Raw genomic sequence first — 57,328 nt, 5'->3', positions numbered from 1 at the left:
TGTGATACATTTGCTACAAAATCCTGTCTTACCTTTTCAAGTTTTCTTATCTGTGTTATATCATGGAATACTAAAACAGCACCTTCTACACTTGCATTTCTTTGGACAGGGGCACTGTTTATCTTAAGGGTCTTTTCCTCAAATGTAGGAAGTGAGATCTCTTCGCTTATAATCTCCCCTTTAAGAGTTTTATCTACAACATCCTGGATAATATTGTTTCTTACCACCTCCAGGGGCATCTTTCCCTCAAAGGGAATGTCTATAAAAAATGTTTTTTTAAAAGACGGGTTCATAAGTCTTATGGCGCCTTTCTTATTTACGACGAGAACCCCTTCAAGCATACTTGACAGAATCGCCTCAAGTTCCGCCATACCAAACCTGTCTTTTTGATTTTCCAGTTTCAGTTCGTCTTTAAGATCTTCTTTATCAAGAGATATTTTTCTTATAACAGAAGACTGGTTATGTATTTTCATCTGCAGGTAGATTGAAACCGCTAAAAGTAAAAGTATTAGAATCAGAAAAAACATTTATTCCATCTCCTTAAACCGGTATCCGACGCCTCTTACGGTTTCTATCATATCTTTTTGTTTTCCCAATTTCTGTCTTATTCTTTTTATGTGCGTATCCACCGTTCTTGTGAAAATCTCACTTTCAATGCCCCATACATCCGAAAGTAAATCTTCCCGGGATTGCACCCTTCCTGCTCTTTCGATAAGAAGAAGCAGCAGTTTGAATTCCATCGCGGTAAAAGGAACATCCTTGTTTTTTACCGTAATCTTATGTTTTGGTATATCAATTGTTATATCGCCTATGTTTATGGTTTCTTCCGGCTTTTTTTCCTCTTTTCTTTTTAGGACCGCTTTTATCCTGAGTACAAGTTCTCTTATGCTGAATGGCTTTACAATATAGTCATCCGCTCCAAGTTCAAGCCCTACAACCCTGTCAACCTCTTGACCCTTTGCTGTAAGCATAATGATAGGTACGCTTTTAAGGCTACTGTGCTGTTTTATAATGCGGCAGAATTCAAAACCATCCATACCCGGAAGCATTATATCAAGTATTACTAAATTGGCTGCCCTATTTTTTAATATTTCAATCGCCTTTTCTCCGTTTGAGACAACCGTGCAATCATAATGTTCCCTTTCAAGATTATATTTTACAAGTTTTGATATGTGTGGGTCATCTTCAATAATAAGTATGTTCAACCTGCTCATAGTATCATATTAACATAAATAAAGTTTTTTTCAATACCCGACCTACCGAGCCCCCGGACAAGTTAAGGGCAAGCCCTCAACAAGGACGATGGGAAAGGGAAATTTCAAAACAAGAAAAACAACACACCCAAAGGGTGCCCGAAGGGTGCCCGAATTCACAAACATTTCACAAATCCTCCATTATTTTGACACCATCCTTGATTATACTTATCTACAAGAGTAAAAGAAGGAGGTGTCTATGTCCCCGTATAATTTTCTTGCCGACCCAGAGGCACTTGAAGAGATTACAAAGCACAAATGGATTGAAAGTGAAAAGACAGGTTCTGATGTAGGGATGGAAAAGGCTGCCATTGAATGGATACAAAGGCATGGCAAAGATTGGCTCAAAACCCACAGAAAAGAATTTTGCGAACCTAAAAAAATAAAGGTCCAGATTCATAAATCGGCAAAAAGACCTAAAAGATATTTTTAAGTATGCCTTTGAAGCTTATAGGGACCGAAAAAAACATCCCTGCCTGGCCCTACCCCGACTGAGTCTAAGGGGGTAGGCCCTTGTTTATTCCTATTAGCCAGAGATTCTTCCCCTTCACTTTGTTCAGGATCAGAACGATGGGTCGTAGGATATAGAAAACTCCCAGACCCCTCATGTATTTAAATCCCCTACTTGCTGTGTCCCGTATCACCCAAATATCTCTTTTAAGTCTTTTTCAGGTTTTGTTATAAGTTTTAGGTCAAACTTTTCCTGTATTATTTTGAATACATTCGGTGTTATGAATGCAGGAGGAGTAGGGCCCAGCCTTATACCTTTTACGCCAAGATAAAGTAGACTTAAAAGTATTGCCACCGCTTTTTGTTCATACCAGGAAAGTATAAGGGAAAGCGGTAGTTCGTTTACAGTGCAGTTGAACGCCTTTGCAAGTTCAAGTGCAACCTGAATTGCAGAATATGCGTTGTTGCACTGCCCTATATCTATAAGTCTCGGTATCCCGTCAATTGTTCCGAATTCAAGATTATTGAGCCTGTATTTTATAACCCGATGGAATAAGCATCCACCCTATTTCTCTTTTTTACTTTCAACAGGAACTATGTCTTACCTAATCCCTATACCTGTTCACTATCGGGAATCTTCTGTCTTTACCGAACGCTTTTGGTGTAATCTTTATACCGGGTGCTCCCTGTCTTCTTTTGTATTCGTTATGGTCAACTGTATGTAAAACAGGACGAACAACATCTGCTGGATATCCCTTTTTAACTATTTCTTCAAAAGACATTTCATCTTCTATATATAGTTTAAGTATGGCATCAAGAACTTTATATGGCGGCAGTGTATCTTCATCTTTCTGATTTTCTTTTAACTCTGCGGAAGGAGCCCTTTTTATTATGCCTTCCGGAATAATCTTTTTCTTGTCTTTTTCATTTAAGTATCTTACAATTTTATAAACCAGTGTTTTTGGAACATCTTTTATTACTGCAAATCCGCCTGCCATATCTCCGTAAAGTGTGCAATACCCCATACTCAATTCACTCTTGTTGCCTGTTGAAAGCACAAGCCATCCAAACTTATTTGAAAATGCCATAAGAATGTCCCCACGAATTCTTGCCTGGAGGTTTTCTTCTGCAATCCCGGACTGTGTTTCTTTGAAAAAAAAGTGTAGCATTTTTAAGAATGTACTGAAAATTTTTTCTATTGAAATAATATGATAGTTTATCCCAAGATTTTTACAAACAATTTGAGCATCTTTTATAGTCTGTTTTGATGAATACCTTGAAGGCATAATAAGCGCATTTACATTTTCACTTCCTATTGCATCACCTGCAATCTTTGCTGTAAGCGCACTGTCAATTCCGCCGCTTACCCCCAGTAAAATCTTTTTAAATTTATTTTTTAAAATATAATCCCGCGTCCCTAACACAAGTGCCTTATATACTTCTTCTTCGGTTTTAAGATATTTTGCGTTTTTCTGTTCAGAAATTATGATAAGATTTTCTTTTTCTTTTTTCAGTACTATTGTAGAAGTTGTTTCCTTAAAGTGCTCACCTCTGAATATAATTTCTCCGTTTTTTGAGCATACCAAATTCCCACCGTCAAAAAGAAGTTCATCCTGCCCCCCTACAAGATTTACATAAACTGTCGGCAGGTTATATGTCCTTGCTATGTTTTTCAGCAGACTTTCTCGTGCATGGCATTTAAGCATGTGATAGGGAGAGGCAGATATATTTATAAGAATGTCGGGTTTTAGTTTATAAAGCCCTTTTAAGGCATTACTCTCTATCTCCCACATATCTTCGCATATGGTAAGCCCTAATTTTATTCCGCCGATTATAAATACCTCAGCCTTATTTCCGTTTTGAAAATATCTTTTCTCATCAAATACACCATAGTTTGGAAGAATTATCTTGCTGTAGACGACTTTAAGCCTGCTGTCTTTTATCACCGCCATTGAATTAAAAAGTGAATTCTTTTTTTTATCAACAAAACCGAGCATAACACAGATTTTTTGACAGGACTCTATAATCTGGTAAAGGGCTGTTTTGTTATCATCTATAAATGTTTTTTTAAAAAGAAGGTCCTCGGGAGGATACCCGCACAGGCACATTTCAGGGAATATTATTATGTCAATACCCATGCCTTGCGCCTGTTTTATTTTTTGTATAATTTTTTCTTTATTGTTCTGAATATCACCCACAGTTGAATTTATACTGCATAGCCCAAGTTTTAACATATTTTTATTATCTTATATAATTTGATTTATTTCAAGATGTCTGATAGAACAAAATCGAGGGGATGGAATAGATATGGCAAAAAAACTTTTACCATTGGTGTTTGTTTTCTCTGCTGTCTGCACCTGCCTGTGCGAAGATAGTAAAGACCTAAATTTTTTTTATGAGGTTATTGCCCCTCCCATTGTGAAAAATATGGCAAAAACTACTATTGCTGTTGCAGATATTGAAAAATTAAAACTAAAATATAAAGAAAAGATATTAGATATGCAGGAAAATAAGTTTAAATATAGACTTCAACAGATTGTCCAGAAAATAAAAGGGACAAAATTAGAAGGGTCCTTCGGTTTAAATCTTCATATGACAAAACAAGAAGCAGCGGCTGCTATACAAAAAATAACAAAAAAAGATTTGTATGAAACCATTGAGTTAATCCCAGATGAAATAATAGCAGCAGAGTTAAAAGAATATTTTCAAAAGCATAAAGACGAAGGAGAAGACAGGGACATTGTGACCAGGTTAGAAAACTTAAAAAGGCGGGTTCTTGAAGAGAAGTAGGTTATGAGCAACCCCTAAGGTCAGGCAGGGACGGGTATCCGGTTATTTGATTTTTTCCATTGCATGATGCCTGATATCTTCTCCTTTTACCATATATATTACATCTTCTGCAATGTTTGTGGCATGGTCTGCGATTCTTTCAAGATGTCTTGATACAAGTATCAATTCTATTGCCCTTGTGATTGTTTTTTGGTCTTCCATCATATATGTTAGAAGTTCTCTGAGTATCTGGTCTTTAAGCCCATCTACCTCGTTATCATTTTCACATACTGTTTTTGCAAGTTCTGCGTCCCACCTTACAAATGCATCAATGCTGCTCTTGACCATATTTTCGGCAAGCCTTGCCATTCTTGGTATATCAATAAGTCGTTTTAGCAACGGTTCTGTAATAAGTTTCTGCGAGCACTCTGCGATATTTACTGCCAGATCTCCTATTCTTTCAAGTTCGTCGCTTATTTTCATTGTCATTGTAAGAAATCTCAAATCAATAGCGGTTGGTTGATGAAGAGCAATAAGTTTAAGACAGGTTTCATCTACTTCCATCTGCATGTTATTTATTTGTTCATCCGATTCTATAACCTTTTTTGCTATCTCCTCATCTCTTGAAACCAGCGCATCTATACAAGAACGGACACGAGACTCTGCAAGTGCAGCCATACGAAGAAGATTTTCTTTTAATAGGTTTAATTCCTCATCAAAATGTCTCTGCATAATCATTCCTATTTTTGGTGTTAATGTAAGTTAAATTTGTTTTAGTATAACAAAGGATAACACAAATGTCAACTTAAATTTTTTAATAAAGATTAAGTTATAGCTCAAGGCTCTTTTAAAAAAAATGAAATTTTAAGATTAAATATGGTATAATCTACTGTAAGCGTTGAAATATCGAGGTGTTAAGGTATCAAAAGGTAGTAGGTAGGAGGTAGCAGGTAGGGGGTAGGAGGAAATAAGCCCCTATCTACTATCTACTATCTACTATCTACTAATCCTGTTATCTTAAAAGAGGGAGGCATATGGAGATAAAAAAAATTACAATTACTGAGATGTTGCAAAGGAAAAAAGAAGGTAAAAAAATTACAATGCTTACTGCATATGATTATCCTATGGCATCTTTTATTGAAAAGTCAGGTATTGATATAATACTTGTTGGAGATTCTGCTGCTATGGTTGTGCATGGGCATCAGAATACACTTCCTATAACTATGGATGAGATGCTTGTTCATTGCAGGGCAGTCCGACGCGGGGCACAAGGGACATTTATTGTTGGGGATATGCCATTTTTATCATATCAAACCTCAATACAGGATGCGATCTTGAATGCGGGAAGGTTCTTAAAAGAGGGTTTTTGTGATGCTGTAAAAATAGAAGGCGGAATGCCAGTGGTTCCTGTTCTTAAGGCAATAACCGACACAGGTATACCCGTTATGGCGCATATCGGGCTTACTCCCCAGAGCGCGACACAGCTTGGAGGATTTAAGGTTCAGGGAAAGGATAGTAAGGATGCACAGGCTCTTGTTGACTCTGCTATTGCTTTACAGAATGCAGGGGCCTTCTGTGTGCTTATGGAGTGTGTGCCTGACAGGGTTGCAGAGTTTGTTACAAAAAAGATTATTCTTCCGACCATAGGTATAGGTGCAGGAAGCGGTTGTGACGGACAGGTTCTTGTAACACATGATATGTTGGGTCTTTTTGAAAGGTTTGTCCCAAAGTTTGCAAAAAAATATGTTGTTCTTTCGGAACAGATACGGAAAGGAATAGAAGTTTTTAAACAGGAGGTTGAGCAGGGTAAATTCCCTTCTCCTGAACATTCTTTTACGGTGGCTGATGAGGTGGTAAAGAATTTGAAATGAAGCAGCCTCTTACATATTTTTGCAACTAAGAAACACCGTTTGATTAAAAAGGTCTTGAGGCAGGCCCTGTGAAACTTATCCCTCGCTTTCGTTAAGGGCGGGTCTTGTGAAAACTAAGGGGGTAATATGAATAGAATCTTTGCTATAGCACACAACACACTTAAACAAGGGATAAGGCTAAAAATATCTCTTATTATAATATTGTTTCTTATCCTTGTTGTTATAGGATTTCCGTTTGCTGTTCAGTCTGATGGAACACAAAAAGGAAGGATACAGATTATCCTTGTATATTCAATCTCGCTTGCAGGATTTCTTTTAAGTGTTCTTACAATTTTTTTATCAACCACAACAATGTGTAAAGACATATCATCGCATCAGATAATGACTGTTGATATAAAGCCTGTCCGAAGGTATGAAATTCTCATCGGCAAATGGCTCGGAATAATGTTTTTAAATATGTTTCTTGTATTCTGTATGGGATGTGTTATGTATTTTGTTATAAAAATTGCACAAAAAATTCCTGCAAAAGAAACATCTGCTATGCATTCTGCAGCAGATATACTTATTTCCAGAAAAAAATTTATGCCCCAACCGATGGATATAGAAAAGTTGGTTGAAAGAGAAATAGAACAGCGTAAAAAATACTCAGAGATTCCACCCGGTGTTACAGAAGAAAAATTAAGACACAATTTAAGAAGAGCTATTGAAAGAAGTGTCCGAGCAGTTCCGCCGAATTATGAAACAGAATGGATTATAAAAGGCATAAAAAGCCCAAAAGGTGATATTGTTGCAAGATATAAATTTCACACAGGAAGGCCGTTGACTGAAACTGGACAGAAACAACAGTTAATAGGTGTGTGGACTGCGGGGAAAAGAGAAAAAGGAAATTTTGTTGAAATTCCTGTTTCTAATGCAGCAGATGTCTTCCACCAGATATACATCCCAAGAGAGGTGCTTGACAATGATACGCTTTATCTTTCTTATGCAAACATTGACCCTCTGAATATCACTGTGCTTTTTCCAGTGCATGATGGTGTAGAGGTGATGGCACCTGTTGGAGGTTTTTCATTTAATTTTTTTAAGGGGCTTTTACTTCTTCTTATAGGGATTGCATTTATTTCAACAATCGGTATAATTACGGGAAGCATATTTTCTTTTCCGACTGCAATTGCAGTATGTATATTCATTTATGGTCTGAGTCTTTCTACAGGATTTGTAAGAGAACTTGCATTCATGGAAGCTCATCAATGCCCTGGATGTCCTGCACACACACATACTGAGGAACAAAAACCTGTGGGCATAGGAGCAAATGTTTTAGGGGACATCTCAAGATATTTTTTCAAGGGGATACTTCTTTTAATCCCCGATATAAACAAAACAAACCCCTCTGGCTATCTTTCAACCGGAATATTCATATCATTTTTTGATGTGCTAAGGCAGTTTTTTTCAATTATTATGTTAAGGGTTATTCCGTTGTTTCTGGCTGGGTTTTATTTTTTTTATAGAAGAGAAATTGCCCTGGGGGATACCAGTATGTAAAAAGGAGGAATGTGAAATATATTATTCTTGTTGGTGATGGGATGGCGGACTATCCTTTGAAAGAATTTTCAAATAGAACCCCTCTTCAGGTTGCAAGAACTCCGAACATGGATTGGGTTGCAGGCAATGGTATATTGGGAACAGTTAGACTCATCCCCCATGGAATGCAACCAGGAAGTGATGTTGCAAATTTAAGTATATTAGGGTTTAATCCTAAAAAAAAGTATCCCGGCAGAGGCCCTCTTGAAGCGGCACATATAGGATGTGAAACAAAAAACGATGAAGTTATTTTCAGGTGTAATTTTGTAACAATAAGTGATGGAACAATGGTAGACTACAGTGCAGGTCATATTAAAACAGAAGAAGGCGGAAGGCTCATAGACATACTTAATAAAGATTTTGCTTCTCATGCTGAAAAATTTTGTAAAGGAGTAAGTTACAGAAACATTTGTATTATAAAAACATGGGATAAGAAAGAATTAAAAGGACTGTGTGAGGTTAAGTGTGTCCCTCCTCACGATATAATAGGAAAGCACATAAAGCCATATCTTCCCAAAGGTAGATATGCACCAAGAATACGGGATGTAATGAATTTAGCAACATTTATACTTGAAAAACAGGATATAAACAGAATAAGAATTGACTTAAAAGAAAATCCTGCAAATTCAATCTGGCTATGGGGACAGGGAACAAAGGCACAACCTATGTGTTTTAAGGAAAGGTTTGGTATTTCTGGGTGTGTGATTTCAGGTGTTGATTTGATAAAAGGGATTGGTGGAATAATGGGGCTTGATGTTATAAATGTTGAAGGAGCAACCGGCTATTATGATACAAACTATAAAGGCCAGGCAGACGCAGGGCTTGAATCTTTAAAGAAATCTGATTTTGTGTTTATACATGTAGAAGCGCCTGATGAGGCATCACACAATGGAGATACAAGAGAAAAAATTATAGCAATAGAAAGGTTTGATAGGATGATAGTCGGCCCTTTTATAGAATACATAAAAGCAAATCCTGCAAGACTTCTTGTCCTTCCTGACCATGCAACGCCGCTGTCTAAAAGAACACACACCTCTGAACCTGTTTGTTTTGCAATGGCTGGAAGCGGTATAGACATCTGCAATCCAGGACTTGGGTTTAATGAGTCCGATGCGGCAAAGACAGGATATAATATTGAGAAAGGGTATGAACTTATTGGGGAAATGATAAAGGGTAGTAGGTAGTAGATAGTAGATAGGAGGTAGGAGATAGGAGGTAACTTTTAAAAAATGAAAGAAATTGTAGTTCAAAAATATGGCGGAACAAGCATGGCAAATGCTAAAAAAATTATGAATGTTGCAGAAAGGGTTGTTAAATCCTATCGTTCCGGGAAAAATGTTGTTGTAGTAGTGTCTGCACTTGGCAGCACCACAGATGATCTTCTTAAGCTTTCAAAAAAGATTATAAAAAATCCGCCCCAAAGAGAACTTGATATGCTTCTTTCCACAGGTGAACAGGTAAGCATTGCACTGCTTGCAATGGCCATACATAATCTTGGAGAAGGCGCAATATCATTAACAGGTGCTCAGGTTGGAATTATCACAGATGGGGCGTATACAAATGCAAAGATACTTTCTTTAAAACCTAAAAGGATACTTGAAGAACTTAAAAAAAAGAAGATTGTGGTTGTTGCAGGTTTTCAAGGCACTACAGAAAAAGATGATATAACCACACTTGGGAGAGGAGGGTCCAATCTTACAGCAGTTGCGCTGGCAAAGGCATTAAATGTTCAATGTTGCCAGATGTACACGGATGTGAACGGTATATATACATCGGACCCAAAGATAGTGCCGGATGCACGAAAGATTGATAGAATAAGTTATGACGAGATGCTTGAGATGGCATCACTTGGCGCACAGGTTCTTCAGGCAAGGTCTATAGAGTTTGCAAAAAAATACAATATCGTAATAGATGTAAGGTCAAGTTTTAATGAAAAACCGGGTACATTGATTGTAGAGGAGGTCCAGAATATGGAAGGAAGTGTTGTAACGGGTGTTACAGTTCAGAAAGATGAGGCAAAACTTACCGTGTGTGATGTTCCAGACAGGAAGGGTGTTGCGGCAAAGCTATTCAGACACCTATCAGATGCAAATGTAAATGTTGATATGATAGTTCAGAATATAAGTAGGACTGGAACCACGGATATTTCTTTTACTGTCCACAAGAATGATATTAAAAAGGCAAAAGATGTGTCCTGCAAGATAGCAAAAGAAATAAAAGCAGGAGATATAATTGAAGACCTTGATATTGCAAAAATTTCAATTGTAGGCGCCGGTATGAAAACTCATACAGGGGTTGCTGCTGTTATGTTTGAGACATTTGCGAAAGAAGGCATCAATATAAAGATGATATCAACATCAGAGATTAAGATATCCTGTATAATAAAAAAAAGGTATGCAGAGCAAGCGGCCCGCGCCATACATACAATGTTTGGACTTGGGAAAAAATAAAAGAAAGAGCGAAGAATGATAGCATGGTTTATTAAAGGTGGTCCTGTTATGTATCCGATTGCACTTTGTTCAATCATTGCGCTTGCAATCATTATGGAAAGATTCTATCATCTTTATAGGGCAAGAATAAATACAGATGAATTTTTAAAAAAGATCACATTGCTCTTAAAAAAAGGTTCAATAAAAGAGGCGATAGAGGTTTGTGAAAACACACCAGGCCCTGTTGCTCACATCCTTAAGGCAGGTATATTAAAACATGACAAGACAAAACAAGAAATAAAAGAAACCATAGAGGAGGCAGGCTCACAGGAAACACCTCGGATGGAAAAAAATCTTGGGATTCTTGCAACAATTGCTCATATATCACCACTTCTGGGACTTTTAGGAACTGTCACTGGTATGGTTCGTTGTTTTAGAACAATAGAGATTCAATCAATTGCAGGAAGTCCTGTAAATCCAGGCATGTTAGCGGCGGGTATATGGGAGGCATTGACAACAACTGTTGCAGGGCTTGTTGTTGCAATACCGACACTGGTTGCATACAATTATCTTGTGGCATTAGTAGACAGGATGGTTCTTGATATGGAAAGAAGCTCAGTAGAGTTGATAAGGGTAGTTGAAGAAAAAGAGGCGAACCTGTGAGATTTAAGAGAAGAGTAAAAACTATAACAGGTGAACTTGGAACAATAGATATTGCTCCTCTTATAGATGTTGTCTTTCAGTTGCTTATATTTTTCATGCTTACATCTACATTTATTATTCAACCCGGCGTAAGGGTAAGACTGCCAAGGGCGGTTACAAGTGAAGTGCTTGATGAGAAAAATCTTGTAATAACAATAACAGGTGAAAATGTTCTTTATATTCAGGATAAGGTTGTAACACTGTCTGAATTAAGGGTTATGCTAAGGGAAGCAGCAAGGAAAAATATTTCTGTCCTTATAAAGTCCGACAGGACTGTTTCTATCGGCAGGGTTGTTGAAATATGGGATATATGCAGACAGGAAAACATCAGCCAGCTTAATATTGCAACACAACAGTTGCTTGAGAGATGAAGAATATAACCGGATTAAAAGATAATATTGTTTCATTGACAATTTTTATTTTTTTATCTTTTACCTTCCATATATTATGTGGATATGCCGTAAAAGTTGTAGTGCAGGTGTCGGCTGTTGAAAGGATTCCGATAAGTGAGATTTTTTTCCTCGGGCCCATTCTTGGAGAAACCATAACAGGTATCCAGATCAGACGGGAAAAAGCGGTTAAGAAACCATACTTTATAGAAGAGGTTAAAAGTCCACCAATTATTAAAAAAGATATACTTATTACAAAAACAGACAGCAAAAAATCAGACTATGTAAACAAATTTCTTATAAACTCTGAAAATGTAGTCCAAATGTTACGTCGCAGGGCTTTTGAAAAGCAGGTTGAATTGTTTTCAGGCTCTGATATAGAAGAGGCTGGCGACATAGATATTATCTATAAGCCTGTTTTACCAAAGTATGCAGGGTGGTTAAGCAAAGACTACGAAGGAGATATTACAGTAGGATTGGGATTTATTATTGATAAAGATGGTATCCCACATTCTGTAAGGGTTATATCATCAAGTGCAGACCCGGCTGTGGACCTTCTTGCATTACAATATGTAAAAAGATTAATATTTGACAACCCAGATAAAAAACCTCGTTCGGGCATTATTTATGTAAAAATTGTTTCTCGTCCGTTCAGAGAGAACATAGAAGATATGGCAGCCGGAAAATGATTGAGATAGATATGTCCATTGCTATTTCTATATTTATGTGCACAATGTTGCTTTTTTTTAGTTTTTTATGGGTTTGTAGGTCAGCAAGGTTTGTGAAAAGAAAAGAAGATATAATTTCTGGTATCTGGAAATGTCAAGTGTGCACACATACATACTGGGATAGTTCAAAAGAAATGTCTAAGTGTCCTGTGTGTAAAAGTTATAATAAAAAGGAGATGGTATGATAACAGAGATTGGTATAACAGCAGGAGAGATATGGCATTATCTTGATCAGCATGGAAGGGCAAAACTTTCTGCTCTTATAAAAGGGATAGAAAGACAAAAAGAATTAGTTTTAATGAGCGTCGGATGGCTTGCAAGAGAAGGGCATGTTATAGTGGAAGGGACACTGGAGTGTGATTTTGAAATTTATTTAAGACAACAATGAAGATAGGAATTGTTTTAACCACTGTTTCAAACTTAAAAGACGCTAAAAGGCTTGCCTATATCTGTTTGCGGTCAAAAAATACTGCCTGTGTGTCAATCATTCCACAGGCAAGGTCTATATACAGGTGGAAAAAGAAGATAGAGGAGCAGAAGGAGTTGGTTTTAATATTTAAAACAACCTTGGCCAATCTCAATTCTCTGCAAGAGGTCATAAAGTTTTCTCATCCTTACGAACTGCCGGAGATTATTGCTGTCAGGGTCTGTGCTTCATCAGAATATGCCAGGTGGGTTTCTTCGTTTCGGAATGTATGAAAATTGTATTTTTCGGTTCTTCCTGTTTTGCTGTTGAAGTATTAAAAATACTTTCACAATCAAAATTTAAGCCGATTGTCGTTATAACACCTCTTGCAAAAACAAGGGGAAGAAATTTAAAAGTACTGCCTGCTCCGGTAGAAGAATTTGCAAAAGACTCTGGCTTAAATTGCTTGCCAGTGTCTGATGTCAACTCAAAAGAATCGTTAAAAAAAATTTTAAGTTTAGGACCAGATATCTGTATATCTATTGCTTTTGGTCAGATATTTAAACAACCTGTATTAGAGATACCCAAAAATGTTTTTTTAAATGTGCATGCTTCTATGCTTCCTGTTTTAAGAGGGCCTGCACCTGTCCAGCATTCCATACTTAATGGTGATACTGCCACAGGCATAACAATACAAAAGGTTTGCTTAAAGGTTGATGCAGGAGATATATTGCTTCAAAAATCTATACCTATCGGGCAGGATGAAGATGCTCTGTTGTTAGCACACAGACTTTCCAGGATTGCAGGCGAATATCTGATACAGGCACTTGATATAATATCATTGGGCAGGGCAGTATATATCCAGCAGGACGATTCAAAAGCAACATATGCTCCGAAAATAAGGAAGATAGATGGACTGATAGACTGGAATAAAAAGGCGGTGGATATATATAACAAGGTCCGAGCACTTGTTTTGTATCCTTGTGCCTGGACGATTTTTCGTGGGAAGATATTAAAAATATGGAAGGCAGATGTTTATAATCAAAAAACAGATGAGTTTTGTCCCGGGACAATAGTGGGGTTCAATAGAGAAGGTTTTATTGTTAGATGTGCAGATGAAAGCATCCGTATGAAGGAAGTTCAATTAGAATCAAAAAATAAAATTTCTGCAAATGAATTTATTAACGGAGCAAGACTCAGAGTAGGAGAAAAGTTTTCGGCCTCCCGCCTTTAGCCTCGTATCTGTCCCTAACACCAGAGCACCAGAGCACCAGAGCACCAGAGCACCAGAGGGCGCCCGAAGATACAAATTACAAATAGATAAATGTCAAATGACAACCTATGGCCCCTATGTGGCAGATATGTTCTATCTTGCAGATAAGGTTCAACTGCAAAAACGGGTAGACGAATATTTAAGGAAGGCAAAAGAGGTTGAAAATGAAGGAAAGATTTTTGGTATCCTATCTGCGCATGCCGGGTATGAGTTTTGCGGGGATATTATGGGTGCTTCATATAAGGCTGTTGTGGGTAAAGATTTTGATACTGTGATTATACTTGCTGTTCCGCATCGTTTTCCTGTAAGGGGTGCTTCCTGTGTAAAAGAGGGGGTGTTTAAGATTCCCTTAGGGGATATAGAAATAGACTCACAAATAACAGAGGAGATTATAAAAAACAGCAAAGGCATACTTAAAATTATTCCTGCATCTTTCAAAGAAGAACATTCTGTTGAGGTTCAGCTCCCATTTATAAAAACAGTTTTGCCAAGGACAAAGATTGTTCCTGTTCTTGTAGGTTCTATGGATGAGGAAACCTGCAATATATTTGGACAGGGCATTTCTTTAACAGTTAAAAATAAAAATTGTCTTATTGTTGTAAGTTCTGATATGTATCACGGCAACAACTATAAAGAATGTGAAAAAACAGACAAGAACACACTTTCTATTCTCGAAAAAGTTGAGCCTGAAAGATTTTACAACAGCATGCTCACAGAAGAAACCCATATGTGTGGCGGTTTTGGAATGTCCTGTCTTCTTTATGCCGCAAAACATTTCGGAAATATTATTGCAAGGGTTTTAGATTATACAAATTCAAGTAAAGCAAGGGAAATGCAAAGAATTGGAGAATATTGTGTGGGTTATGGCTCAGTTATTTTTTTGAAAAGTCTCTAAAAGACCAGAACCTTGTTTCCTTAAGTGAACAGCAAAAAGAAAAACTTTTAAAGATTGCAAGAGAAGGTATTGAAATCTGTCTAAAAACTGGAAAAATTAAAAATATGAAAGAGAAAGACCCGAAACTTTTAAGAACACTCTGCGGTGCCTTTGTTACGCTTCGTTTAAATAAAGAGTTAAGAGGGTGTGTGGGAAATATCATTACATCAAAGCCGCTTTATCAAACTGTTCAAGAAATGGCAGTAGAGTCTGCAACAGGTGACCCAAGATTCAGAGTTTTAAGTCTTAAAGAACTTTCACAGGACGAATTTGCGAGAAAGGCGGATGTTCCCTATACTATCCTTACTAAAATTGAAACCGGCGTAATTAAAAAACCATCGGTGTTTGTTATGACTAAAATAGCCAAGGCATTAGACGTTAATATTGAGGACTTAATCAAATAATTATGAAAATAAAGTCAAGAAATCGAGCACCAAGGAATAGAACAATAACGCTAGATGATAGTGAAATTGCTCGTCTGAAAAAGAAACTCATCAAAATAGAAAAACCTGTTTCTGTTTCGGATATTGAGAATAAAACTATCAACCAAGATATTTTTCAAGTTTTAGATTTTTTGCCAAATAATTTTGTTGATTTAGTTTTTGTAGATCCGCCTTATAACCTAAACAAGACTTTTAACCTAACTACCTTCAGGGCAATGGAGTCCGAAAAGTACGAAGAGTGGTTGGATTCTTGGGTTAAGAAAATAATCCGATTATTAAAACCAAGTGCTTCTATATATATTTGTGGTGATTGGAAATCATCGGGTGCAATTTTTAATGTAGTTAAAAAATATTTTCAAATTCAAAACAGAATAACTTTTGAAAGAGAAAAAGGGCGGGGTGCAAAATCAAATTGGAAAAATTGCTCGGAAGATATTTGGTTCTGCACGCTTTCGAAGAAGTATTGTTTTAATGTTGATGTGGTAAAAATGAAAAGAAAGGTTCTTGCCCCATACAAAGATGAAAGCGGGAGTCCAAAAGACTGGGAAAAGACAGAAAACGGAAATTATCGCATAACACACCCTTCCAATATTTGGACAGACATTACAATTCCTTTTTGGTCTATGCCGGAAAAAACTGACCACCCAACGCAAAAACCGGAAAAGTTGGTTGCTAAAGTTATTTTGGCCAGTTCAAAACCAAATGATATTGTTTTTGACCCGTTTCTTGGTTCGGGCACGACTTCGGTTGTCGCAAAAAAATTAGGCCGTAAATATGTTGGTATCGATATAGATGAATTATATTGTTGTTTAGCAGAAAAACGGCTTGAGATAGCTGATAATGATAAAACAATACAAGGATATTCTGGCGGGGTTTTTTGGGAAAGAAATACTCTTAATGAGCAAAATAATGGCAAAACAAAAAAACGAAATAATGAAAGAGATTTATTTAATAGTAAATTACTATTATGAATAAATTGATAATTAACTTTCTAAACTTCATAGAGTCTAAAAACGGGATAGGAAACAAATCTACTTTAATTAAAGAAGTACAAAAAAAGTTTAATTTAACTAAAGACAGGTCTGTTTATTATTGCGAAGCTTTTGCTGTACGATTTAGTTCTTCCAAATCCACCAATTTTTCAAACACAGTTATTTCATTATCAAATTTACAAAAATACGATGATTTGCCTTTTATAGTTTGTCTTGTAATGCCAAAGAAAAATATTTTGTATTTAGCTAACACAACCTTTTTACAGAAAATCAGCCATAGTTCACAGGAATTGCGTGTTGATAATATTAGAGGTAGTTTGAATGGGTCTGATATTGTTAAAGAATTTAATGGTATAAATAATTCACCTGAAAATTTTGAAAAGTTATTCAATATTCATGCAGAAATCGGATTTGAGGGCAACCTTGTTAGATTAGTAGAGGCAACAAATAATATTAGTCCTTCGGGAAAAAAGTTTGAAATTTCTCCCCAACAAAAATCAATTATTTTGAACTCGATAGAACGGGCAATAAAATTTATCGATTCAAATGAATATTTACAATTAAAGAAAGAACTTGATGAAAAAGTTCGGAAATACAAAAATGAAATTTTGATAGCCGGTTTTATTGAAAATGTAAATATTCGAGGCAGAATAATTGAATACCTGATTGCTGGTGAAGATGATAATTTGAGGAAAAAGTTAATTGAGGCCCTACGTAAAAATAGCCGAAAAATCCCTAGTTTCAGAACTAAAAATACTCTGGGCGATTATACAAGAATTTTTAAGAATTATAATACCGCAACAGATGTTAAAACTAAAATAATGATATTGAGCTCAAATCCCAAGGGTTATAATATTGATAAATTACTTGAATTTTTATCGAACAATCAGGCCGTGTTTATGTTTTATTTTATAGGGCTTGAGCCAAACAAAATAGTGAATCAAATTCTTGTATCAATGTTCCAGACCGATTTATTAAAATCAACTATTCTTTTAAAACATTGGGCGGGTAGACATTCAAGGGGCGTAACTCAATTTGAAGGGAATACAATTCATCGACTTATTATTTCACCAAATAACAAGATTGATGAAAAGGAAAGTAAAAAATTTTTAGAAACACTGATATAATTATAAAGGCGAAAATTATTGTATTAAACAATTTTATAAAATGAGCGATTATAAAATTATAAAAATTCACACTGGCAATATTAACCCCGACAATACAACAATCGAGCGGTTATCATTTTTATATCCGAAAGAAGATATTTCTTTTGAACTAACTAATAATGAATTAGTTATAAATTTACGGCAGTTAGATTTTCTCGATTTCAGGAATAATATTCAAACGCTGGCAAAAAATTCTCATGGCGAAACCTCCCGATTGTTAGACGCGATATTTAATAACATTGAGAAAATAAAAAGTTATGGGTTACGAAAGAACGTTAAACAAAATGGAGGTAATTATGAAAACAAAACTCGTTTGTAAAAAATGTGAGAGCAATAATTTTTATGTTAGTTTATCAGAACGTATGAATACCATTTTTGAATTAAAAGATGGAACCATAACAAAAAGGGACACGGCTTATCCCGACGATGGTGAAATAAATTATGTCAAGTGTTCTAAATGTGATACTGACATGGAAGACTTTGAAGAAGACAAAATAATCTTATTAACATTAAATCTGTGAGGTGATAGAAATGACAGATGATTTTCATAAAATAAAAAAAGTTATGACATTCAAAGAACTACAATTAGAGATTGAAAACCCATTATCGACTAATGAATTAAATTCTTTGAATGAACTTAACTCCAAACTTTCAAATAAAGGTCTATCTATAAAGATTAATAACAAATCAGTCAAAATTTTGTTAAGGGAAGTTGATATAACACAATTAAAGTCTTTAAGTGATTATATTTCAAGGAAATATAATCTCAATAAAAATAATAATCCTGTAAAACAAATCATTAGTAAAATTGAAAGTATTAAAAGTTATGGGTTAAGATCCGGAAAAAGAAAATATGTGGATTACAATAAAGAAATAAAAGTAAAAAATAGAAAATTGAAAGAGGTAAAAAGAGGTAAACATTATTATACTCGGAACAACTTTTTTGTTAAAGAAAATACCGATTGCCCAAGCGAATATATAAACCAGATTATTTGTGGTGATAGTGAAGAAGTTTTAAAAAAACTGCCTGATAATTGTATTGATTTAATTTTTACTTCTCCACCATATAACTTTGGTTTAGATTATTCAAAAAAAGATGATGATTATCAATGGGAGAATTATTTTGATAAATTATTCGGCATTTTCAGAGAATGTATAAGAGTTTTAAAATACGGTGGCAGAATTATAGTCAACACACAACCTTTATATTCTGACTATATACCGTGTCACCATATTATCAGTAATTTTTTCATGCAAAATAAGTTGATATGGAAGGGTGAAATAGTATGGGAAAAAAATAATTATAATTGTAAATATACGGCCTGGGGTAGTTGGAAAAGCCCTAGCAATCCTTATTTGAAGAATTCGTGGGAGTATTTGGAAATATTTTGCAAAGGAGATCTGAAGAAACAAGGAAGAGTAGAGGATATTGACATTAACGAAGAGGAATTTAAAAAATGGGTTTTCTCACGATGGTCAATAGCACCTGAAAGAAGAATGAAAGAATTTGGACATCCTGCAATGTTTCCTGAACAATTGGTTGTAAGAGTTTTAAAGTTATTTAGTTTTAAAGGAGACATAATTTTAGATCCTTTTAATGGAGCAGGCACGACGACTAAAGTTGCAAGAGAGCTTAATAGAAAATATTTAGGGATAGATGTTTCTGAAGAATATTGTAAAATTGCTAATCAAAGAATAGAATCTACACTTTTTTGAAAAAATGAACAAAACAAATACATCAAAACAAATAAAAGAAATTTTAAAAGCATATAATTTGCTTGTTAAGGGTATTGAAGCAAAAGCTAATGAAGATGAATATAGGACATATGGAGGAATCATTAGATCCAGTAAAGGTCTAATGGTTGAAAATATTGGAGAACATTTGGTCAGAATTGCTTGGCAGGGATTAGGGGGAAAATCAGATCGATTATCATTAGAAAAGCAAACTGTAAGAATTCCCTTAAACCAACAGTATTTGGCACGGATTAGGAGTCGTGAAGTGGTAGAGTATATTAAACAAAACATTCAAGATTACTATTATACGCTTAAAACAGATATTCATACATACATTAATAATGAGTTTGTAATTGCTATTGAATGTAAATCTTTCACTGAAAATGCGATGGTGAAAAGGATTTTAGTTGATTTCACTTTGTTCAAGCAAGTGTTTCCAAATCTAAAATTTGTTTTGCTTCAATTAGAAAGTCAACTTACAGGAGACTATTCACAACCAAGCAAAAAAATTACTTATGGAAGCCCATCAACTCATACATTACTTTCATATTTTGATATTGATATAAACATAATAACCTTGTTGGAAGGTGAAAGAAAAGTTGATGAACCAATTCATAAACCGAAATTTTATAAAGAACTAAAGAAAAAGAATTTAGTAAGAGCAATAGATATTTTTAAAGAACTTTTGAAAGATAAATTGTAGGAGTAGGTTTATTTTAGTTTTTGTTTACTTGCGTTTTGGATTTGATTACGATTTGGCATGTTTGTGCTTTATCACCTAATGTTTAATTGAAGTGACAAGAGAATTTCAAAAAATGAAAAAGGTTTGGGAAGCATACATTGATGGTTTCTTTGCATTCAGACCAGGAAAAAGAACTAACCCGGGAAAAATAATAATAGATAAAGTAAATCAGTTTGAAAAATTTGTAAGCGATTATGTACAGAAATTATAAATTGAAACGGCATGGAAAGAGTTAGGAAAAAGTCCTGCAAAATTATCTCTTGAAAAAGAAACTGTTAAAATTCCGATTAAAGAAGAATATCTTGAAAGAGTTAAAAGTCCCGAGGTTAAAAAATTTATAAAAACCCATATTAAAGATTTTTACTATCCCTTGTGGACAGATGTCCATGTACATATTAATGCATATCTGTCCAAAATAGATATTAGATAACCCTCGGATTCGGGTATTATAGAATAGCGTAAACCATAGAAACCTGAACTGGAAGTTATCATGAATAAGTTTAACAATATTTTTGGTCAGATTCTACAGATATTTTCTAAGAAGGAGTTTTATGAGGCTGTAATTAAGCAAATGTCAGGCGTTGGCGAAGGGCAAAAAGAAGTTTCGCTTCAGGAACAAACTCTTCAGCCTTGATGCCACATTCATAGAGCTTTGTGCGAGTCTTTTTGACTGGGCAAGGCAAAGGCGGATATCCTGATTTACGGACATACCCATATTCCGTACAGAAGAGACTTGGGCGGCAAGGTATTCATTAATGCCGGCAGCGTCGGAAAGCCGAAGGATGGGGATACACGGGCATGCCTGACCCTCGTCGAATGTCTGCTCGAAGACGTAAAAACAGGGTTCATAAGTGTGCCTTACGACGTTGAAAAAGTCGCCTCGGCGATTACAGTATCCGCTTGCCTGCTTTTTTTGCGGAAAAACTTCGTGAAGGGAAATGACAACCGAAATGGTTTAATGCGAGAAAAAATAAACGGGAGAAATGAAAAAATACACTGCCGAATTTATTGGGACATTCTGCCTTGTCTTTACAGGCACAGGCGCCATTGTAGTTAATGATGCCGCCAATGGAGCAATCAGCCACACAGGCATCGCGCTAACCTTTGGACTGGTTGTGACGGCAATGATTTATGCTATAGGCGATATTTCGGGCGCACACATAAACCCGGCAGTTACCATTGGATTCTGGACATCAGGCAGACTGTCAAAACATGATGTTTTGCCTTATATTTTAAGCCAGTGTTCAGGGGCATTGGCGGCAAGCATATCGCTCAGGTTATTGTTTCCGGAACATCAAACTCTCGGCGCAACCGTGCCTTCAGGGGCAGCGGTTCAATCCTTCTTTATGGAGGTTATCCTTGCTTTCATCCTCATGTTTGTAATACTCAATGTTTCCGCAGATGCAAGGGAAACAGGAATCATGGCAGGAATTGCTGTCGGCGCAACCGTGGCGCTGCTTGCGCTGTTCGCCGGTCCTGTCAGCGGAGCTTCTATGAATCCAGCCCGCTCCATTGCGCCGGCAATTGTATCGGGAAATTTCGATGCCGTATGGATTTATTTAACCGCCCCTGTTTTAGGCGCATATACGGCTGTTTTAGCCTGCAAATTTTTGAAGGATAAATGGAGGACTGTATGAAACGAAAAGTTTTATTCGTGTGCGTGCACAATAGCGCAAGGAGCCAGATGGCAGAGGCATTTTTAAACAATATGGGAGGAGACATGTTTGAGACTGAAAGCGCAGGCATTGAGCCGGGCACATTAAACCCCCTTGCTGTTGAAGCGATGAGGGATATCGGGATAGATATATCGCCGAACGAGACAAAGCGCGTGTTCGATTTTTTTAAAGAAGGACGGCTGTTTAATTATGTGATAACGGTCTGCGATGAGGCTTCGGCAGAAAGATGTCCCGTATTCCAAGGAGCCTCAAAAATGCTTCACTGGAGCTTTGAAGATCCATCTTCATTTACAGGCGAGCATGAAGAAAGGCTGGCAAAGACGAGAGAGGTCAGGGATAAAATTAAAATAAAAATAGAGGAATGGCTCCAGGAGAACAAATGATTTATAAAAAGCAAAAAAGAAAGCCCATTTTCATGGGCTTTTAAAATGGGGGGTTGGGAAGAATACAGGTTATATCAAGATGGTCAGAAATGACAGCGGTGTTTCTTTTAATGCCATTCCTGTAAATGCGCCGAAGATGGATTATGCGGTCTATTGAAATATTTAAGATTTGAGGAGAGAATACGTGGTAGCCATCATATATTTACAAAAGATGTTATTGAGGAGATACTCAATTTACAACCCAAAGGCAGTAAATCAAAACCTTATCAGGTTAAACAGGTTCGTAATGTGATACTAAAATATAAACTAGGAGAAAAGGAAAATGTGTAAGTATGAAGTAATTATTTACTGGAGCGCAGAGGATAAGGCTTTTATTGCTGAGGTGCCAGAGTTACCAGGCTGTGCAGCAGATGGTGCTACATATCAGGAAGCACTTGCTAATGTTGAAGTAATTATTAAAGAGTGGATTGCAACCGCAAAAGAGTTAGGACGCCCTATCCCCCAGCCTAAAGGCCGATTGGTGTTTGCATAAAAAAATTTAAGATGGCTATGGAATGCAAAGCATATACAGAAGACGCAATGTTGAAAGGAATATTAGTTGATTTTACTTTATTCAAACAAGTTTTCCCTGACCTTTCATTTGTTTTATTCTAATTAGAAAGCCAACTCGGCGGCGATTATTCTTCTGCTAATCATCTCAAATATGGGAGCCCTTCAACACATACAGTACTTTCATATTTTGATATTGATTTGAATATAATCACTTTGCTTGAGGGTGAAAGAAAAGTTGATAAACCAATACACAAACTGGACTATTACAAATCCTTAAGAGCGGAGAGTTTATTGACAGCACTTGAAGCATTTAAAAATTTGTTGGGATAATTAGTAAATGAATTATGGCAATAACTAAAAAATTATACAAAATATTATTTTTCAGAAAAATTAATAGAATTAAAAAAAAGTATTAAAAAGAATTTGCCGCCAATCTTGGCAGAGCCGAGTCTGTTAATGAAATCAGTCAGGATATTGTCAAAAAGACACTGCCAGTTAGGAAAAGAATGTTGCCTAATACCATGATTACAGCTCCAGTCCCCGATCATAAAGAAATTCGCATCGGCACATTACTTTCTATTGTTCGACAGTCAAACTTGCAAAAATCAGAGTTTGAATAATAAAAAATCATTGTAGTCTGGTCTTTTGAAGCTGCAGAAGACATTGAATCTATTGCTTAAGTATATCAACATAAAGGAAAATAATTAAATGGATAAGGATTATTATCGTACACTCGGAGTTTCAAGGGACGCAGACCAATCTGCTATAAAAAGTTCATACAGGCAACTTGCCCTTAAGTATCATCCGGACAGAAACCCTGGTGATAAGGCTTCTGAGGAAAGATTTAAAGAAATATCAGAGGCATATGAGGTGCTCAGTGACCCTCAAAAAAGGGCAACATATGACCAGTTTGGATATGAGGGGTTAAGGGGTGCATTTACAGGTGGTGGATTTACCTGGTCAGATTTTACGCATTTTGATGATGTGGAAGATATATTTGGAGGTTCGTTTGCAGATATTCTTCGCTCATTTACAGGTTTTGGCACAGGCACACGAAGAGGTAAAGACAAACAGGCATTTGTGGAACTTAACCTTGAAGATGTTATGACAGGCGCTGAGAAAACAATAAGTTTGTCAAGAATGGAGTTCTGTAACGAGTGCCAGGGAAGAGGAGCAAGAACAGAATCCGATTTTTCAGTTTGTCCAAGATGCAAGGGTGCAGGGCAGACAAGGTTTGTGCAAGGGTTCTTTGCGCTATCACAGACCTGTGATAGATGTTCCGGGCAGGGTAAGATTATAAAGCGTCCCTGTTCACATTGTAAAGGAAAGGGAAGGGTATCAGTAGAAAGAAGGATTACAATTAAGATTCCTGCTGGCGTGGACGATGGGACTTCCCTTAGAGTAGGCGGTGAAGGCGAGGTTTCTCAATCAGGAAGAAGAGGCGACCTTTATGTTATAATAAAAATAAATAAACATCCTGTATTTGAAAAAGAAGGGAGCAATATTATTTGCAATGTTCCTGTAAATGTTATCCAGGCAGCCTTGGGAGCAAACATTGATATTCCCACTCTTGAGGGAAAAACAGTTTCTTTAAGCATCAGCCCCGGTACACAAGATGGGCAGATATTAAGAATAAAAAAGGGTGGACTTCCTGATTTAAATTTAAGATCAAGAGCGGATATGTTTGTTCGTATTATAGTGGAAACACCTGTTCATCTTACATCTGAACAAAAAAGAATCCTTGAAGAATTTAATAAATTGTCCAGGCCGGAAAATACACCTTTACAAAAAGAATTTTCGGAAAAAATAAAAAAACACAATAAAGACAGATAAAAGGTGAGAAAACTGGGGGAAACCAGTTTCCAGAGCACCAGTCACCAGTTGTCTGTCACCAGTTACCTAAAACAAGGAGATAGATATGCCAACATATGAGTATGAATGTACAAAATGCAGTCATCATTTTGAGGTGTTTCAACATATAAAAGATGAGACTTTGAAAAAATGCCCAAAATGTGATGGAAAAGTTAAAAGACTTATCAGCGGGGGTTCAGGGCTTTTGTTTAAGGGTAAAGGTTTTTACACGACAGACTACAGAAAGCCTTCTTACCATATGAAAGCGGAAAAGGAAAAGGCGCCTTGTCCAGCCGATAAAACAGTCCCATCAACTTGCGCATCCTGTCCTGTAAAAAAAAGTTAAGAAATTATGCCAGATATAAAACCGTTCAAAGGGTGGAGATATAATCTTAAAAAAATAAAAAATATAGGAACTATTCTTGCTCCTCCATATGATGTTATATCAAAAGAAAAGCAGAGAGAACTTTATAGGCACAGTCCTTATAATATAGTAAGGCTTATACTTGGGAAGACAAGCCTTACGGATACCGAAGAAAATAATAGATGGACAAGGGCAAGAGACTATCTTAACAGATGGATAAAAGAAAAAGTTTTTTTAAAAGACGAAACCGAGTGTATATATCTCTATACCCAGAGGTTTTTATTTAATAATCAGTGGAAGACAAGAAAAGGTTTTTTTGCTCTTTTAAGGCTTGAAAAAGGTTCGGTTATTTCCCATGAGAACACTATGCCGGCCCCTAAAAAAGACAGGCTTGAACTTTTAAGGACAACAAAAGCAAATTTTGAACCTATTTTTTGTCTTTATTCAGATAAAAATAAGAATATAGATGCTATTACAAAACAATATTATAAAAAACCTGTTTTACAGATTAAGTGGGAAGATAATACAGAACATAAACTCTATATTGTTGCTCGGAAAGATGCAATAGATAAAATAAGAGGCATCATTTCTTCTCAGAAACTCCTTATTGCAGACGGTCATCACAGGTATGAAGCAGCAGTTCAATACTGGAAAGAAAGCCCTGTTAGAAATGAAAGTCTTTTAAACAGGGTAAACTCCGAAAGTCCGGACGGCTTTGTTCTTGTATATTTTACAAACATTGATGACAGGGCCCTTAAAATATTTCCCATACACAGGGTTGTGAAAGGAATCAGGTTTGATAGGTGCATTCCTACACTTGCTCCCTTTTTTAAGATACAGGAACAGACCTCTCTTGAAAAACTCACCTCTTGCCTTGATAAAAAATTTAAGACAAATGTGTTTGGCATAATTACCGATAAGAAGTTCTATTTTTTAAGATTAAAGAATCAAGGTTTTTTTAAGAAAACAGATACACAAAGAAAAAATTTAAGGTGTAAAAGGCTTGATACCGCAGTTCTTGAATACAGGATACTGCCATTTTTGAAAAGCAACGGTATAAGGGTTGATTATACACATAATGTCCATCAGGCAGTGGCAGGGGTAAGACAAAAGAAATGGGATTTTGCAGTTTTGCTGCAAGCCACAACCATAGAACAGGTTAAACAGATAGCATTTTCAGGTCAGAAGATGCCGAGAAAGAGCACATTCTTTTATCCTAAACCTCTCTCAGGGCTTTTAATAAGAATATGAATAATGATTGGGTAAGAAGAGACTTAAAACACAACTGGCATCCATATACACAGATGAAAGATTTAGAGCAGGTTCCGCCGATATTTATCCAGGAAGCCGAAGGTGTAAAACTCTATGACAACAAAGGGAATTTTTATTATGACACTTTTTCAAGTTGGTGGTGTAATGTTCATGGACATAACCATCCAAAAATCAAACAGGCTATAAAAAAACAGGTAGGACTTCTTTCTCATATATCTTTTGCGGGATTTACGCATAAGCCTGCAGTAATATTTTCAGAAAAAATTGTATCCATTGCACCTAAGGGGCTGAACAAGGTATTCTATTCTGATAACGGCTCAACATCTATTGAGACAGCGCTAAAAATGTCTTTACAGTACTGGCATAATTCGGGGTTAAAAGGAAAAAAGAAATTTTTATCTCTTGATTATGGGTATCATGGGGATACAATTGGTGCGATGTCTGTAAGCAGTATTGATGTTTTTCAGAGTGTCTTCAAGCCTTTGTTATTTTCTTCTTATAAGGTTCATTCTCCATATTGTTATAGATGTCCTGTCGGGAAAAGCAAAGATTCTTGTTCCATAGAGTGTATAAAACAGATGGAGGATATATTAAAAAAAGATTCAAAAAGTATCTGTGCAATAATATTAGAGCCTATTGTTCTTGCCGCAGGAGGGATGATAGTATATCCTGAAAAATATTTAAAAAAGGTTTTTGAACTTTCAAGAAAGCACAATGTGCATCTGATATTAGACGAGGTTGCAACAGGATTTGGAAGAACAGGTAAGATGTTTGCCTGTAATTATGCCGATATCACTTGCGATTTTCTGTGTCTGTCAAAGGGTATAACATCGGGTTATCTTCCGCTTGGGGTTACACTTACTACAAAAAATATATACGATATTTTCTATGATGATTATGAGAATAAAAAAACTTTTTTTCACGGGCATACATATACTGCAAATCCTGTTTCTATTTCTGCTGCAATTGCAAGTCTTAAAATATTTGAAAAAGAAAATACCATTGAAAACATTCGTGATACAATAAAGTTTTTTCATAGAGGATTGGAAAGATTTCGCTCTTTGTCTCTGGTAGGAGATGTCCGATATAAGGGGTTGATAGGTGCATTTGAACTTGTAAAAGATAAACAGAGTAAAAAAACATTTGACCTAAAAGATAGAATAGGATTTAAGATTTATAAGCAGGGGCTTAAAAATTCTCTTATATTAAGACCGCTGGATTCTGTAATATATCTTTTCCTTCCTCTGTGTATAAAAAACAGTGATATAGAAATTATACTTGATAGAACATATAATATTTTAGGGTCTGCTAAAAAACTCTTATCAGACCCTGATTCCACAGATTAAAAAGCAGACTACATTCACCCGACAACAAAATGTGAAAATTGTAATTATTGATTATGGTATGGGAAATCTTGCGAGCATTTATAAGGCATTTCGTTATCTTGGTTTTGAAGCCCTTATTACAGATGATGTATCTGCTATAAAAAATGCAAGTAAGTTGATACTTCCCGGCGTTGGTGCATTTAAGCATGCTATGAATTGTCTTGATATAAAGGGTATTTCTTGTGCAATAAAAGATTTTGTGAAGACAGGAAAGCCGTTATTGGGGATATGTCTTGGGCTGCAACTTGTTTTTACGGAAAGTTATGAGGAGGGAGTATTCTCGGGGCTTGATTTGATAAAGGGAAGGGTAAAAAGATTTACAGGTAAAGATAAGAGTGGCTCAAGGCTGAAGGTTCCGCATATCGGCTGGAACAGTGTCCAGTGGACGGAACAGGCAAAAAAATGTTTCATAGTAAAAGGACTGCCTGACAGAAGCTGGTTTTACTTTGTTCACTCATATTATGGAGCGCCCGAGGACCAAAACAGTGTGGTTGGCATAACCGAGTATGGAAAGACATTTGCTTCAATTGTTTGTAAGGATAATATATACGCTGCACAGTTTCATCCTGAAAAAAGTCAGTGCTGGGGGCTAAAAGTACTGGAAAATTTTATAAAGTTATGATTATTATACCTGCTATAGATTTATTAGACGAAAAGGTTGTCCGACTTTTGCAGGGGGATTATACAAAAGCAAAGATTTACAGTGATAATCCGTTGGAGGTTGCAAGGAAATGGAAAGAAAAAGGAGCAAGAAGGCTTCACATAGTTGACTTAAACGGAGCAAGAGACGGAAAGCCAACTCACTTAAAACTTGTATCCGATATTGTTAAAAGCGTAGGTATTGATATAGAGTTTGGCGGCGGGATAAGGAGCATGGATTTGATAAAAGAGGCAATAGCAACCGGGTGTTCTTATGTGACAATGTGCACAAAATTATGTGAAGATCTGGAGTTTGTAAAAAAGGCAAATAATATATTTGGTGAAAAAATTATAGTAAGTATAGACTCAAGAAACGGATTTGTTGCTGTTCAGGGATGGCAGATGACAACAGGGATAAAGGCAATTGATATTGTGAAGGATATTGATAAAATTGGAATAAAGACCATTATCTATACAGACATCTTAAAAGACGGAGCAATGCAAGGGCCCAATATTGAAGGGGTTAAACAAATCTTAAAAAATACTTCTTTAAGTGTGATAATATCAGGCGGAATAACAACAATTTCGGATATTCAAAACATTTATAGTCTTAAAAATTCAAGGGTGTTTGGTTGTATAATCGGCAAGGCCCTTTATGAGGGAAGCATTACAATGGAACAAATAAAAACAATGGCTAAGGAAGAATAAAGGAACCCTGTATGCTTGCAAAAAGAATAATACCCTGTCTTGATGTCAGGCAGGGAAGGGTTGTAAAAGGAATCAGGTTTATTGATATAACAGATGCGGCAGACCCTGTTCAGGCCGCAATTGCATATGATAAGGCAGGGGCTGATGAACTTGTTTTTCTTGATATAACTGCATCATATGAGCAAAGAAAAACAATGGTGGCTCTTGTAGAGAAAGTGGCGGATAAAATTTTTATACCGCTTACAGTTGGAGGCGGAATAAGAAACCAGGATGATATAAGAGAACTTTTAAATGTCGGGGCTGATAAAATTTCAATCAATACTGCCGCTGTTCAGAACCCTGAACTTATAAAATATGCCTCTGATAGGTTTGGAAGTCAGTGCATAGTTGTTGCAATTGATGCAAGGTTTAAGGAAAATTCCTGGCAGGTCTACACACACGGCGGTAGAACTCCCACAGGGCTTGATGCTGTTCAATGGGCAAAAACAGTTGAAGGATTAGGAGCAGGTGAGATACTTCTTACAAGCATGGATAGAGACGGAACAAAGATGGGCTACGATGTGGAACTTACAAAAAGGGTCTCTGAAATATTAAACATCCCTGTTATTGCATCAGGCGGGGCAGGCAGATTAGAAGATTTTTTAAGTGTTATAATAGATGGGAAAGCCGATGCAGTGCTTGCGGCATCTCTTTTCCATTTCGGAGAACTTACAATAAGACAGGTAAAAGAATATCTTAAAATTCAAAAAGTAGAAGTAAGAATATGAAAAAAACTATTTCCATCCTAAAATTTGATGAAAACGGGCTAATACCTGCAATTATACAGGATGGTAAAAATAATGAAGTTCTTATGGTTGCATATATGAATGAAGAGTCACTTTTACAGACATTAGAAACCGGAAGAGTAAGTTTCTGGTCCCGTTCAAGAAAAAAGTTATGGGTAAAGGGCGAAACTTCCAGGCACACACAAACCGTAAAACAGATGCTCATAGATTGCGATAACGATGCTGTGCTTATAAAGGTAGAACAAAAAGGCGGTGCTTGCCACATGGGATTCAGGTCCTGTTTTTACAGACAGATTCAGTCCGATGGAACATTAAAAAAGGTTAAAGAAAAGGTGTTTAAACCAGAAGAAGTGTATAAATAAGGCAGTAGGTAGTAGGTAGTAGATAATAGGTAGGAGAAAAAATGGTGACTGGTGTTCTGGTGCACTGGTGCACTGGTGCTCTGGTGCACTGGTGCACTGGTGCTCTGGTGCACTCTTAATATCGGAGGAAAATGTGTTCAGGGGCAGGGTTTATAAGTTTGGCGATAATATTGATACAGATGTAATTATACCTGCAAGATATTTGAATACAACTGACCCGCTGGAACTTGCAAAACATTGTATGGAATCTATAGATGCGGATTTTGTCAAAAAACTGGCAAAAGCGGATATAATTGTTGCAGGTAAAAACTTTGGTTGTGGTTCTTCAAGAGAGCATGCTCCAATTGCAATAAAAGCAGCTGGTGTATCTTGTGTTGTAGCATCTTCTTTTGCGGGAATATTCTACAGGAATGCCATAAATATAGGACTTCCCATATTTGAGTCTGTTGAGTGCGTTAAAAACACATCTGAAGCAGATACAATTGAGATTAATCCCCAAACCGGTATTATAAAAAATATCACAAATGGAAAAGAATTTAAGGCAGAACCTTTCCCGGAACTTATACGCGAAATTATAGATTCGGGAGGCTTGGTCCTGTGGGTAAAAAAAATGATTAATGCAAAAAAGAATGTATAATACTTATGAGCCCGTGAGCTTCTCATCCGCCTTATCAGAGCACCAGTCGCCAGTGAGCTCTTAAAGTTTCACGGGGCCTGTCCCTCAGACAAGTCGGAAACAGGCTTAAAAGAAGATCCAAAAAGGCGAATGCCTTATTGTGGAGGTATATGAAGCCAGATTTTAAAGAGTGTGAATTTTATCTTTTGCAGATGTTAAGAATCAGGCTGTTTGAAGAAAGGGTTATGGATCTTCTTGCAAGGAATATTGTAGAGGGTGCATCGCATCTTTATGCAGGTGAAGAGGCAGTTGCAGTAGGAGCGTGTGCAGCAATCAAACAGTCTGATTATATAACATCCACACACAGAGGGCATGGGCATTGCATCGCCAAAGGCGCGAACTTAAAAAAAATGATGGCAGAGGTATGCGGGAAATTAACAGGATATTGTAAAGGACGCGGTGGTTCTATGCATATCTGTGACATTGAAAGCGGAAACTTGGGTGCAACAGGAATTGTCGGGGGCAATATCCCTGTTGCAACAGGGGCTGGACTTTCAATAAAATTAAAAAAAACAGACCAGGTCTGTCTTTGTTTTTTCGGAGATGGCGCAACAAACACGGGTGCATTCCATGAATCACTTAATATGGCATCAACATGGAAATTACCAGTAGTGTATATATGCGAAAACAATCTCTATGGGATGAGTGTATCTGTCCAAAGAGCATGTCCCCATTCTGATATAGCAATCAAGGCTCAATCCTATTGCATGCCTTCTGAGGTTGTGGACGGAATGAATGTTTTTACCGTAAAACAAACTGTTGAAAAATTTGTAGAAGCAGCAAGAAAATCAAGAGGTCCTTCTCTGATAGAATGTAAGACATACAGATATTTTGGGCATTCAAGAAGTGATCCGAGGGTCTACAGGACAAAAGAAGAAGAAATGCTATGGAAAGCAAAATGTCCTATCCTGCAATTAAAAGCAAAAATGATTGAATGGAAAATGATTAACGAAGAAAAATATCTTGAAATGGAAAAGCAGGTATCTAAAGAAATAGACGACGCTGAAAAGTTTGCGATGGAAAGTCCATACCCAGAACCGGAAAATTTGTATGATGATGTGTATGTGTAAGAACATAGTAGGTAGTAGATAGTAGATAGGAGGTAGGGGAAAATATAATCCACCAAACCCTCCTTTATAAAAGGAGGGATATTTTTCCTATCTACTATGTTTTTTTTGGGGGGGTATATGCGCGAAATAACATATGGGCAGGCACTAAATGAAGCATTACAGGAAGAGATGGATAAAGACCCGTCAGTTTTTATTATGGGAGAAGATGTTGGAATTTATGGTGGTGCTTACGGTGTTACAAGAGGTCTATATCAGAAGTATGGGGCAGAAAGAGTCAGAGATACAGCCATAAGCGAAGCAGCAATTGCAGGTGCGGGTGTAGGTGCGGCAATGACCGGCACAAGACCTGTTATTGAGATTATGTATATAGATTTTTCAACAATTGCAATGGATGAGTTCTGCAACCATGGTGCAAAAAACCGTTATATGTTCGCAGGCAAGGTTAAGGTGCCTATGGTTTTAAGAACCCAGGGAGGCGCAGGCCGTGGCCTTGCAGGACAGCATGCACAATCATTAGAGGCATGGTATGTTCATACCCCAGGTATTTATGTTGTCATGCCTGCAACACCATATGATGCAAAAGGACTTTTAAAAAGTTGTATAAAAGATGATAATCCTATAATATTTATTGAACATAAACTTCTCTACGGACAGAAAGGTAGTGTTCCTGAAGAAGAATATACAATTCCAATCGGCGTTGGTGATATTAAAAGAAAAGGCAAAGATGTAACTATTATTGCATACAGCAGGATGGTTTATGAGGCACTCTCTGCTTCTGATGAGCTTTCAAAACAAGGTATAGAATGTGAGGTGATTGACCCAAGGACATTAAAACCGCTTGATATAGAACTTATTATAACCTCTGTAAAAAAGACTGGAAAAGCGGTTGTGGTTTCCGAAGGATGCAAGACAGGGGGATTTGCGGGGGAAGTATGTTCACAGATTATGGAACGGGTTTTTGACCACTTGGATGCACCTGTGCAAAGGGTCTGCTCCGAAGATGTTCCACCTCCTATGAGTCCTACCCTTATTGCAGAAATGCTTCCAGACAAAAACAAAATAATAAATGCTGTAAAAAAAGTACTTTCAATTGGAGGTCTAAAATGATAAGCCAGATTATAATGCCAAAACTCGGAGAGACAATGGAAGAAGGCAAAATAGAAAGATGGCTTAAAAAGGAGGGCGACTTTATTAAAAAAGGAGAGCCAATCCTTGAAATGACAACAGATAAGGCAACATTTGAGTTTGAAAGTCCGCAGGAAGGATATTTAAAAAAAATTGTTGTTCAGGATGGACAGACGGTGCCTGTAACAGATGTTATCGGATTTATAGGCGATAAGAATGAGTCTGTTCCTGATGCCCAAAGTATTTTTGCGGCAGAACAAAAAAAGGAAGAAATTGTCCTTAAAAAAGAAGAACATATTGAGGTAAAAAAAGAAGAGGGCAGAATTTTTATATCTCCCAGAGCAAAGACAATGGTAAAGGAAAAGGGTATAGATATTACAAAAATCAGAGGCACAGGTCCACAGGGTAGGATTGTTGAAAAAGATGTTCTTGAATTTATTGAAAAAATGCCAAAGGTAAAGATAACACCTGTTGCAGAAGAGTTGATAAGGCAAAAAGGCTTGGACAGATATTCAATAGAAGGTTCTGGTGAGGAAGGTAAGATCACAAAAGAAGATGTGCTTTCATTTCAGAAGCCCACCTTTTCTTCTATGAGAAAAATTATTGCCGAAAAAATGGTCAAAAGTAAAACAAGTATCCCGCATTTTTATATAACAATTTCTGTTGATATGACGCACCTTATGGGTTTTAGAAGCCTGTTAAAATCAAAAAACATGGATGTGGGCTACAATGATTTTATAGTAAAAGCCGTTTCTTATGTAATAAAAAATAATCCGTACATAGCCTCTGTATGGACACAGCAGGGTTTAGAACTAAAGCAGAATATAAATATCGGGATTGCAGTTGCCATAGAGGATGGGCTTATTGTGCCTGTAATAAAAGATGCGGATAAAAAATCATTGTCCGAAATATCCGCAGAAAGCAAGGCACTGATAGGAAAGGCAAGGGATAAAAAACTTCTTCCTGATGAGTACAGAGGAAGTGTTCTTACAGTATCCAACCTTGGTATGTTTGGTGTAGAATCGTTCAGTGCAATAATCATACCGGGTGAAAGTGCCATTCTTGCAATAGGCTCAATATCAAAACAACCGGTTGTATCGGGGGATAAAATCATTGTAAGGGATATAATGCATATAACCCTTTCTGCAGACCACAGGGTTATAGATGGTGTATTGGGGTCAAAATTTTTGCAGGAATTAAAGCAAACCTTAGAATTTCCAGGTATATTTGCATTGTAAGGCCCCGTTGCACGGCCCCATAGAACAGGTGACTGATGACGAGGTGATGGGCAACGGGGTTATGTAATAAACTTTGTGGATTTCTAACAATGTCTAATCCTTCCTGTTTATACATTCATATTCCTTTTTGTTCCGGTAAATGCAGGTATTGTGATTTTTATAGTATTTTATACAGTCCCAAATTGTCTGTCTCTTATATAGATGCCTTAAAAAAACAGATTGAGGGATTAAGGGCTCGGTTTTCAACAGTCTATATAGGTGGTGGAACACCCACAGTTCTTGATATAAAAACATTGGAAAGTCTTTTAAAAAGTGTCCAAAGTCTTTTAAACAAAGGATATGAGTTAACAATTGAAGCAAATCCTGATACCCTTGATAGGGAAAAGGCGTCTTTACTTTTAGAGCGGGGCGTCAACAGAATAAGTATTGGAATTCAGTCTTTTAATGATAAAATATTAAAAACGCTTGGCAGAAGGCATAGTGTCCGGTCCTGTCTGAAAGCGATAGATAATATTCATCAGGCTGGTTTTGAGAATATAAGCATTGATTTAATGTTTGGAACACCTGGACAAAAGATAAATGATATAAAAAATAATATAAAGGTGCTTGAAAATATTCCCGTTAATCATATATCATGGTATTCACTCGGTTATGAAGAAGGGACAAAAATTTATTGTGATTTGAAAAAAAATCTTATAAAACCTCTTGAGGACAGCATTGTCTCAGAGATGTACCTTTGTATAATAGAAAGTCTAAGAAGGATGGGTTTTAAGCAATATGAGATATCCAACTTTGCAAGGGACGGATTTAAGTGCAGGCATAATGAAACATACTGGATGAATGAGGAATACATCGGGCTCGGTGCATCAGCCGTATCTTATATTAACGGGGTCCGAAGCAGAAATATTTCAGAGGTATCCGGCTATATAGATTGTGTAAATTCAGGTGAACAGGTAACTGTGTTTAGTGAAAATTTATCTCCAATTGAAAAAGCAAAAGAAACAGCGGCACTGAAGATAAGAACAATGGATGGTATAGAAAAGATATGGTTTAAACAAAAAACAGGGTTTGATTTTGAAGAGTTAGAGTTTGACAGTATAAATGGACTTATTCAAGGCGGTTTAATATCATTAAAAGATAACAGGATTTTTCTCACTCCGAAGGGAATACTTTTTTGTGACACAGTAAGCAGCGCGTTTTTATAGAGCCTGTGAGCATAACCCACTCAACCTGAGGGGTGCCCCAAGTAGAAGCAGGGTTTGTGCAATGGGCACTATAGTTAAGGAGGAAATTTGAAAACACTCTGGGGCGAAGGTGAGAAGAAAGTCTCTAAACAGGTATTTGATTGGACGCAGAGTTTTTCATTTGATTTTGTCCTTTTTCCATATGATGTGATGGGAAGCATTGCACATATTCAGATGCTTTGTAAGTGCGGCATTATAACAAAAAAAGAAGAAAAAATACTTACACTCGCTTTTAAGAGTATACTTAATGATTATAACAGCGGAAATCTAAAAATAATAAAAGAATTTGAGGATGTTCATTCCTGTGTTCAGTTTCTTGTTGAAGAAAAGGTCGGGAATGTTGCAAAAAAGATTCATACCGCCCGTTCAAGAAATGATCAGATTTCTTTAGATACGAGGCTATACTGCAGGGATACTGTAAACAAAATTATCAATTCAATGGAAAAATTAATCAACATAATTGCAAAGACAGGAGCAGATAATAAAGATATAATCATACCCGGTTACACACACCTTCAACATGCACAGCCTGTGTTTCTTTCTCATCATCTTAATTCATATATAGAAATGCTTGAAAGAGATATATGGAGATTTAAAGACGCCCTGAAAAGGGTGAATATACTTCCGCTTGGTTCTTGTGCAATTGCAGGAACATCTTTGAATATAGACAGAGCGTTTGTTGCAAAAAAACTCGGGTTTGATTCTATCTCAAAAAATTCTATGGACGCTGTTTCTGACAGGGATTTTGTTATAGAGCTCCTGTCAGGATGTGCAATAGCAGGTATGCATCTTTCAAGGATTTGTGAGGATATAATATTATGGAATACACAGGAATTCGGATGGGTTGTGCTTGATGATTCTGTTGTAACGGGTTCAAGTATGATGCCCCATAAGAAAAATCCTGATGTTCTTGAACTCATAAGAGGCAAGACTGGAATCTTATACGGGAATCTTGTACAGATGCTTACATTGATGAAAGGGCTTCCGATGACATATAACAGGGATATGCAGGAAGATAAACCCCCCCTTTTTAGTTCAATACAAACAATAGAAAAATCTGTTTCGGTCCTGGGGCTTGTGTTTTCCTTAATAGGCTTTAATAGAGAAAAAATAAAACAGTCTTTATTAGATGAAGAACTTTATGCAACCGATATTGCAGAGTATCTTGTCAAAAAAGGAGTTTCATTCAGGGATGCACATAGAGCTGTCGGCAACCTTATGGTATATGTCAAAAACAAGGAAACATCTGTTTCTAAATTAAGTAAGGAAGAACTAAAAAAAATTCATCCAGAACTTAATATGGATATAATGAATCTTTTAAATCCTCAAACCTCTGTAGCTTTAAAGAAATCTTTCGGAGGAACAGGACAGAAGATGGACTAACAGGTTCTTTGTACCCTTTACTGCGGAGGAAAAATGAAAAAATATATCTGGTTGTTATCAATTCTGTTATTTCCTTTTATCTTGCTCTCAACTGATAATTCAAATTTTGCACTTATTTTAAAAGGAAAAAATATTGAAAAAAGTGACCCAAGGGCTGCTCTTAATTTTTATACACAGGCTGTTGCAAAATCACCTGAGGATTCGTCTTTAAGATCGGAGGCATTATATCATTCTGGAAGGATATCGCAAAAATTGGGTTTGTTACAAGATGCGCAAAAATACTTAAAACAAGCGGTATTAACAGGAACAGGGCTTGCACATATGCGGGATGCGCAAAATCTACTCTGGGAGGTAAATACAAGGCTTCTTTTTTCAAACATAGAAACACCGGACAGTCAGTTTATAACTGTAAAACGGGGGGACACACTTTACAGAATTGCAAATTCACATTACACAACTGTTGAATATCTAAAAATTGCAAATGGGCTTTCAAGCAATGTCATATATCCCGGAATGAAGATTAAGGTTCCAAAACATAAGTTTTCAGTTGTTGTGAACTTATCTTTTAATACACTCACACTTAAATCCGGTAATGATGTAATAAAGGTCTACAGAGTCGCAACAGGGGCACCTGACACCCCCACGCCTGAGGGAAATTTTACAGTTAAAGAAAAACTTGTAAATCCTGTCTGGTATAAACCAGGTGGTCCTGTTATTCCATTTGGAAGTCCAGAAAATATTCTCGGAACAAGATGGATGGGATTTTGCCTCAAAGGCTACGGCATACATGGAACTACTGACCCATCAAGCATAGGAAAACATATCACAAGAGGTTGCATAAGGATGACAAACAAGGATGTAGAACAGTTATATGCTCTTCTTGTTCCCGGTTGCGAGGTGATAGTAACAAGATGATAACTGTACTGGATTTTGAAAGACCGATAATAGACCTTGAAAAAAAAATACAGGATTTGATTAACTATTCAAAATCCCACAGCATAGATATGAGTATTCAGATCCAAACATTAAATTCCCGTCTTGAATCGCTTAAATTGGAGGTTTATAAAAATCTTACCCCCTGGCAGATTGTGCAGATAGCAAGGCATCCGCAAAGACCTTATACACTTGATTATATCGTCTCAATATTTACAGATTTTTGTCAGTTACATGGAGACAGAAGATTTTCAGACGACAGGGCACTTATCGGTGGCTATGCAAGATTTGAAGACCAACCCACTGTTGTTATAGGTCATCAAAAGGGAAGGGATACAAAAGAAAACCTTATCCGTAATTTTGGCATGCCTCATCCGGAAGGGTATAGAAAAGCACTGAGAATAATGAAAATTGCAGAGAAGTCCCATCTTCCTGTTATTTGCTTTGTTGATACGCCCGGGGCATATCCGGGTATAGGTGCAGAGGAAAGAGGACAGGCAGAGGCAATAGCAGTAAACTTAAAAGAGATGGCAAGGCTTAAAAGTCCGATACTTGTCATTGTTATAGGAGAGGGTGGTTCGGGAGGAGCGTTGGGCATAGGAGTAGGAGACAGGATTTGTATTCTTGAGAATGCATATTATTCTGTAATTTCTCCCGAAGGATGTGCCGCAATATTATGGAAAGACAGGACAAAAGTAAAAGAGGCATCAGATGAACTTCATTTTACAGGGAAAGATCTATTGAATTTTGGTATTATTGATGATGTAATATCTGAACCTGCGGGTGGCGCTCACAGGAATATACAAGAGACTGTTGCAAATGTAAAGAATGCAATTAAAAAACACCTTGGAGAAATAACCAAGATTCCTGTTCAGGTACTTATTGAGGAAAGATACAAAAAATTCAGGAAAATAGGGGAATTTGTGGAATAATGTTTGTTTCAGAAAAACTATGCTAGAAAATATTAAAAATATTCATTTTGTCGGTATCGGTGGATATGGAATGAGTGCACTTGCAAAAATCCTTATACAAAAGGGATTGAAGGTGAGCGGTTCTGATTTAAAAGAGAATAATTTTATATCAACATTAAGACAAAAAAGAGCTACGATTTATACAGGAGAACATAAAAGTTCAAGCGCTGCCGACTGCCAGATGCTGATATACAGCAGTGCAATTAAACAAAATAACCCTGAGATTTTGTATGCAAAAGAAAGATCTATTCCCATAATGCACAGAGGAGAACTTCTTGCACATATGGTCAATGAAAAATATGGAATAATTATTGCAGGTGCACATGGGAAAACCACAACAGCAGGGCTTTCATCAATGCTTTTAAACGAAAATGGTTTTTCACCTACGGTTCTTATAGGAGAAGAGGTAGATGAATTTGGAGGGAATGCAATGCTTGGTGAAAGTAAATATGTAATATGTGAATCAGATGAAAGCGATGGTTCATTTCTTAAACTTAATCCAGAAGTAGCAATTGTTACAAATATTGATAAAGAGCATATGGATTATTATAAAGATATGAATGATGTTTTGTTGTCCTATACAAAATTTATAGAAAATATAAAACAGAACGGACTTTTAATAGGATGTATTGATTGTCAATTTCTTTCTTCTGTCCTTTTTTCTGTCCAAAAACAACCCGTTATCACATATGGACTATCTGACGCCGCAGATATAAGGGCAGAAGATATACATATGGACAAGGTGCGGGCTTGTTATAATTGTATTGTGGGGGGTAAAAACATTGGGAAGGTGAACCTTTTAATCCCTGGCATGCATAATATCGTAAACTCTCTTGCAGTTGTTGGGCTTGGTTTGTATTTGAATATACCGTTTAAAGATATCTCACGGTCTTTATTAAAATATCACGGAGCAAAGAGAAGGTTTCAGATTAAGATGGATGGTGGGGTAATGGTTGTTGATGATTATGCCCACCATCCAAACGAAATAATTGCAACAATAAAAACGGCAAAATTATGGAGCAGAAGAATAGTTGCGGTGTTTCAGCCCCACAGATATACAAGAACCTATTTTTTAAGAGATGAGTTTACAAACTGTTTTTCAGAAGCAGATCTGCTTATATTAACAGATATATATCCCGCCGGTGAAAAACCGATAAATGGTGTAAGCGGTTTTTCTTTATATGAGGCCATAAGAAATACCCGCAAAGACATAGTATATATTGAGAAAGAAAATATACTTAAAAATTTATTAAATGTTATAAAAGATGGAGATATTGTCCTTATTCTCGGTGCAGGGGATATAACCGATATTTCAGATGAACTTGTGTGTGTATTGCAAAGTAATCAATTATATAGTAAAACACAAGAGTGTTACGTAACTACTCACCTGACCACCAGAACATCAGAACACCAGAGCACCGGTCAGCAGTTTTAGTGCTCACCGCTTACTATTTTTGATAAGTGTAAACCGGGTCTTTAGTCTGTGCGACCTTTTCAAAGGAGAGAATATGAAAAACATTATTGTAATTTTGGTAACAGTGTTGTGTCTTGCCTTTTTAGGAATAACCGTGTATTTTTCAATCCAGAAAAAGAAGTTACAAGAAAAATGGTCCGCAACACAGGAAGAGGTAAAAAAGATTACGGGTGAAAAAACATCTGTGGAGAAAAACCTCGCAGGTAAAATCCAGGAAAAGGTTCGCATAATCGGGCTTTATGAAGAAAAAACAAAAGAGGTAAACAAACTTCAATCGGATTTAAATATGGAAGAACGGACAAGACAGAAAGTTGAGTCAAAACTTTCTGATGTAGAATCTAGATTAGCAATCACCGACAATCAGCTTGAACAGGCAAAGAAAGAGAATATAACCTTAAACAAACAGGTCTCAAAAGTAAGTGCTGATGCAGAAAAGGCAAAGGCTGAACTGAATAAAGAAAGGATTGCAAAAGAAGAGGCAATGCTTCAACTTGCCGAGATAAAGATCGCAAAAGAAAATTTTGAAAAAAGGATCCGTCAGGTTGTAGGTGAGATAGGACAGATGAGAGGCACTCCATCAGTCACGGACGAGGGCGACATAATAGTAAAGACAATAGAGGGGCAGGTGCTTGCAGTCAGCAGGGAATATAATGTTGTCGTTCTGGATATCGGTATGGTGCAGGGGCTCAGGCTTGGAGAAGTTTTAACAGTTTTAAGAAATAACCAGATTATAGCAAAGGTTCAGATTGAAAAAATAAGAGAAAACAGCTCTGCTGCTGCCTTGTTATCGGAATTTAAAAAAGCAACTGTAAGAGTTGGAGACAAGGTAAAAGTTTCGAAGGTTTTGTAATTTTTTAAAAAAGAAATCATAAGGCTCATAAAATACACTGTTTGAAAAAGTTAAGATACATATGCGACATTAGAGATTAGGTTTTTTTCTGGTTTTTGGTGTAATTTAATATAAATTGAGTAATCAGCCGAAGGCTGAAAGGAACAATGATGGCTATGAAAGGATAAGGTGGGCTATTTTATGCAAGTACACCAAATTTTCACAGACTCCGCCCGTTATCTTGGGCGAGATAGTAGAATAAGAGGCTATAAGGAGGTCTACTCGCACGCAAGCCTGTCTGTCTCTGCGTGCCCCGCACAGGCAGGTCCGATGTGGATTACAGGGTAGTGAAATTCATTAAAAATTTAAGGGAGGAGCATCCGAGGATTGGGAAGGAAAAAATAAAGCCTTTGCTTGATAAACATTGTGAACTAAATGGTATAAAGACGGTTTCAGAATCTACGGTTGGAAATATACTAAAAAGACACAAGTTTTTTCATCAACCTGATGTATCCGGTAAAATATATCACAATCCCAACTCAAAATGGGCGGAAAGAAGCGGGGAAAGAACAACCTCGCCTAAAAGGATAGGCGAAGTCTCCGAAAAGAAAAAGGGCTATTACTATCATTATAAATAGAAACCTAAAAACCGGACATTCTTGCTTTGCTATTACACCCGGAAAAAAAGTACTTGGTAAAATTCAATATATGTGATATATTTTAAAATGGCGGGGGTTGCGTATAACAAACAAGCAAGCAAGCAAACAAACGAACAATACAACCGACCTTACTAACATTTTTAAAAACGATAAGGTTATTAGTCCAGCCTTTCCTTGTCCTATTTTTAGGAAGGGCGGGATTGGAAGATAATGGCCCAGAGTTGTTGCGTTATAGGGAAGCAACAAACAGCTTTGGGTTTATTTTTTAGGATTCCCTCTGGGTGGGGATTCTGTCATTCCCGATTTAATCGGGAATCCGGTAATGTGTCGGGGAAAACATAATCTCTCCCAACCTCTCATTAGAAAGGAGAGGAGATAGTCTGTGGACAATGGACTATCTGCCTGTGCGTTGCACGCAGACAGGTGGTCTGTGGACTATTTAAAGAGGGGCAGGGGAGGTTTTTAAGGATTTGGTGGCATATAAAAGACTGTATGATGTGCAGGACCGCCATATTGAGAAAATTGTCGAAAACAGGAATAGGCAGAAACAAGATATCAGTCAATCGGAGGTAGAAGGTCTTATAGCCTATGCCAGGCAAAACAATATTTATCTTGCCTCACATGACGATGATTCAGAAGAAAAAATCCAATGGGTAAAGGATATGGGTATTCAGACATCCGAATTCCCGGTGAACATAGAAGCGATTGAAACTGCAAAAAAACAGGGTATATATGTCGGTCTTGGAGCGCCGAACTTTTTAAGAGGCTACTCTCATTAAAACAACATAAGCGCAAGAGATATGATAAGCAGGGGCTACGGCGATATCCTGCTTTCGGATTATGCGCCGATGTTTATTCTTTATACCGTTTTTGAAATCCACAGGCGGGGATTTTCACTTAACAATGCCGTAAATATGGCAACACTGAATCCCGCAAAAGCATCAGGTATAAATAAGGAAACAGGCTCTGTACAAGAAGGGAAGTGCGCGGATATTATAGTGGTAGAAGTCAGAGACGGCATTCCTTCAGTAGTGCAAACATTTGTATCGGAAAATCTTGTGTATTCTTCAATATAGGATAATATGCAAAACATATTGGGTAGACTGATTGTATTCGAAGGGTTAGACGGAGCGGGGAAATCCACACAGATATACCTTCTTAAAAAATTTCTTGAGGCGCAGAAAGTAAAGGTGTTCTTAAGCCAGTGGAATTCATCTTCCACGGTGAAGGAAGCGACAAGGAAGGGAAAGAAACAAAGGATTCTTACCCCCACGACATTTAGCCTTATCCATTCCACGGATTTTACAAACAGGTATGAAAGAGAAATATTTCCGCTTTTGGAGGCAGGGTTTGTAGTCCTGTGCGACAGGTTTATCTATACCGCATTTGCGAGGGATGTGGCAAGAGGATGCGACAGGGACTGGGTGAAGAATCTGTACTCATTTGTAAGAAAACCCGATATTACATTTTATTGCAGGGTTCCTCTTGATATTGCCGTGAACAGGATATTAGGAGGAAGAAGCAAATTAAAATATTTTGAGGCAGGTATGGACATCGGACTTTCCGATAATATAGAGGAAAGCTTTAGGTTGTTTCAGTCAAGGGTTTTTGACGAGTATGAAAAACTTTGCGCAGATGCGGGCACCGGTTTTAAAGTGATAGATGCATCCCTATCAATAAAACAGCAGCAGGATGCCGTAAGGGAGATAGTAAAACAAAATATTGATATTCTTTCTTTTAGATGGAGGAACAGATTTGAGAGGCGGATACCTTAATTTTTTCGGTAAGCCCATACCCGAAATCAAGCCGGAAGATTTAAAAGGATACCTGTTTGTCGTAGAAGGTACTGATGGATCCGGCCGTTCTACGCATATTGCAATGCTTACGCAGTGGCTTGAGGCAAAGGGATATTCCACCGTAAATATGGGGCTGAACCGCTCCACGCTTATAAGTACAGAGTTGTCAAAGGCAAAGGTGGGAAATATCCTTGACCCCAGGACATTTACGCTTTTTTATGTTACAGATTTTTTTGACCAATTGGAGAATATTATCATACCAAACTTAAAGGCCGGCTCCATTATCCTTGCCGACAGGTACATCTATACGCTTATTGCAAGAAGTCTTGTGCGTGGGCTTGAAAAGGAATGGATAGAAAACATATTTCAGATTGCACTTGTTCCGGATATCGTATTTTATTTAAAGGTAAGTCCGTCTATACTTGTTGAAAGAAACCTTATGAAACAGACACTTTTTGATTACTGGGAATCGGGTATGGATATGAGGATATCCACAGACATATTTACAAGTTTTGTGAAATATCAGAAGATGATGCAGGATGAATATATGAGGATGTCAAAAAAATATAATTTTACAACCATAAATGCAAACCGCCCCGTAAGAACGGTATTTAACCAGTTGAAAAAACATATAGAGGAATATATAAAATGGGTAAGTGGTGATGAAAAGAGCGGGGGGAATTCCTTGCTCTGTTGTTAGAAGGGAATCTTAAACATGCAGAAAGATAAAAACCTGAAAATGCTTGAAGATATATTTAACGAGAGGACACAGGATTTTAACAAAAAATTTGAAAGCGTTAAAACGGAAGTGACCGCCGATTCCCTGCATGATTTAAGGGTTTCCATAAGAAGGCTACAGTCAATATTTTCCCTTCTTAAAATGTTTCCCGCCGTAAAAATAAAAAAATCCATTACAAAACCTCTAAAAAGTATTATGAATCCTATGGGGAGCCTGAGAGATTTGTACATCCAGCAAGAGATTATAAATAAAATATTCATTAGAAAAAACAGGTTTGTAAGGCTATGCACCGTAAAGATCGATAAAAAAATAAGAAAAGATGAAAAGAAAACGAGAGGCGCAATAGAATCCTTCCCTCCTGACTTTATGCAACAGATAGACATTGAAAAGATATTCTTATCCATCGCCGATATGGATGTCCACAGACAGATAAAGATAATTCTTACGGACCTTTTCAAGAAATTTCTTTCCCACAGGCAGAAAGCGGATACCGATATAAAAGCATTCCATCGAATGAGGATTGCATTAAAAAAACTAAGATACACATCCGAAGTGGCACAGGTTTTTTTCCCCTGGATAACCAAAAAAGTGCTTGATGACGAACATTCACTCCAGCAGGTAATGGGCAATATACATGATATAGATGTAATAATTGAACTAATGAAATCACAGAGTCTGCAGGATAGACCCCTTGTCCTGTTAGGGGAAATAAGTATTAGCCGACTGAATAAAGCCAGGCTGGATTTATCCAAAGAATTCACCGAAAAACTGAATGTTATTCTTTCATACCAGAAGGAATTCGTGATATTTCCCGACATTGCGGACCCGATGTCCTTCCAGACCGCATTTTTATTGCTGTTAAGCGATATAAAAAACAAGCAGGAGATTAAAGAGGTAAAGGATGCGCTTGAATATGCAAAAAATATTCATATCATTCACCCGCTCAGAACGGCGCTGATCCTTACCGAAGAATTAAGGATGCAGGACGCTGAAATTATAACTGCTGCACTTTTGCACGATACCCTTGAAACAAAGGGAAGCGTTGCAAGAAGGGAAAGCATAGAACAGCATTATGGTCCGAGGGTTGCATCCATTGTTTGGGCTTTAACAAAGGAAGATGCAGAAGAAAAGGGTGTGGAACAATATCTTGAAAAAATAAAGCAAAACGGAGAGCCAGCAAAAATCATTAAACTCTCGGACAGGCTTGATTCAACCAGATTTCTTGATTTAAAAAATAAAAAAAAGCAGAGAGCGTACTGGAAGTCCAATATCAACGAAATTATGCCAGTGTGTATGGATATATCCCTTCCGTATATCCAATTTTTTTACGCGGAATTTAAAAAACTATGGAACAAGATGGATACTGATGTCAAGGAGGGGATGGAATTGCCGCAACCGGCGTCCGTCACATAGTTCCTTTTTAGTTTTTAGTATGGGGTTATTATGCAGTTGCTCAAAAAGACAAAAGAAATTGAACGCAAGGCGGAAGAGATTACACCTGAATTGCAACACAGCCTCCAGGTAAGAAGGCTGGCACTTTTAATTTTTGATATTTTGAAAGGCCATCACAAACTTGACGAACATTCGAGATTTCTTCTTGAAGGAGCGGCACTTCTTCATGATGTCGGGCTTTCCGTATCGGTTGCGGGACATAACAAAATTTCCCAAAGAATGATAAGGGATATAGATTTTAAGTATGTTGATAAACGGGAAAGAAATCTGATAGCAAATATTTCAAGGTATCATACAAAGTCTTTGCCGGACCCGAAACACAAAACATACTCAGGTTTAACGGAACAGGAAAAAGACTGGGTAAGAAAACTTTCCGGTATCTTAAGAATTGCAGATGGGTTAGACAGGGGGCATACAAGTAGCGTAAAAGATATAAGGATAAAAAAACAACACGGTAAGATGCTTTTTATTATCGAGGGCGATGTATCTGATACGGATATATATGGATTTAACAAGAAAAAAGACCTTTTTGAAAAAGAGTTCGGTTTTTCTATCGGCTTGATAAAGGAGAGCGAATGCCAAGGCTTATAATTCTAAGCGGTCCTTCCTGCGTCGGCAAGAGCCCCCTGCACAGGGCTTTTGAAAAATTCTATCCCGAGATTTCAAAAGAAATAAAAAAGGTTGTTCTTTATAATAGCCGCTCTCCAAGACCGGGTGAAAAAGACGGGATAAACTTTCATTTCAGAACCCGCTCTTTCATAGAAGGGCTTAAACAAAAACCGGACTTTATTGTTATGGATGTGCGTGGGGACCTTCAGGCTGTCGACATTGCACATCTGCGGAATAGTTTTGAAACAGGCGATGTTGTATTTGAAGGCAATGCATATATCGGAGCAATGTTTATCAGGCATCCTTCTTTGGAAAGCATCAAAAAATTAAGCATATTTATCTCGCCTCTGTCAAAACAGGAGATAGAGTTTTTCAAAAGTATCAACACAATTGCACTTCCTGAAATTGTAACCGATATAATGCGAAGAAAACTTCTAAGAAGAACACAGAAACAGAAAGGCATCCTTTCCGTTGCAGACCTCGAAAATATTGAAAAAAGAGCAAAAAGCGCCTATGAAGAATTAAGATACGGGTATCTTTTTGATTACATTATACCCAATTCTGACGGAGAAGATAGCGAAAACTGGGACGCCTTTTACTATCCCATCGCAGACGCAAGAAAAACGCTCAACGGTTTTACATCCATCATCCGAAACAACCCCTCGCCCTATGCAGAAAAATGGGAAAAAGATTTGATTGATTAAGAAGTGCTTTTATTATTTATGGTAAATCAGCGGAAAATTTACAAAAACTTCACAAAACCTCCACGATATTGTAACAATTTTTATTTATAACTTTTAGTGTGCCAAAAGATCCTTTCTGAAAAACCTACAATAAATTCATCCGCAAAAATTATAAATAGCAATCTGGGTGTATGGACTGAAATAAGCAGAGATTGTGTCATAGAAGAAACGATATTTGGAGATTTCAGTTATGCGATGGAAGGGGTTTCAATAATCTACTCTAATATCGGAAAGTTTTGTTCAATTGCATCTTATACCAGAATAAACCCGGGCAACCACCCTATGTACAGGGTATCACAACACCATTTTACATATAGAAGACGGCAGTATGGTTTTGATGTGCAGGATGACGCGGATTTTTTCCAAGCCAGAAGGTTGAAAATATGTAATATCGGGAATGATGTGTGGATAGGACATGGTGCGATAATTATGCCGGGTGTAAATATAGAAAGCGGAACCGTGATAGGAGCGGGCCCTGTTGCAACAAAAGATGTTAAAGCATACGAGGTTGCGGTTGGCGTTCCCGCAAAGCCCATAAGAAAAGGATTTTCAGATGATGTAATTGAAAAACTTTTAAAAATAAAATGGTGGGACTGGCGATATGAAGACATTAAACAGAGGTTTAAAGATTTCCTAGATATAACCTCGTTCATTGAAAAATATGAAAATCGGAGCAAAGATAAGTCAGGCAAGGATTAACGGTAATGTCGGAGCCTTAAAGCAGGATTTGCGGCTTTTAAAAAAAATTGGCTTGAAATACATAGAAGTTCCCGTCAACTGTATGGATGTCATAAGAAACGGACAGATTGATAAAACCCAGGCCGGTCGCCTGATAAATCTGCTGCACAGTTTTGATTTTGAGTACACAGTCCATTGCCCTTTATCGTTGGATGTAATGGATAAAAATCAGCCCGAAACCCATAAGGCTGTTTTATATTCAACGATGGAGTTTGCATATCTTCTGGGTTCTAATATCGTTGTTTATCACCCCGGTAAGTTTATATCGGAGCAGCAAACCGGAGAGCGTTATAAAATCCTATCCGCAAAATTAAAAAATGAACTTCTTGAAAAAGAGGCGGGGGTTATAAAAACAATTGCAAAAAAATATAAAGATATAGATATATGCATTGAGAATATGCCTGCATTTGTTCCTCAATGTTTTGACTGGTATGCGGAAAAATTGGATGTGCTCTATAATCAGGTTAAGAACATAAACTGCAAAAATGTATCCATAGCACTTGACATAGGGCATCTTTTTGTATCATCAAATTTTTATGGGTTTGGGTTTTTAGATTCAATAAAAAAGATTAAAGACTCTATAGGTTATATCCATATCCACGATAATTTCGGGAAGCCCTCCGGTTATTACGAGAATAATTTTTCGGAGATGGTTCCTTTAGGATTGGGGGATTTACACCTGCCTCCGGGTTGGGGCTGCATACCTGTTGCAGATGTGGTAAATGTTCTTTCAAGCCGTTATACGGGTATATGGATGCTTGAGATAAGAGGGATGTATTCGGATTACATAAAAAAGTCCATAGGAGTGCTTAAAAATGTCAAGGTCGGACCTGCATATACACAGTAAATATTCAAACAGACCCAGTGAATGGTTTTTACGCCGCATAGGTGCGTCTGAAAGCTTCGTGGAACCCTCCGCAATATATGAAACCTGTAAGCAAAAGGGGATGGATTATATAACAATAACCGACCACAACAGTATATCGGGGGCACTTGAAATAGCACACCTTCCGGGTGTGTTTATCTCTTCTGAGATTACCACATACTTCCCGGAAGATAACTGTAAGATACACTGTCTTGTGATGGGGATTACAGAAAGGCAGTTTGAGCAGATACAAAAAATCCGCGGGAATATTTATGAACTCCGGAAATATATGCTTGAAAACAATATAATCCATTCCGTTGCCCACCCGCTTCTTTCCGTAAATGATAAGCTTACCCTGCAAAATGTTGAAAAGTTGATACTTTTATTTAAAAGGTTTGAAGTTTTAAACGGCGCCCGCAATCAATATTTAAATCAGACAACAAGGTTAATTCTTGAAAATCTAACCCCGGCAATAATTGAAGAAATGGCAGGCAGATATAATCTGTGCGTCGCGGATAAGGCATGGGAAAAATTTTTTACAGGCGGAAGCGATGACCACAGCGGGGTTTATATTGCACAATCCTGCACCTCCACTGACAGGTCATCCAATGTTTTTGATTTTCTTCAAGATTTAAGAGAAGGAAGACACAAAGAAGAGGGAATATCAGGTTCAAGTTTAACACTCGCCCATAGCCTTTACCGTATTGCCTACGGCTATTATTGTAGTAAATTTTCGGGCAACGGGCACAAGATAGACCCGATTAAAAAAATGCTTGGCAGGTTTGCCGGGCATGACGAAAAGCAGACATCTAAATTCTATATTCCTCAACCGGTGGTAAGATTTTTTACATCAAGGAAAAAAAGGAACCTTACGGATATAGAAAAAATACTGGTTGACGGGTTTGCATCACCCAAAAAAACAGGTTTTGCTCCGACGGAGGACAAGGATCAATATCATTTTCATATTGCATCGTCAATAGGACATAATTTAGGTTTTGCCTTTACGCGGCATTTTATCGAAAACATTGAAAAGGGAAGGCTTGTCGAAAGCATTCAATCTCTTTCATCCATAGGTCCCGTTGCTCTTGGGTTTGCGCCATATATAACCGCATTTTTTGCGCAACACAAGGATAATAAATTATTAAAATCTTTTGAAAATCATTTCAACCTCCCCGACGGAAAAAAGGCCAATAAAGGCAAGAAGGTATGGTTCACCGATACATTAGACGATGTTAACGGTGTTTCGCGCACTATTTCCACGCTTGCCAATCTTGCGGGAAAGGATGGGCAGATAACCGTATGCACATCACTTTCCGAAAAGCCTGAGGCGGATTTCCCTCTATATAATTTTGAACCTGTCGGCGTGTTCAATCTTCCGGAATATGAATCGCAAAAAATAGTTTTTCCGCCGTTTTTGACGATGCTTGAATTTGTGGAAAAGCAGGGATTTGACGAAATCATTGTCTCTACCCCGGGACCCGTGGGACTTGTAGGTCTGCTTGCAGGGCATCTACTGAACATAGATTTGAAAGGGATATACCACACTGATTTTCCTCAATATGTCCACCATCTTACCGATGATGACCATATGGAAGGATTAGCATGGAAGTATATGCTGTGGTTTTACGGATATATGAAAAAAATATTTGTGCCGAGTAGATTTTATTTTGACCTTCTTGTCGAAAAAGGGTTTGAAAAGGCAAAATTGGATATACTTGAAAGGGGGGTGGACACCAGCAGGTTCACGCCACAAAAAAGAGATGCTAAATTCTGGGGAAGGTATGGAATAAACGGCGGTTTTAAATTTATTTATGTAGGAAGGGTATCTACTGAGAAAAATATTGAAAATCTTTTGCATGCGTTTACGGATATTGAAAAAGACCTGCACGATATTCATCTTATCATAGTGGGAGACGGGCCTCTTCTTGGCACATTAAAAGCAAGATTTAACCTTCCCGATATTATATTTACGGGCTATTTAAAAGGAGAGGAACTTTCTGCGGCGTATGCAAGCTCGGATGTGTTTGTTTTCCCCAGTATGACAGATACATTCGGTAATGCAGTTTTAGAGGCGCACTCAAGCGGTCTTCCTGCAATTGTCTCTAACAAGGGTGGACCTGTAGATATCGTAACAAGCCATAATTCCGGACTTATAGTTGATGCCAAAAACTCAGAAGAGATTGCACAGGCTATGCGTAAAATCTATAAAGATGAACACCTAAGAAGCCGGCTTGCCGCAAATGCCTTATCAAGGGCAAGGGAAAGCAAATGGGAAAATATTTTAAAGAAACTTCTTGCATAATACCTTTCTATAACGAAGGCAGGACGCTTTTGGACATATTGGAAAAGCTGCAAAAGGTCAAAAGCCTGTTGCAGATAATCTGTGTAGATGATGGCTCCGTAAATTTTACATATCAGGAAATAAAAAACAGATTTCCTTTAATAACATTAGTTAAAAATAAAAATAATATAGGTAAGGCAGGTGCAATAAGGGAGGGATTAAACCGGGCAAGTGCGGAGCATATACTTCTTTTAGATGCGGATATAGAAGGCGTGAATGTCGAAGACATTGAAAATGCCATAAACACATTTCAAAATAGCAATATAGATATGTTAATATTAAGGAAATCACATTCTCCTTTCTTTTTCAAAATCACGGGGTTTGATATTTTAATCTCGGGTTTAAGAATCATCAAAAGGGCTGATTTGAAAAATGTTTTTAAATATCCCGTGCGGGGGTATCAGATTGAATTTGCAATAAACAGGTTTATGCAGAAGTATAATAAAAAAGTTTTATGGACATACTGTTCAGGTAAGAATACACTTAAAATTCATAAGTTTGGTCTGGTAAAAGGATTAGAAAAAGAAGCTCGGATGTTTATAGAAATATTTTCATATATAGATCCTATCAACCTTATAAGACAGTACAGGGGACTGAAAAAGATTTAATTTTTTTTCAAAAAAAACACTTGACAAAATTCAATTTATATATAATATACTAATATTCACAGGACTTATCTGCCTGTGCGTTGCACGCAAGCAGGACGGAGGCTAAAATGTCGCGTACAACAAACAAACAAACAAACAAACAAACAAACAAATACAACCGACCTTACTGACATTTTTGGAAACAATAAGGTGTTAGAATATAAAACCCAGAGTTGTTGCATTATAGGGAAGCAACAAACAGCTCTGGGTTTATTTTTTTATATTTTGATTTATTTTTGTTGTTTTGAAGGAAGTGAAACAATAGCCTGTTTGCATTCGCCGATAGTTTGAGGCGGCTCATTGAGGATTTTAGAGAGACAGCCGTTATGTTTAATCCAGTAGGTGAGCGTCCATGCCAGCGGGCAAGAACCGACTAAAGAAGTGGGGACAGGAGGGGTGTGTCAGAAAAATTATCAAAAAGCGACTAAAAGATAGATTTCCACAGACGAGATAGGGTATCAAATAGATTGGCAAAATTGAGAAGTTGAAAATTTTGTCCAAAAGATGAAAAAATAGCTACAACGCAAATGGCTCCTAAGGATATCATCTTAGCCGGATTAGTGTTGATCCTCGCTCTTTCCTTCGGATTGGGAGCAAAAGAAAAAGCAGAGAAGTTTTTGAATAAGCTTTTTTCCCGCGAATAGCGGGATTCCGCCCAATAGTAAATAGCTGGCGGCAAAGGAATGGATTTTTGAGGTTTACCGCTCCTCACCCGTGTAAAAGCGGAATCTAAAAACGAAAGGGGGTGAAAATCATGGCAGTAGAAAAAGCGATTGGTTCCAGTAGTTTGGTAGAGGTTGTTGACCGAATCCTGGACAAGGGCGTGGTTGTTGACGCTTGGGTAAGAGTCTCTTTAGTGGGTATTGAATTACTTGCGATTGAGGCAAGAGTAGTTGTCGCATCAGTTGAGACTTACCTGAAGTATGCTGAAGCGATTGGATTGACTGCAACAGCCGCCTAAGATAAGGATAAGGCCGAAAAAGGGGTTCTTGCCGAGTCATCCTTGAAAAGCATGGTTCGCCAAGTAATTCCTTTCCTTGCTTTAGAAAAATTAAAAGGTTATGGGGGAGTAAGATTATGGAAATTGCCGAAGAGTTGAAAAGAGTTGCTCAGGAAATCGTTTCTTCTTATCAATCTAGAATCTCTACAGTGGCCATGATCATAGATAGTACCCACCAGCTCCTAGAGGATTTTAAGAACAAAAAAAATGAAATGAGTGAGCATCTCAAAGAAACTCTTGCCAGAGGAGGGTCTTTAAGAAAAAAAGATTTTGATAATATGATGAAAGATATCCTTTACCATCAGGATGAAAAAGAAAGACAGGTAAGAAATTTATTAAAGACTTTTTTTGAAGAACAGAAAGAGATAGCGCAAGTTATTAAGAGGAATCTGACAGAGGGCGAAGAAAAGGTAAGAATAAGTGATTTTAAAAAGATGCTTGAGGATATTCAGGCCAGGCAAAAAGCCAGAGAGAGTGAAGTAAGTGTAATGTTAAAGGAATTTCAAACAGAATATAGAGAGATGGCCGAATCACTGCGCAGCCTTTTAGATAAAGGAGAAGCCATACGGATTAGGGAATTTAAAGCGATGCTAAAAGATATTCGGTCAAAACAGATTGAGCGGGCAAAAGAAGTTAAAACAAGAGAAGTTAAAACAAGCCCGGATGAATCTAGAAAAGAACGCCAAGATGGGCTTCTTAAGTGGAATAGATTGGCAGCTATTATGGCTGAAAAAAAAGTGGAAGGGGGGTGAAGGTCAGAGAGAAAGAAGAAGTTGCCAAGGTTTGATTTAAGGACTTAGTTGAGCGAAAATAAAAATTTTTATTTAATGTGTTTGATTAAAATTTGAAAGGAGGAATGCAAAATGGGAATAGCAGATGATATCAAAAAATTAGGTGAGGATATTGTTGCCTCTTATGATGGCCGGGTAAGGGCGATAGGAGAATTAGTTAGTGATGTCCAGAAGACACTTAAAAGCTTTGCAGTTGATAGGGGAAAAATGAGCAAAGAGCAAGCAAAGAACTTGGCAGATTTCGCTGTGAATTTGACTAACGATGTAAGTTCAATGTTAAATGGTTTTCAGAAGGACCGTAGCAAGATGTCAAAAGAACTTAAGGATAAACTTGCTAAGGAAGTAAAAGAGATTGAAACCTATGTTGCTGATAAACTTAGAGAATTCTCTGATGCCCATGCTGATATGAGCGAGGAACTCAAGAAAGAGTTAGTTAAGTATGTAGCAGGTGTTGTCAGTGAAACCAAGAAATTATTAGGTGGTTTTGCAGATGAACGAGAAAAGATGGTCGCCGAAAAAGAAAAGATGGCTTCTAATTGGCAAGCTCTAACTGCTACCATGGCAAAGAGAAGAGGTAAGCCGGTTGTTGAATATGGTGCAGAAGTAACTACAGTTGAAGAGGCAGTTAAGGAGAAAAAAAAGAAAAAAAAGAAAAAGTAGAGGGGTAAGAATATGAGCAAGATTGCGATAAAATGTGTCTTTTGTAAAGGCACAGGCAAAGACCCCTTTGATTTACTCTCTGAACTTGCCACCTGTCAGGTCTGCAGAGGCACAGGTAAGGTTGAGGTAATAGAGCCGGCGATCAAGTGCGCTTTTTGCCAGGGCACCGGCATTTATCCTCATAATGCCCGAGTTACCTGCACAGTCTGCAATGGCAAAGGAATGGTTACCGATGGATAGATTCAATTCTGCAAGAGAAAACTTTGAGAAGAAAGAAAAGAAGGTGATTGATGAGATGACTACAGTATTGGAGCCAAGTCCTCTGCCAGACTTTGTGGAGACTCCTTATATAAAGGATATTACAAACAGAGCCCTTTCCTATATCAAGGCTGATTTCCCAGTCCATTTCAGAGGGGTTTCCGGGACTGGCAAGACGACGTTGGCTATGCACATAGCCAGTAAGATTAAAAGACCGGTGGTAATGATTCATGGCGATGAAGAGTTTACAACCTCTGACCTTGTCGGTGGTGAATACGGCTACAGGATTAGAAAAGTTATAGACCGTTTTGTCTCCAGAGTTTTGAAGACAGAAGAGGACATGGTGAAACGCTGGGTTGATAATCGCCTGACCATTGCCTGTAAGTATGGATTTACTCTTATCTATGATGAATTTACTCGCTCACGTCCAGAGGCAAATAACATCCTTCTTTCTATCTTACAGGAGAAGATGATGGATTTGCCAGTGGGAAGAGGCGGCGAGGAACCATATCTGAGAGTTGATCCAAATTTCACCGCTATCTTCACCTCTAACCCTGAGGAATATGCCGGTGTCCACAGAAGCCAGGACGCTTTAAGAGATAGGATGATAACAATGGATTTAGACCACTTTGACTATGATACGGAAATGGCTATCACGCGGGCAAAATCCAAACTCTCTAAAAGACATGCTGAGATGATAGTAAATATTGTCCGGGGTTTGAGGGAATCTGGAAAGTGTGAGTTTGCCCCAACCATTCGGGGTTGCATTATGATTGCAAAGACCCTTAAGGTTCAAAATATTACCCCTGCCAAATCTAATGGTGCATTTATGCAGATGTGCCAGGATATATTGGCTTCTGAGACGAGCAGGGTTGGCTCAAAGACAAATCAGTCCAGGGTTAAAGAGATTGTAAAAGAGTTGGTTGAAAAATCTAGTTAATCATTGAAGGAGGATGATCAAATGACTCTTATGCGGGCATTTTCCAGGGTGGATAAAGATGGGAAAATAAAACTTCCCGGCAATATTCAGCGAGAAGTAGAGCTTAAAGAAGGCCAGCTGGTTGAGCTGAAGATTGTGGGGGCGAGTGCTAAAAAAGCGTTCTTATTACAGGAAGAAGAGCCGCAAGGTGACACGAAGTGTCATTCCGAGTCCTTCGCCTTCTGTCATTCTGAGTCCCGACTTTTCGGGACGAAGAATCTCAGGGGAGGGCTCAGGATAAACTCCGCGAGGAATCTTGGTGATTAACTGTCTCGAAATAATAACGACCGTATTTATAAAATCCCTCCTAACCTCCCTTTGCCAAAGGGAGGAATTCCCCTCTTTGTAAAAGAGGGGTGAGAGGAGATTTTTTAATCAATGTCAATTCAATTTCGATACTCTTAATATTTGGAGGTGAAGAATGCCAAGAGGCGTAAGTGATATAGACGGTCTTCGAAATGTCGGGAGTATGCACAGCACGGGTAAGCGTTCTATACCCAGAGTGGCAAGTTCTGCCTATTTAGATTTGTATATGCTCCGGAAGGAAAAGGACCGGTTAGAGAAAGAAGATGCCATTTTGGAAAAGCGAAAGGCAGGGATTCAAAAAAGGTTAGAAGATATAAAAAAAGAGATGGAGGTATTAGAAAAAGCAGACCGGCAGGAAAAAGGAGAACGAACTGGGTATAAAGAAGAAGTTATGAAGGAAACAGAATCTCGAGAAAAAAAATGGAAGAAGATGGGATTGAGTTACTGAAATTGACGGAGAGGCAAATTATGGAGACTGAATGGAAGACATATCAGTGGAGGGGCGGCAGGATGATGAGAAAGAATGAGGTCATTGAAGGTGAGGTATTCGAATGTGCCTTTTGTAAAGGAGGCGGATTTTTAACCGGTGTAAAAGGAATCAAATGCCCTGTTTGTAGGGGAGAAGGAATCGTGAGTATTAATGCACCGGCTGTGCTCTGTGCCTTTTGTAATGGAAGGGGAAAGAAACATCCATTGGACTACCACCCTTACCTGTACCGTTTGTAGGGGAAAAGGCATTGTGAGCGCAGGGACTTCGCGGATTAAAGGCTGTCCTTGCGTGTAAAGGAACAGGCAGGGAATGCGGTAAGACGCTTCCCTGTTTGATATGCAAGGGTATAGGGGTGGCAAGGAGGAACTAACAATATGGCAAAAAAAGAGAAGGAAAAAAGAGAAGGATTAGACATTGATTTTGGAATAGGTAAATTAAGTTTAGGGGGATTATTTAAAGGCATTGAGAAGTTAGTTGACCTTGCCGCAGATTTAACAGAAGCCGGTGGAGAGATTAAGAAAGAGGGCGAGATAGACCTGAGCCATCTTAAAAAAGGCATGAAAGGGGTATTTGGTTTTTCTATCAAGACAGCAGTAAGCGGAAAACCCATTGTTGAGCCTTTTGGCAACATCAAAAAAACTCCCAAAGGGCCCAAGGTTGAAGAGGAAAGAGAGCCGATTGTTGATGTTTTTGATGAGAAAGATGAAATAAGAGTTTATGCTGAGATGCCCGGGGTAAATCAAGATGATATAAAATTAGATTTAAAAGGAGACATTCTTGATATTTCAGCAAAAACGGGTGATAGAAAATATCATAAAGAAATTTTGCTTCCAACAAAGGTTAAACAGGAGACTCTTACATCAAGTTATAAAAACGGTATTTTGGAAGTTAGAATGAGGAAATGATAAATGGCATTAAATGGATTAAAAAAAGATACCTTAACATTGAAAGTCAAAGAGGCTTTAGCAAAAGATGTAGGAAGGGCTATTGTAAGGATAGACCCTGAAGATATGAAAATTCTTGAAATAGAGGTAGGCGACATTATAGAAATAGAAGGCAAAAGAAAAACTCCAGCAAAAGTAATGCCCTGTTATACCGAAGATAGAGGTAAGGGCATAATTCAGATAGACGGAATATCCCGGGAAAATGCCCAAGTAGGCTTAGATGAAAAGGTAAAGGTTAGTAAGGTAGACTATAAACCTGCCAGCAAAATCACGCTTTCGCCTTTAACTTTATCCAGTTTACTGCAAAGAGATAAAGATACTCAATACCTCGGCTCACTCATTGCTGGGCTTCCGGTTGTAGCTGGTGATAGAATCAGGGCTACCTTTTTTGGCTCAAGGCACTGCGATTTTAAAGTATTGGATACCATTCCCAATGAGGGTGTAGTTTTGATAAGCCCTGATACTTTACTTAGGCTAGAGACAAAGACTAAACCAGAAGAGGTATTGGCAAAAATTTCCTATGAGGATATCG

General features: G+C 37.5%; 67 protein-coding genes and 3 pseudogenes (1 of these 70 cut by a window edge). 65 read left to right on the top strand and 5 right to left on the bottom strand.

The window, feature by feature from the left end; all coding sequences use genetic code 11:
• Both B9J78_05130 and B9J78_05125 read right to left on the bottom strand, forming a co-directional pair.
• Positions 1-527 carry the 5' portion of a hypothetical protein gene (locus tag B9J78_05130; GenBank protein MBA2124301.1) on the bottom strand. 676 nt of this gene lie to the left of the window's left edge, so only the first 527 of its 1,203 coding nucleotides appear in the window; it begins with the start codon at positions 525-527; its stop codon lies off the left edge, out of view.
• On the bottom strand, positions 528-1,214 hold the full coding sequence (locus B9J78_05125) for a DNA-binding response regulator (GenBank protein ID MBA2124300.1): 687 nt from the start codon (positions 1,212-1,214) through the stop codon (positions 528-530).
• Positions 1,215-1,452: 238 nt separating this feature from the next.
• Here B9J78_05125 and B9J78_05120 point away from each other — a divergent pair, with 238 nt between their 5' ends.
• Positions 1,453-1,686: a hypothetical protein gene (locus B9J78_05120; GenBank protein MBA2124299.1), complete on the top strand. Its 234-nt coding sequence runs from the start codon at positions 1,453-1,455 to the stop codon at positions 1,684-1,686.
• 207 nt (positions 1,687-1,893) lie between these two features.
• On the opposite strand, the gene B9J78_05115 is transcribed toward B9J78_05120, so the two are convergent.
• Both B9J78_05115 and B9J78_05110 read right to left on the bottom strand, forming a co-directional pair.
• Positions 1,894-2,244: a hypothetical protein gene (locus B9J78_05115; protein MBA2124298.1), complete on the bottom strand. Its 351-nt coding sequence runs from the start codon at positions 2,242-2,244 to the stop codon at positions 1,894-1,896.
• A 64-nt stretch (positions 2,245-2,308) separates the two neighbouring features.
• Positions 2,309-3,937, bottom strand: coding sequence for an NAD+ synthase (locus tag B9J78_05110; protein ID MBA2124297.1), 1,629 nt, complete (start codon positions 3,935-3,937; stop codon positions 2,309-2,311).
• A gap of 73 nt (positions 3,938-4,010) precedes the next feature.
• Here B9J78_05110 and B9J78_05105 point away from each other — a divergent pair, with 73 nt between their 5' ends.
• Positions 4,011-4,493, top strand: coding sequence for a hypothetical protein (locus tag B9J78_05105; GenBank protein ID MBA2124296.1), 483 nt, complete (start codon positions 4,011-4,013; stop codon positions 4,491-4,493).
• Positions 4,494-4,535: 42 nt separating this feature from the next.
• On the opposite strand, the gene B9J78_05100 is transcribed toward B9J78_05105, so the two are convergent.
• Positions 4,536-5,204, bottom strand: a complete 669-nt coding sequence (locus B9J78_05100; GenBank protein ID MBA2124295.1) for a phosphate transport system regulatory protein PhoU — start codon at positions 5,202-5,204, stop codon at positions 4,536-4,538.
• A gap of 302 nt (positions 5,205-5,506) precedes the next feature.
• On the opposite strand from B9J78_05100, the gene B9J78_05095 reads away from it, so the two are divergent.
• From B9J78_05095 to B9J78_04785, 63 genes and pseudogenes are all read left to right on the top strand, one after another.
• Positions 5,507-6,343: a 3-methyl-2-oxobutanoate hydroxymethyltransferase gene (locus B9J78_05095; protein MBA2124294.1), complete on the top strand. Its 837-nt coding sequence runs from the start codon at positions 5,507-5,509 to the stop codon at positions 6,341-6,343.
• Between the two features lie 126 nt (positions 6,344-6,469).
• Positions 6,470-7,882, top strand: a complete 1,413-nt coding sequence (locus B9J78_05090; GenBank protein ID MBA2124293.1) for a hypothetical protein — start codon at positions 6,470-6,472, stop codon at positions 7,880-7,882.
• Between the two features lie 11 nt (positions 7,883-7,893).
• Positions 7,894-9,105 carry a cofactor-independent phosphoglycerate mutase gene (locus B9J78_05085; GenBank protein ID MBA2124292.1) on the top strand — a complete coding sequence of 404 codons (1,212 nt, stop codon included), beginning with the start codon at positions 7,894-7,896 and terminating at the stop codon, positions 9,103-9,105.
• 45 nt (positions 9,106-9,150) lie between these two features.
• Positions 9,151-10,371 (top strand): aspartate kinase, encoded by a 1,221-nt coding sequence (locus tag B9J78_05080; protein MBA2124291.1) that lies wholly within the window; start codon positions 9,151-9,153, stop codon positions 10,369-10,371.
• Between the two features lie 15 nt (positions 10,372-10,386).
• Positions 10,387-11,013 carry a hypothetical protein gene (locus B9J78_05075; protein ID MBA2124290.1) on the top strand — a complete coding sequence of 209 codons (627 nt, stop codon included), beginning with the start codon at positions 10,387-10,389 and terminating at the stop codon, positions 11,011-11,013.
• The gene (locus tag B9J78_05070; protein MBA2124289.1) at positions 11,010-11,423 is read left to right on the top strand and encodes a hypothetical protein; all 414 of its coding nucleotides are present in this window, start codon (positions 11,010-11,012) and stop codon (positions 11,421-11,423) included. Before B9J78_05075 ends, B9J78_05070 begins: the two co-directional genes overlap by 4 nt.
• Positions 11,420-12,130 carry a hypothetical protein gene (locus B9J78_05065; protein MBA2124288.1) on the top strand — a complete coding sequence of 237 codons (711 nt, stop codon included), beginning with the start codon at positions 11,420-11,422 and terminating at the stop codon, positions 12,128-12,130. Before B9J78_05070 ends, B9J78_05065 begins: the two co-directional genes overlap by 4 nt.
• Positions 12,127-12,354: a hypothetical protein gene (locus B9J78_05060; protein ID MBA2124287.1), complete on the top strand. Its 228-nt coding sequence runs from the start codon at positions 12,127-12,129 to the stop codon at positions 12,352-12,354. The genes B9J78_05065 and B9J78_05060 overlap by 4 nt, the downstream gene beginning before the upstream one ends.
• Positions 12,351-12,557 (top strand): hypothetical protein, encoded by a 207-nt coding sequence (locus B9J78_05055; GenBank protein MBA2124286.1) that lies wholly within the window; start codon positions 12,351-12,353, stop codon positions 12,555-12,557. The genes B9J78_05060 and B9J78_05055 overlap by 4 nt, the downstream gene beginning before the upstream one ends.
• Positions 12,554-12,868, top strand: a complete 315-nt coding sequence (locus B9J78_05050) for a hypothetical protein (protein ID MBA2124285.1) — start codon at positions 12,554-12,556, stop codon at positions 12,866-12,868. Before B9J78_05055 ends, B9J78_05050 begins: the two co-directional genes overlap by 4 nt.
• Positions 12,865-13,809, top strand: a complete 945-nt coding sequence (locus B9J78_05045) for a methionyl-tRNA formyltransferase (protein ID MBA2124284.1) — start codon at positions 12,865-12,867, stop codon at positions 13,807-13,809. Before B9J78_05050 ends, B9J78_05045 begins: the two co-directional genes overlap by 4 nt.
• A gap of 97 nt (positions 13,810-13,906) precedes the next feature.
• On the top strand, positions 13,907-14,743 hold the full coding sequence (locus B9J78_05040) for an AmmeMemoRadiSam system protein B (protein MBA2124283.1): 837 nt from the start codon (positions 13,907-13,909) through the stop codon (positions 14,741-14,743).
• Complete coding sequence (locus B9J78_05035; GenBank protein MBA2124282.1) at positions 14,698-15,186, top strand: hypothetical protein; 489 nt, start codon at positions 14,698-14,700, stop codon at positions 15,184-15,186. Before B9J78_05040 ends, B9J78_05035 begins: the two co-directional genes overlap by 46 nt.
• A gap of 2 nt (positions 15,187-15,188) precedes the next feature.
• Positions 15,189-16,196, top strand: coding sequence for a site-specific DNA-methyltransferase (locus tag B9J78_05030; protein MBA2124281.1), 1,008 nt, complete (start codon positions 15,189-15,191; stop codon positions 16,194-16,196).
• Positions 16,190-17,344 (top strand): hypothetical protein, encoded by a 1,155-nt coding sequence (locus B9J78_05025; GenBank protein MBA2124280.1) that lies wholly within the window; start codon positions 16,190-16,192, stop codon positions 17,342-17,344. The genes B9J78_05030 and B9J78_05025 overlap by 7 nt, the downstream gene beginning before the upstream one ends.
• Before the next feature lie 40 nt (positions 17,345-17,384).
• The gene (locus B9J78_05020) at positions 17,385-17,702 is read left to right on the top strand and encodes a hypothetical protein (protein ID MBA2124279.1); all 318 of its coding nucleotides are present in this window, start codon (positions 17,385-17,387) and stop codon (positions 17,700-17,702) included.
• A complete protein-coding gene (locus B9J78_05015; GenBank protein MBA2124278.1) occupies positions 17,680-17,904 on the top strand; it encodes a hypothetical protein in 225 nt (74 codons plus the stop codon). The genes B9J78_05020 and B9J78_05015 overlap by 23 nt, the downstream gene beginning before the upstream one ends.
• 10 nt (positions 17,905-17,914) lie before the next feature.
• Complete coding sequence (locus B9J78_05010) at positions 17,915-19,099, top strand: DNA methylase (protein MBA2124277.1); 1,185 nt, start codon at positions 17,915-17,917, stop codon at positions 19,097-19,099.
• A gap of 4 nt (positions 19,100-19,103) precedes the next feature.
• Complete coding sequence (locus tag B9J78_05005; GenBank protein MBA2124276.1) at positions 19,104-19,820, top strand: restriction endonuclease; 717 nt, start codon at positions 19,104-19,106, stop codon at positions 19,818-19,820.
• Positions 19,821-20,529: 709 nt separating this feature from the next.
• Entirely contained in the window at positions 20,530-20,916 is a 387-nt protein-coding gene (locus B9J78_05000) for a hypothetical protein (GenBank protein MBA2124275.1), read from the top strand.
• On the top strand, positions 20,843-21,496 hold the full coding sequence (locus B9J78_04995; GenBank protein ID MBA2124274.1) for an aquaporin: 654 nt from the start codon (positions 20,843-20,845) through the stop codon (positions 21,494-21,496). The genes B9J78_05000 and B9J78_04995 overlap by 74 nt, the downstream gene beginning before the upstream one ends.
• Positions 21,481-21,918, top strand: coding sequence for a low molecular weight phosphatase family protein (locus tag B9J78_04990; protein ID MBA2124273.1), 438 nt, complete (start codon positions 21,481-21,483; stop codon positions 21,916-21,918). Before B9J78_04995 ends, B9J78_04990 begins: the two co-directional genes overlap by 16 nt.
• A 153-nt stretch (positions 21,919-22,071) precedes the next feature.
• The gene (locus B9J78_04985; protein ID MBA2124272.1) at positions 22,072-22,248 is read left to right on the top strand and encodes a toxin HicA; all 177 of its coding nucleotides are present in this window, start codon (positions 22,072-22,074) and stop codon (positions 22,246-22,248) included.
• Complete coding sequence (locus tag B9J78_04980) at positions 22,241-22,450, top strand: hypothetical protein (protein ID MBA2124271.1); 210 nt, start codon at positions 22,241-22,243, stop codon at positions 22,448-22,450. Before B9J78_04985 ends, B9J78_04980 begins: the two co-directional genes overlap by 8 nt.
• Before the next feature lie 728 nt (positions 22,451-23,178).
• Positions 23,179-24,303: a molecular chaperone DnaJ gene (locus tag B9J78_04975; GenBank protein MBA2124270.1), complete on the top strand. Its 1,125-nt coding sequence runs from the start codon at positions 23,179-23,181 to the stop codon at positions 24,301-24,303.
• 85 nt (positions 24,304-24,388) lie between these two features.
• Positions 24,389-24,667 carry a hypothetical protein gene (locus B9J78_04970; GenBank protein MBA2124269.1) on the top strand — a complete coding sequence of 93 codons (279 nt, stop codon included), beginning with the start codon at positions 24,389-24,391 and terminating at the stop codon, positions 24,665-24,667.
• A 6-nt stretch (positions 24,668-24,673) separates the two neighbouring features.
• Positions 24,674-25,936 carry a hypothetical protein gene (locus B9J78_04965; GenBank protein MBA2124268.1) on the top strand — a complete coding sequence of 421 codons (1,263 nt, stop codon included), beginning with the start codon at positions 24,674-24,676 and terminating at the stop codon, positions 25,934-25,936.
• Positions 25,933-27,303, top strand: coding sequence for an adenosylmethionine--8-amino-7-oxononanoate transaminase (locus tag B9J78_04960; GenBank protein MBA2124267.1), 1,371 nt, complete (start codon positions 25,933-25,935; stop codon positions 27,301-27,303). The genes B9J78_04965 and B9J78_04960 overlap by 4 nt, the downstream gene beginning before the upstream one ends.
• 58 nt (positions 27,304-27,361) lie before the next feature.
• Positions 27,362-27,964, top strand: coding sequence for an imidazole glycerol phosphate synthase subunit HisH (locus B9J78_04955; protein ID MBA2124266.1), 603 nt, complete (start codon positions 27,362-27,364; stop codon positions 27,962-27,964).
• Positions 27,961-28,689, top strand: coding sequence for a 1-(5-phosphoribosyl)-5-[(5-phosphoribosylamino)methylideneamino]imidazole-4-carboxamide isomerase (locus tag B9J78_04950; protein ID MBA2124265.1), 729 nt, complete (start codon positions 27,961-27,963; stop codon positions 28,687-28,689). Before B9J78_04955 ends, B9J78_04950 begins: the two co-directional genes overlap by 4 nt.
• 11 nt (positions 28,690-28,700) lie before the next feature.
• The gene (locus B9J78_04945; protein ID MBA2124264.1) at positions 28,701-29,456 is read left to right on the top strand and encodes an imidazole glycerol phosphate synthase subunit HisF; all 756 of its coding nucleotides are present in this window, start codon (positions 28,701-28,703) and stop codon (positions 29,454-29,456) included.
• Complete coding sequence (locus tag B9J78_04940; GenBank protein ID MBA2124263.1) at positions 29,453-29,836, top strand: phosphoribosyl-AMP cyclohydrolase; 384 nt, start codon at positions 29,453-29,455, stop codon at positions 29,834-29,836. The genes B9J78_04945 and B9J78_04940 overlap by 4 nt, the downstream gene beginning before the upstream one ends.
• Before the next feature lie 133 nt (positions 29,837-29,969).
• On the top strand, positions 29,970-30,473 hold the full coding sequence (locus tag B9J78_04935) for a 3-isopropylmalate dehydratase small subunit (GenBank protein ID MBA2124262.1): 504 nt from the start codon (positions 29,970-29,972) through the stop codon (positions 30,471-30,473).
• Between the two features lie 149 nt (positions 30,474-30,622).
• Positions 30,623-32,689 (top strand): annotated as a pseudogene (locus B9J78_04930) (dehydrogenase).
• Entirely contained in the window at positions 32,686-33,945 is a 1,260-nt protein-coding gene (locus tag B9J78_04925) for a hypothetical protein (GenBank protein ID MBA2124261.1), read from the top strand. The pseudogene B9J78_04930 and the gene B9J78_04925 overlap by 4 nt, the downstream one beginning before the upstream one ends.
• 89 nt (positions 33,946-34,034) lie before the next feature.
• Positions 34,035-35,150: a hypothetical protein gene (locus B9J78_04920; GenBank protein ID MBA2124260.1), complete on the top strand. Its 1,116-nt coding sequence runs from the start codon at positions 34,035-34,037 to the stop codon at positions 35,148-35,150.
• 87 nt (positions 35,151-35,237) lie between these two features.
• A complete protein-coding gene (locus tag B9J78_04915; protein MBA2124259.1) occupies positions 35,238-36,572 on the top strand; it encodes an argininosuccinate lyase in 1,335 nt (444 codons plus the stop codon).
• A 33-nt stretch (positions 36,573-36,605) separates the two neighbouring features.
• A complete protein-coding gene (locus B9J78_04910; protein MBA2124258.1) occupies positions 36,606-37,487 on the top strand; it encodes a hypothetical protein in 882 nt (293 codons plus the stop codon).
• A complete protein-coding gene (locus B9J78_04905; protein ID MBA2124257.1) occupies positions 37,484-38,437 on the top strand; it encodes an acetyl-CoA carboxylase carboxyl transferase subunit alpha in 954 nt (317 codons plus the stop codon). The genes B9J78_04910 and B9J78_04905 overlap by 4 nt, the downstream gene beginning before the upstream one ends.
• Positions 38,438-38,456: 19 nt before the next feature.
• A complete protein-coding gene (locus B9J78_04900) occupies positions 38,457-39,911 on the top strand; it encodes a UDP-N-acetylmuramate--L-alanine ligase (GenBank protein MBA2124256.1) in 1,455 nt (484 codons plus the stop codon).
• Positions 39,912-39,984: 73 nt separating this feature from the next.
• Positions 39,985-40,800, top strand: a complete 816-nt coding sequence (locus tag B9J78_04895; protein ID MBA2124255.1) for a hypothetical protein — start codon at positions 39,985-39,987, stop codon at positions 40,798-40,800.
• Between the two features lie 287 nt (positions 40,801-41,087).
• Positions 41,088-41,417 carry a hypothetical protein gene (locus tag B9J78_04890; protein ID MBA2124254.1) on the top strand — a complete coding sequence of 110 codons (330 nt, stop codon included), beginning with the start codon at positions 41,088-41,090 and terminating at the stop codon, positions 41,415-41,417.
• A gap of 494 nt (positions 41,418-41,911) precedes the next feature.
• Complete coding sequence (locus tag B9J78_04885) at positions 41,912-42,217, top strand: hypothetical protein (GenBank protein ID MBA2124253.1); 306 nt, start codon at positions 41,912-41,914, stop codon at positions 42,215-42,217.
• Positions 42,218-42,238: 21 nt separating this feature from the next.
• Entirely contained in the window at positions 42,239-42,514 is a 276-nt protein-coding gene (locus tag B9J78_04880) for a hypothetical protein (protein MBA2124252.1), read from the top strand.
• A gap of 6 nt (positions 42,515-42,520) precedes the next feature.
• Complete coding sequence (locus B9J78_04875; GenBank protein ID MBA2124251.1) at positions 42,521-43,213, top strand: dTMP kinase; 693 nt, start codon at positions 42,521-42,523, stop codon at positions 43,211-43,213.
• Positions 43,194-43,934 carry a thymidylate kinase gene (locus tag B9J78_04870; GenBank protein MBA2124250.1) on the top strand — a complete coding sequence of 247 codons (741 nt, stop codon included), beginning with the start codon at positions 43,194-43,196 and terminating at the stop codon, positions 43,932-43,934. Before B9J78_04875 ends, B9J78_04870 begins: the two co-directional genes overlap by 20 nt.
• 15 nt (positions 43,935-43,949) lie before the next feature.
• The gene (locus tag B9J78_04865; GenBank protein MBA2124249.1) at positions 43,950-45,386 is read left to right on the top strand and encodes a hypothetical protein; all 1,437 of its coding nucleotides are present in this window, start codon (positions 43,950-43,952) and stop codon (positions 45,384-45,386) included.
• A gap of 30 nt (positions 45,387-45,416) precedes the next feature.
• The gene (locus tag B9J78_04860) at positions 45,417-46,016 is read left to right on the top strand and encodes a hypothetical protein (protein MBA2124248.1); all 600 of its coding nucleotides are present in this window, start codon (positions 45,417-45,419) and stop codon (positions 46,014-46,016) included.
• Positions 46,001-46,738, top strand: coding sequence for a hypothetical protein (locus tag B9J78_04855; GenBank protein MBA2124247.1), 738 nt, complete (start codon positions 46,001-46,003; stop codon positions 46,736-46,738). Before B9J78_04860 ends, B9J78_04855 begins: the two co-directional genes overlap by 16 nt.
• Before the next feature lie 96 nt (positions 46,739-46,834).
• Positions 46,835-47,476 carry an acetyltransferase gene (locus B9J78_04850; GenBank protein ID MBA2124246.1) on the top strand — a complete coding sequence of 214 codons (642 nt, stop codon included), beginning with the start codon at positions 46,835-46,837 and terminating at the stop codon, positions 47,474-47,476.
• The gene (locus B9J78_04845; protein MBA2124245.1) at positions 47,430-48,362 is read left to right on the top strand and encodes a hypothetical protein; all 933 of its coding nucleotides are present in this window, start codon (positions 47,430-47,432) and stop codon (positions 48,360-48,362) included. Before B9J78_04850 ends, B9J78_04845 begins: the two co-directional genes overlap by 47 nt.
• The gene (locus B9J78_04840; GenBank protein MBA2124244.1) at positions 48,331-50,682 is read left to right on the top strand and encodes a hypothetical protein; all 2,352 of its coding nucleotides are present in this window, start codon (positions 48,331-48,333) and stop codon (positions 50,680-50,682) included. Before B9J78_04845 ends, B9J78_04840 begins: the two co-directional genes overlap by 32 nt.
• Complete coding sequence (locus B9J78_04835) at positions 50,649-51,329, top strand: hypothetical protein (GenBank protein ID MBA2124243.1); 681 nt, start codon at positions 50,649-50,651, stop codon at positions 51,327-51,329. The genes B9J78_04840 and B9J78_04835 overlap by 34 nt, the downstream gene beginning before the upstream one ends.
• 793 nt (positions 51,330-52,122) lie before the next feature.
• Complete coding sequence (locus B9J78_04830) at positions 52,123-52,329, top strand: gas vesicle synthesis protein GvpA (protein MBA2124242.1); 207 nt, start codon at positions 52,123-52,125, stop codon at positions 52,327-52,329.
• 116 nt (positions 52,330-52,445) lie between these two features.
• Complete coding sequence (locus tag B9J78_04825) at positions 52,446-53,120, top strand: hypothetical protein (GenBank protein MBA2124241.1); 675 nt, start codon at positions 52,446-52,448, stop codon at positions 53,118-53,120.
• A 111-nt stretch (positions 53,121-53,231) separates the two neighbouring features.
• On the top strand, positions 53,232-53,819 hold the full coding sequence (locus B9J78_04820) for a hypothetical protein (protein ID MBA2124240.1): 588 nt from the start codon (positions 53,232-53,234) through the stop codon (positions 53,817-53,819).
• 12 nt (positions 53,820-53,831) lie between these two features.
• Positions 53,832-54,050: pseudogene (locus B9J78_04815) on the top strand (hypothetical protein).
• A gap of 64 nt (positions 54,051-54,114) precedes the next feature.
• Positions 54,115-55,017, top strand: coding sequence for a gas vesicle protein GvpN (locus tag B9J78_04810; protein ID MBA2124239.1), 903 nt, complete (start codon positions 54,115-54,117; stop codon positions 55,015-55,017).
• Between the two features lie 21 nt (positions 55,018-55,038).
• Positions 55,039-55,323: a hypothetical protein gene (locus tag B9J78_04805; protein ID MBA2124238.1), complete on the top strand. Its 285-nt coding sequence runs from the start codon at positions 55,039-55,041 to the stop codon at positions 55,321-55,323.
• 154 nt (positions 55,324-55,477) lie between these two features.
• Positions 55,478-55,810 carry a hypothetical protein gene (locus B9J78_04800; protein MBA2124237.1) on the top strand — a complete coding sequence of 111 codons (333 nt, stop codon included), beginning with the start codon at positions 55,478-55,480 and terminating at the stop codon, positions 55,808-55,810.
• 20 nt (positions 55,811-55,830) lie between these two features.
• Positions 55,831-56,222, top strand: a pseudogene (locus B9J78_04795) (hypothetical protein).
• A gap of 4 nt (positions 56,223-56,226) precedes the next feature.
• Positions 56,227-56,757, top strand: a complete 531-nt coding sequence (locus tag B9J78_04790; protein ID MBA2124236.1) for a heat-shock protein Hsp20 — start codon at positions 56,227-56,229, stop codon at positions 56,755-56,757.
• A gap of 3 nt (positions 56,758-56,760) precedes the next feature.
• On the top strand, positions 56,761-57,328 hold a 568-nt coding region (locus tag B9J78_04785; GenBank protein MBA2124235.1), incomplete at its 3' end, for an AAA family ATPase.

This window comes from bacterium Unc6 (assembly GCA_013626165.1).
In the GTDB taxonomy this organism is placed as follows: Bacteria; Omnitrophota; Gorgyraeia; order Velesiimonadales; family Velesiimonadaceae; genus Velesiimonas; species Velesiimonas alkalicola.
This window is presented reverse-complemented; position numbering and strand designations above follow the sequence as displayed.

What these genes read in the sequence shown, in the direction of transcription:
- B9J78_05125 (MBA2124300.1), bottom strand. Translation starts at nt 1,214, where the DNA reads ATGAGCAGGTTGAACATACTTATTATTGAAGATGACCCACACATATCA.
- B9J78_05120 (MBA2124299.1), top strand. Translation starts at nt 1,453, where the DNA reads ATGTCCCCGTATAATTTTCTTGCCGACCCAGAGGCACTTGAAGAGATT.
- B9J78_05110 (MBA2124297.1), bottom strand. Translation starts at nt 3,937, where the DNA reads ATGTTAAAACTTGGGCTATGCAGTATAAATTCAACTGTGGGTGATATT.
- B9J78_05105 (MBA2124296.1), top strand. Translation starts at nt 4,011, where the DNA reads ATGGCAAAAAAACTTTTACCATTGGTGTTTGTTTTCTCTGCTGTCTGC.
- B9J78_05100 (MBA2124295.1), bottom strand. Translation starts at nt 5,204, where the DNA reads ATGCAGAGACATTTTGATGAGGAATTAAACCTATTAAAAGAAAATCTT.
- B9J78_05095 (MBA2124294.1), top strand. Translation starts at nt 5,507, where the DNA reads ATGGAGATAAAAAAAATTACAATTACTGAGATGTTGCAAAGGAAAAAA.
- B9J78_05090 (MBA2124293.1), top strand. Translation starts at nt 6,470, where the DNA reads ATGAATAGAATCTTTGCTATAGCACACAACACACTTAAACAAGGGATA.
- B9J78_05080 (MBA2124291.1), top strand. Translation starts at nt 9,151, where the DNA reads ATGAAAGAAATTGTAGTTCAAAAATATGGCGGAACAAGCATGGCAAAT.
- B9J78_05075 (MBA2124290.1), top strand. Translation starts at nt 10,387, where the DNA reads ATGATAGCATGGTTTATTAAAGGTGGTCCTGTTATGTATCCGATTGCA.
- B9J78_05065 (MBA2124288.1), top strand. Translation starts at nt 11,420, where the DNA reads ATGAAGAATATAACCGGATTAAAAGATAATATTGTTTCATTGACAATT.
- B9J78_05060 (MBA2124287.1), top strand. Translation starts at nt 12,127, where the DNA reads ATGATTGAGATAGATATGTCCATTGCTATTTCTATATTTATGTGCACA.
- B9J78_05055 (MBA2124286.1), top strand. Translation starts at nt 12,351, where the DNA reads ATGATAACAGAGATTGGTATAACAGCAGGAGAGATATGGCATTATCTT.
- B9J78_05050 (MBA2124285.1), top strand. Translation starts at nt 12,554, where the DNA reads ATGAAGATAGGAATTGTTTTAACCACTGTTTCAAACTTAAAAGACGCT.
- B9J78_05045 (MBA2124284.1), top strand. Translation starts at nt 12,865, where the DNA reads ATGAAAATTGTATTTTTCGGTTCTTCCTGTTTTGCTGTTGAAGTATTA.
- B9J78_05040 (MBA2124283.1), top strand. Translation starts at nt 13,907, where the DNA reads ATGACAACCTATGGCCCCTATGTGGCAGATATGTTCTATCTTGCAGAT.
- B9J78_05030 (MBA2124281.1), top strand. Translation starts at nt 15,189, where the DNA reads ATGAAAATAAAGTCAAGAAATCGAGCACCAAGGAATAGAACAATAACG.
- B9J78_05020 (MBA2124279.1), top strand. Translation starts at nt 17,385, where the DNA reads ATGAGCGATTATAAAATTATAAAAATTCACACTGGCAATATTAACCCC.
- B9J78_05015 (MBA2124278.1), top strand. Translation starts at nt 17,680, where the DNA reads ATGAAAACAAAACTCGTTTGTAAAAAATGTGAGAGCAATAATTTTTAT.
- B9J78_05010 (MBA2124277.1), top strand. Translation starts at nt 17,915, where the DNA reads ATGACAGATGATTTTCATAAAATAAAAAAAGTTATGACATTCAAAGAA.
- B9J78_05005 (MBA2124276.1), top strand. Translation starts at nt 19,104, where the DNA reads ATGAACAAAACAAATACATCAAAACAAATAAAAGAAATTTTAAAAGCA.
- B9J78_04995 (MBA2124274.1), top strand. Translation starts at nt 20,843, where the DNA reads ATGAAAAAATACACTGCCGAATTTATTGGGACATTCTGCCTTGTCTTT.
- B9J78_04990 (MBA2124273.1), top strand. Translation starts at nt 21,481, where the DNA reads ATGGAGGACTGTATGAAACGAAAAGTTTTATTCGTGTGCGTGCACAAT.
- B9J78_04980 (MBA2124271.1), top strand. Translation starts at nt 22,241, where the DNA reads ATGTGTAAGTATGAAGTAATTATTTACTGGAGCGCAGAGGATAAGGCT.
- B9J78_04975 (MBA2124270.1), top strand. Translation starts at nt 23,179, where the DNA reads ATGGATAAGGATTATTATCGTACACTCGGAGTTTCAAGGGACGCAGAC.
- B9J78_04970 (MBA2124269.1), top strand. Translation starts at nt 24,389, where the DNA reads ATGCCAACATATGAGTATGAATGTACAAAATGCAGTCATCATTTTGAG.
- B9J78_04965 (MBA2124268.1), top strand. Translation starts at nt 24,674, where the DNA reads ATGCCAGATATAAAACCGTTCAAAGGGTGGAGATATAATCTTAAAAAA.
- B9J78_04960 (MBA2124267.1), top strand. Translation starts at nt 25,933, where the DNA reads ATGAATAATGATTGGGTAAGAAGAGACTTAAAACACAACTGGCATCCA.
- B9J78_04955 (MBA2124266.1), top strand. Translation starts at nt 27,362, where the DNA reads ATGGGAAATCTTGCGAGCATTTATAAGGCATTTCGTTATCTTGGTTTT.
- B9J78_04950 (MBA2124265.1), top strand. Translation starts at nt 27,961, where the DNA reads ATGATTATTATACCTGCTATAGATTTATTAGACGAAAAGGTTGTCCGA.
- B9J78_04945 (MBA2124264.1), top strand. Translation starts at nt 28,701, where the DNA reads ATGCTTGCAAAAAGAATAATACCCTGTCTTGATGTCAGGCAGGGAAGG.
- B9J78_04940 (MBA2124263.1), top strand. Translation starts at nt 29,453, where the DNA reads ATGAAAAAAACTATTTCCATCCTAAAATTTGATGAAAACGGGCTAATA.
- B9J78_04925 (MBA2124261.1), top strand. Translation starts at nt 32,686, where the DNA reads ATGATAAGCCAGATTATAATGCCAAAACTCGGAGAGACAATGGAAGAA.
- B9J78_04920 (MBA2124260.1), top strand. Translation starts at nt 34,035, where the DNA reads ATGTCTAATCCTTCCTGTTTATACATTCATATTCCTTTTTGTTCCGGT.
- B9J78_04910 (MBA2124258.1), top strand. Translation starts at nt 36,606, where the DNA reads ATGAAAAAATATATCTGGTTGTTATCAATTCTGTTATTTCCTTTTATC.
- B9J78_04905 (MBA2124257.1), top strand. Translation starts at nt 37,484, where the DNA reads ATGATAACTGTACTGGATTTTGAAAGACCGATAATAGACCTTGAAAAA.
- B9J78_04900 (MBA2124256.1), top strand. Translation starts at nt 38,457, where the DNA reads ATGCTAGAAAATATTAAAAATATTCATTTTGTCGGTATCGGTGGATAT.
- B9J78_04895 (MBA2124255.1), top strand. Translation starts at nt 39,985, where the DNA reads ATGAAAAACATTATTGTAATTTTGGTAACAGTGTTGTGTCTTGCCTTT.
- B9J78_04880 (MBA2124252.1), top strand. Translation starts at nt 42,239, where the DNA reads ATGATAAGCAGGGGCTACGGCGATATCCTGCTTTCGGATTATGCGCCG.
- B9J78_04875 (MBA2124251.1), top strand. Translation starts at nt 42,521, where the DNA reads ATGCAAAACATATTGGGTAGACTGATTGTATTCGAAGGGTTAGACGGA.
- B9J78_04865 (MBA2124249.1), top strand. Translation starts at nt 43,950, where the DNA reads ATGCAGAAAGATAAAAACCTGAAAATGCTTGAAGATATATTTAACGAG.
- B9J78_04860 (MBA2124248.1), top strand. Translation starts at nt 45,417, where the DNA reads ATGCAGTTGCTCAAAAAGACAAAAGAAATTGAACGCAAGGCGGAAGAG.
- B9J78_04855 (MBA2124247.1), top strand. Translation starts at nt 46,001, where the DNA reads ATGCCAAGGCTTATAATTCTAAGCGGTCCTTCCTGCGTCGGCAAGAGC.
- B9J78_04840 (MBA2124244.1), top strand. Translation starts at nt 48,331, where the DNA reads ATGTCAAGGTCGGACCTGCATATACACAGTAAATATTCAAACAGACCC.
- B9J78_04835 (MBA2124243.1), top strand. Translation starts at nt 50,649, where the DNA reads ATGGGAAAATATTTTAAAGAAACTTCTTGCATAATACCTTTCTATAAC.
- B9J78_04830 (MBA2124242.1), top strand. Translation starts at nt 52,123, where the DNA reads ATGGCAGTAGAAAAAGCGATTGGTTCCAGTAGTTTGGTAGAGGTTGTT.
- B9J78_04825 (MBA2124241.1), top strand. Translation starts at nt 52,446, where the DNA reads ATGGAAATTGCCGAAGAGTTGAAAAGAGTTGCTCAGGAAATCGTTTCT.
- B9J78_04820 (MBA2124240.1), top strand. Translation starts at nt 53,232, where the DNA reads ATGGGAATAGCAGATGATATCAAAAAATTAGGTGAGGATATTGTTGCC.
- B9J78_04810 (MBA2124239.1), top strand. Translation starts at nt 54,115, where the DNA reads ATGACTACAGTATTGGAGCCAAGTCCTCTGCCAGACTTTGTGGAGACT.
- B9J78_04805 (MBA2124238.1), top strand. Translation starts at nt 55,039, where the DNA reads ATGACTCTTATGCGGGCATTTTCCAGGGTGGATAAAGATGGGAAAATA.
- B9J78_04800 (MBA2124237.1), top strand. Translation starts at nt 55,478, where the DNA reads ATGCCAAGAGGCGTAAGTGATATAGACGGTCTTCGAAATGTCGGGAGT.
- B9J78_04790 (MBA2124236.1), top strand. Translation starts at nt 56,227, where the DNA reads ATGGCAAAAAAAGAGAAGGAAAAAAGAGAAGGATTAGACATTGATTTT.